Raw genomic sequence first — 57,671 nt, 5'->3', positions numbered from 1 at the left:
TTAGAAATATAACGCGCAATTACCCAATGCTTACAAAAAAATAATCATTCATGATGATAATCGTCTGTAATTCTGACGATTTAAAGGTTTTCTGCCCCTGGACCAAAGACGGCACGTTCCAAGTTAGCAACACGCTTGATCAAATCAAGGTTTGTCACCACTTGTTCAGCCTTTGGTGATTCAACAACAGTTGCTTCAACAGCGACAGGTGCTTCTGGTGTAACCGGTTGTGCAGGTTGTACAGCAGCTTGTTGCTTCAATGCGACAAGTTGTTCTTGCGAAGCCTTCAAGGCTGTTTGCAAACGGGCAACTTCACCTTGCAACTGTTCAATACGACCAGTGAAGGCACCGTAATCTTTGATGATGTCATCCAAGAAACTGTCCACGTCTGCTGGGTCATAACCAACACCCATACGCTTTTGCTTAAAAACGCGCTCTAAAATGTCTTTTTGCGTGTATTTTACTTGTTCCACAAGTGCACACCTCATTTATTTTTTTACTTAATCTATATTACCAATAAAACGCGTCATTGACAAGAAAATTGCATGACTATTCTGGAAATGCTTGATTTTCGGCCAATTTCTCTTCATATTCGGTCGCATATTCTTGCAAGCTATACATATCAATCGTCGTTAATGGATATGGCATGGTGGCTTGTTGCTGCTCAATAGCTTGTAAGTCATACCGTGTTTTACCTTCAAAATCCGGATCGTAAACTAACAGCGCGGCATCCGTATGCGATAGCATAAATTTTTGGTAATTCTTTAATTGTTGCGGCCCTTGATATGGCGCTTGCGAAACGCTATCCACAAAATCACACTGTGCTGCTAATTGCCGCAACTGCGCTTGATTATTTTCTTGCCATTGTTGCCCAAATTGTTGAAATGGATACATCATCGCCACTTTTAATTGGGGAAATTCTGCTTTCAGACTCAGTGCGACAGCCACACTCCACTGTTCCACCCCCAGTTGGCCACCAGTAATCACCCATTCCAATCCCAGATCGAGTTGCTGACGGATCACTTGTTCCAGGGCGTATTTTACCACCGTAATTTTGGGGTCTTTTTCACCAAATGTACCGATTTCATAGCTACGATAGCCTGTTACCCATAATCTTGACATAAACCCTCTCTAAAATAAAAAACCTGCTCACGCAAGTTTTTTTGATACTAGTTGTTGCTGTTTGACGAACCAACCGAGGCAGCGCCAGCTGGAATACCAGCTTCACTTGGTGTTTCGCCAGACTGTGATGCAGATGTCACCGTTGGCAAACCACCATTACTCCACTTCGCATTTTTCACTTCATATTCCACAATGTTACCATTGATTTTTGGTGTGACCGTATCCGGCATCTTCCAATCCGAGTTCGGCTTGTTTTGCATCGCATATGACATCACCTTTTGATAGTATTGTGCTGGCAAATCTTGGTATGTCCAAGGAATATAACCTTGAGAATTGTCATCATACCCAGTCCATACTGACAAGACATAAGATCTTGTGAAACCAGTAAACCAAGCATCTTTAATGGCACGATCCGGCATTTGTTCTCCTGGACCGAAACCAACTAAACCAGACTTACCGGCTTGATGTAGGCCAGGAATCATCGCATCAGCCGCCGTCGCATTTGGCTTAATGACGCCCTTCATCATGTCAGTCAACATAAAGGCCGTACTTGGCTTCATTGCCCGCTTACCCGACACACTGTAGTTATGGGTCGTCCCATCCGCAGTCACAACCTTTGAAATATAGGTTGGTTTGTAGTACGTACCACCATTGGCGATAGCCCCAAACGCACCGGCTTCTTGAACTGTTGACAGTGACATACCAATCGCATCTTGACCACCAGGGATCTTATTCAATTGAATACCCATCGCACTCATAAACTTAGAAGCATTTTCACCACCAACTTCTTCCAAGGCATGTACGGCAGGAATGTTTCGTGATTGGGTTAAAGCAGTACGCATGGTGATGTTGCCCATGTATTTCCCATCCCAATCCGTGACATCATGATTTGTCCCAGGGTACTTATACTTTTTATCTTCAACTGTCCGATAAGTCGGCCAGTTGAGATACTCAATGGCTGGGCCATAGTCCAACAACGGTTTAATGGATGAACCAGATGAGCGACCAGTCAAAGTCGCGTGGTTCGTCCCAAAAAGAATGTCTTGATTACGACCACCAATTTGCGCCACGATATGTCCGTTATTCGGATCAGTCATTGTCGCCCCGATTTGCGTATTCTTTGATGGAAAAGCAATTGAATTGCCATTGGCTAAATCATACATCTTTTGTTGCAAATCAGAATCTAAATTCGTATAAATCTTGAGACCAGGTTTTGACGTGTCATACCCCAATGCCTTGGCTTCAATAAGCGCAGATTGTACGTAACCATCAACGGTTTTACGACCAGCATTGGCCATTTGTGTCTTAGCTGTGATATCTTGTAGGCCATCACTAATCGGCACTTTCTTGGCATCATCGGCTTGCTTTTGGCTAATAGCGCCATACTTCACCATTGCATCTAGGACCGTATCACGACGAGTCTTAGCAGCCGTCGTATCTTTCAGGTACGGATCATAGTTTGTTGGTGATTGTGGCATCCCCGCAAGCAAAGCCAGTTGTGGCAAAGAAAGTTCAGTTAACGGCTTCCCATAAAAATATTCAGCCGCCGTTTTCATCCCAGAAATGCCATGTCCCATGTACACTTTGTTCATATAGAAAGTGAGGATTTCATCTTTTGAGAAATTCTTTTCCACCCGCATAGCTAACCAGGCTTCTTGCGCTTTACGCTTTAAGGTCTGATCAGCAGTTGAGGTACTAAACACTGATAATTTCACCAGTTGCTGGGTTAAGGTTGACCCACCCTGCATCCCTAATGCTGAACCACGTAAGTTAGCTAAAGCAGCACCGGCAATTCGAATGGGATCAACACCACCGTGTTTATAGAAGCGCCGATCTTCAATCGACACCACCGCTTCTTTTAAGGTTTTCGGAATTTCATTAGAATTTGCGTAATTCCGTTGCACCGTTGATAATTTCCAAATCGGATTACCTTGATCGTCATAAACCGCGCTGGAATTTTCAGAGGCTAAGTTTGATTCAGTGATATTAGGCGCTTCATTCGCATAAGTAAAGAAGACGGCTGCACCTGCTAGTGCTCCGATAAACCCTAAGGTTAAGAGCCATAAAAAGACGGTTAAGAGGATCCGTCGCCAAGATTTACGCTTCTTTGGTGGCTTTGAACCGCCCGTTCCACCCCTTTTGTCGTGATGCGGAGGAATCGTTGGGGGCTCAGTTGCAGGATGATTATCATACAAATTTTGATTACGATTCACACGTGACCATTGGTTATCATTTGCCATAATTATTGGGCGTACTCCTAAATGTTAGTCTAGCTGTTGAAAATATTGGTCAACTGCTTTTAAATAATCCAAACTGGGGTTCAGGCTGTGTGGGACTCTAAAACCATCACGCACGATTGCTTGATACGGAATTGATTGTTTACCTTGCAGGCGTTGCCACTGTTCAATTAAGTATCTGGCCGGATAGACGTAAGTTTCATCTAACGTTGTAAACTTAATTAAAACAAAGCCGATCCCATTTTGTGCCAACACTTGTGCCAAATGCACAATTTGATGTTCATGAAAATTTTTCAACGGAAAAGACGTCTTATTTTTTGTCTCTTTCGCATCAAAATCAAGATACCGACCCTGATATACACCGTTATAATCAGTTGTCGATGCTTGCTTAAAATAAGCCTCGGTAATCTTGGCGGCAGCACGAGCGGGATAGTCCACTTTCACAATCGTAATTGGGGTTGGCTTTTTATGTATGACAGCCAGCTTGTTCGCTAAGTAATAGGCATTTGCGAGGTTAATCTCTTCTTCTAACCCCATGCCACGTTTACCAAACGTTAAGGCCTTTTTAGTTGTCTTCCCAACCCGAACTTGATTGGCTGCTGTTGCGGTACGTCGAATACCAGCAGGATAATGAATCGCCATAAATGCCCTCAGATTATTTTGCACTATATACCTACCTATTTTACCATAAATCAAGACAATACAAGCGATATCGACCAGTATTATCAAAAGGCTGATATATTTTTAACGTATTGCTTTGACTGACCATCACATATAAAAAGACCCCAGCAAACAGCAGCTATTGGTCAATAAGCTGAAAGGAGATAGGTAGGATTAAATCATGTTCTTAAGCTATCTGCTGGGGTAGCAGCAATATGAATCACGCCATCGCTACACAGTTATTATACCGCAGAGATGATAATACTTGTAAAAATTGACTTCTCAATTTTTTACAATACAAAAAACGCCAGGTACTCAATAACATCAAGTACCTGGCGCATGATAGTTTTAAAACCCAGCACACCCCTAAGACATCTTTCACAAATCGTTTTTTGATAACGTCTCAAATAAAATATATGGAAAATAAAAATATATGGAAAAAATTGCTTTGCAGCATACTAAATAAAACAAAAAGACGGTTTATGCTGGGTTAGCGCAGCGTCGCGCTACAAGTAAAATATATCACAATTTCATTATTTTTGTCAAACCTTTATCAAAATGTGATAATCCCCCATAATCGTGGTTTAGTTTAATCAAAAAGGTCACGTACAGACATGCTGTACGTGACCTTAAATGATACTTTTAATTAAAGCTCATGTCCCCAAATGTCCCCAAAAACGCCTGTAACCCGCGTTATTAGGAAACTATTTTTATTCCCATTCAACGGTAGCTGGTGGCTTAGCCGTGATGTCATAGACAACGCGGTTAATGTGCCCCACTTCATTGACAATGCGGGCAGAAATCTTTTGCAACAATTCCCATGGCAATTGTGCAAAGTCGGCTGTCATGCCATCAACTGACGTAATGGCACGAATCGCGATTGTATAATCGTATGTGCGATAGTCGCCCATCACACCAACTGAACGCACGCCAGTCAACACAGTAAAGTATTGCCAAACGTCACCTTCAAGCCCAGCCTTAGCGATTTCATCGCGTAGGATCCAATCTGATTCACGGACGATTTCAAGCTTATCTTCCGTGATATCACCTAAGATACGAATACCCAAACCAGGACCTGGGAATGGCTGACGCCATACCATTTCATGTGGCATATCCAAAGCTTCACCCAACTCACGAACTTCATCCTTGAACAGCGTGTTCAATGGTTCAATCAACTGGAATTGCATATCTTCTGGCAAACCACCCACGTTGTGGTGTGACTTGATTGTTTGAGCTGTGTCAGTACCTGATTCAATCACATCAGTATACAAAGTACCTTGCGCCAAGAAGTCGATGTCTTTGAGCTTAGCTGCTTCATCATTAAAGACTTCAATGAATTCATTTCCAATGATCTTACGCTTTTGTTCTGGATCAGTGACGCCAGCCAACTTTGATAAGAAACGTTCTTGGGCATCAACTTTAATGATGTTCAAACCAAATTGCTTGCCCATCATTTCCATCACTTGTGCTGCTTCATTCTTACGCAACAAACCGTGATCCACAAAGATTGATGTCAATTGGTCGCCAATTGCTTTATGCAACAAAACGCCGACAACTGATGAATCCACCCCACCAGATAGACCGAGCAAAACTTTCTTGTCGCCGACCACTTCACGAATACGTGCAATTTGTTCGTCGATGAAGCCACTCATATCCCAGTTTGCTTCCGCACCAGCAATGTCAAACACAAAATTGTGCAAAATTTGCTTACCATGTTCAGATAAGGTTGTTTCGGCGTGGAATTGTACACCATACAGACGACGTTCATCGTTGGCAATCGCTGCAATCGGTGTCTTATCAGAACCACCAGCGACAACAAAGCCTTCTGGCAAAGCCACAACGTTATCTGAATGGCTCATCAAGACCGTTTGATCTGCTGGTGTGTTGGCAAACAACAAGCCAGCTGTATCTGTTTGGTGTAAGACTGTTTGACCAAATTCCCCGTTACCAGGGTTTGCTTCAACTTTACCACCCAAGTTCTGAGCCATGAGTTGCATCCCGTAGCAGACACCCAATACTGGAATACCCAATTCAAAGATGTCATTATCAATCGTAAAAGCATCTTCTTCGTAGACCGACTTAGGGCCACCAGACAAGATAATTGCTTTTGGATTATAGGCCTTCACTTCATCGGCAGTCATGTTACGTGACTTTAATTCAGAAAAAACACCCATTTCACGAATGCGGCGGGTAATCAGTTGGTTATATTGGCTACCGTAGTCTAGTACAAGAACTTTATCGGCGTTTACATTAGCCATGCATTATACTCCCTTTTATCCATTATGCGCCTTTGCGCGAATTTATTGCGCGTAATTTGGCGCGATTTTAGTAATTTCAACATCGTGTGGATGTGATTCGCGCAGACCATTATCCGTAATTTGAACAAATTGTGCCGTTAACTTAAGGTCGACAATCGTTGATGAACCAGTATAGCCCATCCCCGCACGCAAACCACCGTCTGCTTGGAAAATCGCATCATCAATTGACATGTCGCCACCGGCAAATGTACCGTCTGCTTCTAGTACTTCACCTTTCAGTAAATCAGCTACCAAAATGGCGTCAGCACCAGCAGAAATAGCTTTCACAACATCCCCTGAATAGTGTACGCCACCAGTGGCAATCACTGCCTTATCATAGTCAGCTGCTACTTCAGCAATGGCCATTGTCGTCGTCAAGAATGGGTACAAGGCGTTGTTTGGTAGTTGTGAATCGACTGAACGACCAGCAATCACGGCATCGACACCGTCTTGATAAAGCGCACCAGCAATACCTTGATCTTCAACCACCCCAACGGCAATAAATGTCGTTGGAAAGGCTTTGCGTACTACTTTAACAATATCATTTGTTTCTTTGTCCAAGCCTGCTTGCAAGTAGAAGAAAATCGCATCAGCATCAGCTGCAACTAGTTCGGCTACGCGTTCTTGCGCCCCAGTTGTCAACCAAACTTCAGCCGCAACACGTACGCGACCTTGTGCATCCAAAAAGGCTTTTGGATACTTATCCAAGTCAACCACCGTTGCTTTAGCAGCCGCAACCGCAGCCGCTTGTGCGGCAATATCTTCTTGTTCGGCAATGACGCCAAGACCACCATTTAACGCAGTTGCAGCAACACGGCTATCCGTGACTGTGCCATTAGCTTCTGCAATCAGTGGGATATTGAGTGTAAAGTTATCTGCAAGTTGTGTCGCCAATGACACGGTATGTGGCAAAACATTTGATGCACCAGGCACTAGCAAGACTTGATCATAGCCTAGGCCCATAATTTCAGTATTTTCAGACATGTTTTTTCTCCGTGAATTTGTCATTAAAAGGTTGGGATCGTGATCGTCTTTTTCACGTTTTCACGTTCTGCTTCATAATCAATTACTTGGATATCACGCGTAATTCGGTGGCCCTTTGTCAAGTCATCGATTGATTGTTCACCAACTTTGGCCATTTCTTCACGAATTTCTGCCATCATTGTCCCTAACACATCAGCCAAAGCACCCTTATAGGCCACGCGCGCTTCAATACCTTCGGGTACCATTTTCTTGGCTTCATTGACTTCACCTTGGAAATAACGATCCTTTGAACCGGCTTCCATGGCTGCAATTGACCCCATCCCACGGTATGTCTTATATTGCTTACCGTTATCTTCAAAGACTTCTCCTGGTGTTTCTGCTGTCCCAGAAAACATTGAGCCAAGCATCACAGCATTACCACCAGAAGCCAAAGCTTTAATAATATCTTTCGCCGTCTTGGCCCCACCATCAGCGATGATTGACTTGCCACGACGAGCACCTTCTTCAGCAGCATCACGAACTGCTGAAAGTTGTGGGACACCGATACCAGCAACGACACGGGTTGTGCAGATTGAACCGGGGCCAATACCAACTTTAACCACGTCAGCACCAGCTTCATACAAAGCAGCTGCACCAGCAGTTGTGGCAATATTACCCGCAATAATGTTTAATTCTGGAAAGGCCTCACGCACTTCAGAAACCTTACGCAACACACCTTCAGAATGACCATGTGCTGAGTCCAAAACAATCGCATCAACACCGGCAGCAACCATCGCTTCAACACGCTTGACTGTATCTGACGTCACACCGACAGCACCTGCCACTAGCAAACGACCTTGGGCATCAACCGCAGCATTAGGGAACGCCGCCTGATCAAAAGTAGCCGTTTTAACGGCACGAATTTCATCTGCTTGTTCTGCAATAGTCATATTCTTATGCACAACACCTAAGCCGCCTAACTTCGCCAATTCTGTCGCAAAACGGGCTTCTGTGACTGTGTCCATTGCAGCTGAAATCAAAGGCAATTGTAACTTTAACGTTGGTGTCAACACCGTGCTGACTGATACATCTTCTGGTTGGATTTGCGCATTTGCATCATAAACCAACTTCATATCATCAAAAGTTAAGCCCATCTTGGCAAACTTATTGCGTGCGCTGAACTTAGGCTTTTCGTCGTCTAAGAAAAATTTTTGCATGAGATCCTCCGATTTTAAACGTGATAACAACAGTGCCATGATTATGACTGTGTGTTCACCATTTATTGTTTAGTTAGGCCTTTTTGTCAACACAATTGTTAACGGATCCGCCGATTATGAGATAACAAAATTCGATATTTGGATACAAAAAAAGCATTTGGGATACACAGATCCACAAATGCTTGGCCAGTATTAAAGATACGAGCTAACACTTGCGGATAGTCACGACTTTTGGGGCGTGGTAGAAACTGCTGGCCATTTTCCAGCGATATATCTGCAAATAAACGATTTAGTTATTGGTATTACTTTACAGGTTTTTATGAGAAAAATCAACCCTTTTAATCTTACGAAATATAGCTAAAATTGCCCGGCAAAACTTGGCATAAATGCAGATGAAATGGTTTCAACACGCACGGTTTCGCCTGGACCTGGTGCAGTCACATAGGCTTGCTTACCGATATAAATGGCCACATGGTAGCTAGCACCCGGCGTTCCCCAAAAGAGCAAATCACCTGGTTTGGCATCAGCCACTGCTTTCTTTTGAACGTAACCTTCTTGTGCCACCGAAGAATGTGGTAGCGTTTTACCAATCGCTTGCTGGAAAACATAGCGCACAAGGCCTGAACAATCCAAACCAGCCAAGTCGTCGCCACCCCAAGCATACGAAATGTTTTGTTGCGTCAACGATTGTGCTAACGCCACAACACTTGGCGTTGTCACTGGCGTTGCATTTGATACCGTTGGCGTGGTTGTTGGTAACGTCACGGGCTGTGCCGGCTTGGCATCAGTTACAACATTATCTGATGTATTGTCGACGTTCACATCAGATTGGTGATCATTTTCTGTGGGTTGGGTGACTGTTGATGACGTTGGTTGACGTAACTGATTACCTGATGACACCACCAAATTCACTGCATCACTGGCAGTTGTACCAGTTGTCAACGTTGCTGAATCAGTTACCGGACGCGTCACTGGTTCGGTCACGGTTGGTTGATTAGGTTGCACAAGTGGTGTTGATGCCGGTTGTTCGGGTGCTGGTTGTACTGTCACATCACTTGGGGTTGTTATCTCTATTGTCACGCTTGCAGACGTGCTGACTGTTGTTTGGTCAGCAGTAATGGTTGGTGCGACAGGTTGTGTATCGACAACTGATGGGGATGCGGTTGCCTGTGTGGTTGGGATCACCAACTGTTGGCCCACAGAAATCAGGTCAGAGCCCGGATTATTTGCCACCAGTTCTGCCACACTGACATCATGCGCTTTGGCGATGTCCCAGAGTGAATCGCCATATTGTACGCGATAAATTTCTGGTTTTGTCGTAACAACCGCTTGTGGTGTTGTCGGTGTCGACGCCACGACTTTACCCGTGGCAATTTTTAATGGTGCCGTCGCGGTCACACTCGTCTGTATAACTTTGCCTTGTCCAGATAGTGACACAACAGCCTGATTCACTGCCCGTTGGACTGTATCAGCGTGTGCCAAGCCAGTACCAAGACCGGCAACGCTCAGTAAGCCCAACCCGGATGCAACGATTTGTTTATCAATTCTTTCCATACCGAATCCCTTCTCTTTACAACAAATTTTAAACTTTCTTAATTATCTTTATTTTATCATAACAATTAGAATTTAGTGTACGCATTGACAACAAAAAAACATTGGCTAAATTAGCCAATGTTTTTACATTTTCTCTAAACGGGCAATCCGTTCTGCAATCGGTGGATGTGTATCAAAAAGATGTGCTTTCTTTTCTAATGGGTTATTAATATAGAGCGCCGCCGATGATGGATCGACATCTTGCATTGGTGGGGCACTGTCTAACTTACGTAACGCCGCAATCAATTCTTGCGGATTACGCGTTAACGCCACACTGCCCGCATCTGCCAAGTATTCACGGTTACGCGAAATGGCCATTTGAATGATTGCCGCAACTAACGGTGCAAACATCATGACCGCTAGTGACAAAACAAAAATAAGAATCTGCCCGCCACCACTATTATTGTCGCGATTATCCCGATCACGGCCGCTCGCGCCAGCGAAAAACCACCAATTACTGCCCAAGTTGGTCAGCATGGTAATCGCCGCTGTTAACGCTAACGCAATCGTTGCAATGCGAATATCATAGTTACGAATATGACTCATTTCATGTGCAATCACGCCTTCAAGTTCCTGACGATTCATTAACGCCAGCAGCCCCGTTGTCACGGCCACAGCAGCAGTTTTGGGGCTATTACCAGTGGCAAACGCATTCGGACTATCATCTTGAATAATAAACACGCGTGGCATTGGTACTTGTGCCACCATGGCCATGTCTTCAACCGTATGCCAAAGTTCTGGTGCTTGGTCAGCGCGTGTTACCTCAATGGCATGATTCATGGTCATCACCAAATTAGTTGAATTACTCACCATCAATAAACTATAAATGGCGCCAATGACCAAACCGCCAACGATTCCCGTTGTCAAAGAACCTAATAACAAGTAACCAACCGCAGCCCCAACAAGGCCAACTAAGATTAAAAAACCAAGTAAAAGGCCAACTGTCCGTCGTTTATTGGATTGTATCTGCTCATATAACATTAAAACTTAACCGTTGGCACTTCTTTCTCAGACTCAGGAACCGCAATAAATTCGCTGGGTTCAAAATGATGGATACCGGCAATAATATTGCTAGGAAAAGCTTGCAGTTTCGTGTTATAGCTTGCTGTTGTCGTGTTAAATAATTGCCGTGAGTAGGCAATTTTGTTTTCAGTATTTGTTAATTCTTCTTGCAATTTCGTAAAGTTTGCACTCGCCTTGAGGTCAGGATAAGCTTCAGCAACGGCAAACAAGTGTGTCAAGGCATTTGACAATTGATCAGACGCTGCCATTGTGGCTGCTGGGCCTTGCGCACTCGTCACATTTGTCCGCGCATCTGTGACGGCTTGCAACGTTGACTTTTCAAAATCAGCGTATCCTTTTACCGTATTGACTAAATTAGGAATTAAGTCATTTCGCCGTTTCAATTGCACATCAATTTGGCTCCAAGCCTCTTTGGTCTGCATGCGCGACTTAACCAAGCCGTTGTACACGCTAATCCACACAATGGCAACAACTGCAATGATGGCAACGCCAATCAGTAATGTCATATTGATCTCCTTTAAATACATCTGACAACAAAGTACTCGCAACACACGTCTAGCATTATCAATCGACAAACACTTCGCGTTTATCTTTTAACCCAACATAGGTCAGCTGTTCGGCGTACCAATAGTAAAAGAACGGCAATTGCTGTAGTAACGTGAAAATTGTGATGACCTTATCATGATCTATAATATCATAAGTCCATTGCGAATGGCCGTCATCTTGACGATGTTGGGTCAGTTTCAAGGCAATATCACCGATACTAATTTCCGCACCTGAAGTCTCCCCTTGCATTCGCTTGAGCACAAATTGTTGTTTAGCAGCTGTGACGAACAAACTATCTAAGACATAAGCGGGTAAATCTTTTTGCATCATGACCAAGGCCGTTTGTTGCGCTGCGTCAAGTCCCGGCATATCAACATCATAGCCAATATCCCCCAACTGCATCGCAATGGCCACCAAGCGTTTCTGGAACGTGGTTAGTGCCTCAATCCCGGCAAGTTGGATCGCCTCTGTTTGTACCAATTTGGCAAACTGCTGGGTATCCAAATACAACCGTTGCCGATTCATATCCCAGTAAAGGACACGCAAGTTTTGGGCCGTTTCTTCTAAATAATAACCGCCAGCAGCCAACGGTGCTTTCGTAAAGCGGAAAGTCGCATTCGGCCATTCGGAAAAATGCAACTCCGCCACTTTTTGCCCTTGGGGGAGCGCAATGGTTGTGTCTGAAAGCGAAGCCGCTTCTGATAATTTGGCAAAGGCCACAGTAACCCAGTGCGTGTTGGGAAACCAAAACGGATTGGCAATTCTCATCATCTCAGCTTGATGCATATCGAACGCCAGCATCTTTTGTAAAATATCTAATAATTCGGTTGGTTCTGTTGTTGTGCCCAATGCGTCGACAAGTACTTGCCAACGTTCAAATAACATGAGATCTTTTCTAAGTTGTGCACTATATTGGTTTGTTTCAAAATTATCCATACACACCTAGTCCTTACTAAATTGTGTCAAGTAAGCCACATAGCTATTAGCCAAAGCCGTCGTAAATGCCGGTACTGTTTCAAATTGGCTCAAAATAGCTTGCAGTTCAAGTTGGCGTAGCGCATCTTCTTTTTCCAAAGTGAGTAATTCTTCTTGTTGGGCAGCCAACTTCTTTTCCACTTCAGGCACTCTTTTTTGCGTCGCCAATAATAGTTCGCGCTTTTTTTCCAAGTTTTCACGAGTCGCTTTATCATTTCGGCCAAACAAACCAGATTTGTTGGCTTGCAACGCACTAATTTGATCGTCAAGCACCTGCAATTCTAGCCGTCGCTTGGTATCATCAGCCAAAAAGGCCTCTAGTCCCATGATAATTTGATTGACTTCTTGGATATGCGCCGCATTCAAACTATCCCCGTTGGCTAATTGCGCGGTTTGCGTCAATTCTGCCATCACTTTTTGGTCATAATCAATGGTAATCGTGAGCACATTTAAAACGCCCAGTTGCCGATGATGCCACCAGTCACCAAGATAAACCCGATACAATATGGGATTCTCGTCATCTTGTTCAAAGCGTAGAAAATCAAAAGTTGCCGTTAAGTAGGCCAATAATTCTGGCGCTAAAAAATGCGCAATGTCTTGCTGAATATCAGCGACTAAACTCGCCAGTTCGTGATTACTATCAGCATGCGCACGTTGTCGAATTTGTTCATTATATTTTTTTGAATCGAGCAATTCATAGACCAGTGGGACTTGATTTGTCGAAATTGCTTTCTGCAATTGGCCCAAATACAAAATTTTGTGATCTAATTGATTAATTAACTCTGGTTGCAAAACGGTTTGCGTGTCTTGATTTGTCATAACAGACCTCCTATCGCACAAAACTTATTTTTAGCATACACCAACCCTGCATTGAAAAACAGTCTATTAATAATTTTTTATCTACTTCATTTGGCGTCAAAAAAAAACGACGAGTAACTCATCGTTTTGGTTGTAATATAGCGGGGATCCGGTCCATGCGTGGCCCAAGAAGATCATCCCCAAATCCCATTTTAAGATAAATGATTGCGACAACAATGCCACCAATACCGGCACTTAAGAACGTTGTCAACGTGACAGACAATTTAGTATCCATTGGGAATACAAAGTTGCTCATCACAAACACGATACTGTAGGCTACCGCTGCCATCACTAAGGCACCCATGAATAATTGCCAAAGTTCTCTACCAAGAGACCCCAATGACACGCCATACGCCGCATTGAGATAATCTAACATAAAGGCAATCGCTACGGTCATCCCAATGACACTTGCAATTAACGCGCCCATGCCTTCAAAATAGCGAATCATCGGTACTTGCAAAACAATTTTGACTAACAAGCCGTAAACAAACGCCTTAATCACAATGGAAACTTCCGATAACGCTTGTAAAATAAACGCCAGTAACATAAACAAACTAAAGACAATGGCCAAAATTGTTGAATATTGTAGTAAGTAAATGCCCTCTTGATTTGATACATCAATTGGATAAAACATCTTATACAACGGTGAGGCAATCGCAAACATCCCCAAAGCACTTGGCAACATCACAATCGCAAACAGTTTAATGACCTGCTTAAGCTGTTGTTGAATATCGGCATGTGTCAAAGTTGCCTTACTACCCGACAACATTGGCAAAGCAGTTGCGGCAATACTTGTCGAAAACGGCACAATGATCATAATCAACTTATTCGGATTGGCACTAAACAAGGCAAAATCCGTCTGTAACTGTGCATTCGTCATGGCAAAAAAATGACTCATCACATTAAAATAAGTATATTGATCGACTAATTGGAACAGTGTAATGGCTGAACCAATAATAATAAACGGCCAAGATTCTTTTAAAATATCCAGGATTAATTTTAAAGTTGGTGTGTTGACGCGTGGCGCATCATGTGGCATTGGCTGCATCACAATGTTGTGATACTTAATCCAACCCCAACCGAGCACCAGCATACTAAACAGCGCACCAATGAAAGCCGCAAAGGTTGACTGCACCACAACGGCACTCCAGTTACCCGGCGTCGCCTTCAAAATAATCACCGCACTGACCAACATATAGATGATACGTGCAATCTGTTCAACAATTTGAGACAAAGCTGACACGCTCATCAGCTGGTAACCCTGAAAAATGCCGCGCAACATCGACATTAATGGGAAAATTGCTACGGCCGGTGCCAAAGAATGCAGCACTGGGATAAAGTTAGGATCTCCCATGGCTAACCAAGGGGTCAGCACATAGATCGTGGTCCCAAAGACCAATCCCAGAAATACCCCTAAAATCAAGGAGTGGCGCGTTAATTGTCGTGATTGATGCACATCACGTCGCGCATGATATTGCGCCACCAACTTTGAAATAGCAGCTGGGACACCAAACGTTGCAATCGCCAAGAAAACAGCATAAATATTGTAACCTTGACCAAACAAACCGTTAGCCCGGTTTGAATCAGCACCTAACAGCGCCATCCAGGGCACAATATAAACCGCCCCAAGAATACGAGAAATAATATTCCCTGCTGACAACCAAGCCGAGCCTTTGATCAGCGTCGCTTGCGCTTGATCTTGTGCTGACTTTGTGGCGTCTGGTTGCGGCGTTTTTGCTTTTTGGGGCGGCACAACCGTTTTGATGTCGCTCGCAAACGGATCAGCAGCTTGCGAAGACTGCAACTGTGGTTTCTTTTTCCGAATGTTTTGACGCGCTTGGTCATTCTGCGCTTGCATTGCCGCTAATTGTTCAGCAGCGCGTTGTGTCTGTACCTGAGGCTGCGGGTGTTCTGATTGTGGTTGACGAGCAACTGGACTATTATGGGGTTGCTTTTTTGCTTGGATGCGTTGACGGGCTCGGGCTAGAATTTCATCTGCACTTAATACCTGGCCGTCCACATTGATTTTATCAACATGCTTTCCTTGCATTTTTGAATCGCCTGGATGCTGTTCATCCGTCATGTGTGTACTCCTCTTGCATTATGTACGCTGGTAATGACTTACCAGCATCTTAAATCATTTAAGTCATCTTTTAGCCAACGACAATGTTGACAAATTTGCCTGGAATGGCGATGACCTTGCGGATCGTCTTATCCGCGATAAACTTTTGAACGTTATCATCTTCTTTAGCCGCAGCAATCATGCCATCTTGATCGATATCACGCGCCACTGTGGCCTTACCACGTACTTTACCGTTGACTTGGAAAATGATTTCAACCGTATCTTCAACAAGTTGTGCTGGATCATAAGTTGGCCAAGCCACATATGAAATAGAAGCTTCTTGTCCCAAACGGACCCAAAGTTCTTCTGATAGATGCGGTGCAAATGGTGCCAATAGTTGTACAAAGCCTGTCATGTAGTCCAGGAATAGGCTGTCGGCCTTATAAGCTTCATTGACAAACACCATCATTTGAGAAATTGCCGTGTTAAAGCGCATGTTTTCAAGATCTTCCGTGACCTTTTTGACCGTTTGATGATAAATCTTATCCAACTCACCGGAATTAACCGTCGTGACACGGTCACGTAGCTGACCTTCATCATCAATCAACAAGCGCCAAACGCGATCTAACCAACGACGTGAACCCGTAATGCCTTCTTCAGACCATGGCTTGCTTTGCGTCAATGGTCCCATGAACATTTCATACACTCGGAGGGTATCGGCACCAAATTCAGCCACGATATCATCCGGATTGACCACGTTACCCTTTGACTTAGACATCTTTTCATGGTTCTCACCAAGAATCATGCCTTGGTTGACCAGCTTTTGGAAGGGTTCCTTTGTTGGCACAACGCCAAGATCATACAAGAACTTGTGCCAGAAACGCGCGTACAATAAGTGTAACACAGCATGTTCGGCCCCGCCAACGTACAAGTCAACATTCATCCAATACTTTAATTTATCAGGATCGGCTAGTTGTTCCTTGTTGCGTGGATCAATATAACGCAAGAAATACCATGATGAACCAGCCCATTGTGGCATCGTATTGGTTTCACGACGGCCCTTCACACCATCTTCACGAGTTACTTCTAACCAATCTGTTAGGTTTGCCAGTGGTGATTCACCATTACCTGAAGGTCGTAGTTCAGTGGCACGTGGCAAAAGCAATGGTAATTCAGCTTCAGGCACAAGACTCTTCGTCCCGTCTTCCCAATGAATGACTGGGATTGGTTCACCCCAATAACGTTGCCGTGAGAAGACCCAGTCACGCAACCGGAAGTTTGTTTGTGCGTGTCCCGCTTGATGTGCTTCGAGCCAAGTAATCATTTCATCAATTGCTGTCGCCTTATCCAACCCATCCAAAAATTCTGAATTGATATGCACACCATCACCGGTATAAGGCGCTTCGGTAATATCGCCACCAGCAATCACCGGCTTAATATCTAGGCCGAACTTCTTGGCAAACTCATAATCACGCTCATCATGGGCTGGTACAGCCATGATAGCCCCCGTTCCATAAGAAGCCAAAACATAATCAGCAATCCAAATTGGTAATTGTTCGCTATTGACTGGATTAATGCCATAAGCGCCAGTGAAGACACCAGTCTTATCCTTGTTCAAATCCGTCCGTTCAAGGTCTGACTTCGCTGCGATTGACGCACGGTAATCGGCCACTGCTTGGGCTTGTTCGGCTGACACAATTTGATCAACCAACGGATGTTCAGGCGCCAACACCATATAACTTGCACCGAAAAGCGTGTCAGGCCGTGTCGTGTAGACTTCGATCTTGTCGTCAGTATTGGCAACGTCAAAGAAAACCGCTGCGCCCTTTGAACGACCAATCCAATTACGTTGTTGTTCTTTAATCGCTTCTGGCCAATCTAGATCTTCTAAATCGTCAACCAACCGATCAGCGTACGCTGTAATTTTTAAGACCCATTGACGCAAGGCTTTACGTTCAACAGGGTTGCCTGAACGTTCTGACTTACCATCAATGACTTCTTCATTGGCCAAAACAACACGGTCAATTGGATCCCAGTTGACCATCATGTTAGACTCGTAAGCCAAACCTTTTTCGTACAACTTTTCAAAAATCCATTGCGTCCACTTATAATATTCTGGATCTGTTGTGTTAATTTCACGATCCCAATCATAAGACAAGCCCAAAGCTTTGATTTGTTCACGGAAATGATCAATGTTTTCGCTGGTGAAGTCTGCTGGATTATGCCCAGTCTTCATCGCGTATTGTTCCGCAGGCAAACCAAACGCATCCCATCCCATTGGATGTAAGACATTATAACCATTGGCACGCTTAAAGCGACTCATAATATCGGTTGCCGTGTAACCTTCGGGGTGTCCCACGTGCAAGCCTTGGCCTGATGGATAAGGGAACATATCCATAGCATAATACTTAGGCTTGCTGGTATCATCTGTCGTCGCAAAAGTTTGGTGCTCATCCCAAAACTTTTGCCACTTTTGCTCGATTTGTTGATGTTCGTATGGCATGTTTGTTGATGTGATAGGCCTTTTACAGCCCCTCACGTTCCTCCTGAAAAATTTAATCACATTTAGGCTAAAAAATCGCCCTATGTCACACTAAAAAGTGTGACATAGGGCGATTTAACGCGGTACCACCTATGTTCACGTATTCCTACGCCTCAAAAGTCTTAACGCGACGCCACGTCAAAAGCTACTGTTAGTTCACTCTCAATTGCTTTAACCGAGTTCCACATGTTGCTTGGTAGACTTGCACCACCGTCTACTCTCTGAATGCCACGCGATGTGTACTAATGCTAAATATAATGCTCTAATTATATCACGTTTTCTGTAAATCAGGTATACTATATATTATGCTTAAGAAACAAAATTTTGACTTATTTTTAACTGTTTTTGCCGCCCTAACCTTTACGGTGTTACTCTTTGGTGTCCTAACTAAAGCCACCTGGTTAGCGCAATTGAATCGTGTTGGTCAGCTAGTAATTCAACAGCGATCACCGCAGTTAACTACCTTATTTATGACCGTGACACAATTAGGCAGTATTGCCCTCACCACCGGTTTGACCACGTTAATCGCCGTGATTTTAATCAGTCAACGGCAATGGCGTTGGGCCATTTTTATCGTGATTAACGTCGCCGTTTTTGCCGGACTGATTACCGCCCTGATTAAAAATTGGGTACAAAATCCGCGGCCCCAGCCACAACTTTTACCTGAGACAGGCTACAGCTTCCCTTCTGGTCACAGTATGGTGGCCATTTTACTCTACGGCACCCTGATTCTAATGGGACAACATTTTGTCCAAAAACGTTGGTGCCGTTATCTTATAATCACGATTTTAACGCTCATTATCTGCCTCATTCCAATTAGTCGTGTTTATCTTAATGTCCATTATCTCAGCGATGTCCTGGCCGGCCTATCACTCGGCTGGATATTACTCAGACTCTCTTATCACCTATTTTTTGGAGAACGGTATGCTACCAACAACACATAACTTAGTCCATCAATTAATCGAACAAACCGTGCATGTTGGCGACACAACCATTGATGGTACCACCGTCAACGGCATTAATACGCGCTTTCTGGCAACGCGTGTCGGCCCATCTGGTCGTGTCTTAAGTTATACGGCGACCAAAGATAATGCGAACGCAGCTGCCGCTTCACTTTTCATGAGTGGTTTGTCTGAACGCGTGACCTTACTAGGGAAAACAATTGATCGTCAGTTCATTACCGAATTAGGGCCACAATCTCAGGCACGCATTGCCATTTTTGATTATTCTCAAGCTGCACAAAATGCGGTGGATCGGCCAGTTGACTATCTGGACCAAATTGATCGTGTTTTGCCCCGCTTAACCCATGGCGGCCTCCTGATTGTGCTATTTAGTGAACCCCCCGCTGATTGGCAAGCTTATCAAAAAAGTCTCCTGAAAGCCGACTATCAGCAAGCGGCCTACCTCACGGAAGCCGCCCAAGCTTATCTCATTGAACGCATTTAAGGAGTTCAGACATGCACAAGAAAAAACAATATATTGGTGTTGCTGCAATGGTAGCCATCTTGGTAGCAATTATTATTGGTATTTTAGTCTTAACGACCAAAGACCAACAAACCGGGACGACTGCACAAAATGCCACCTCTCACACTAAAAAAGATCCTAATTTAGACAAAGTACCTTTGCCGCAACTTAGTGATACAGTCGCAGATAATGAAAGCGAAGTGCGTATCAGTACAACAATGGGCGATATCACCATTAAGCTGTTCAATCAATATGCACCACTCGCGGTTGAGAACTTCTTAACTCACGCCAAAGATGGTTACTATAACAACACCATTTTCCATCGTGTCATTAATGACTTCATGATTCAAGGTGGTGATCCTAAAGGCGATGGTTCTGGCGGCACATCAATTTGGCATGATAAGAACACAGCGATCGATAGTGGCAATGGCTTTAAAAACGAAACCAGTTCATCCTTTTATAATATTCGCGGTGCGTTATCAATGGCCAACGCTGGCCCGGATACGAATGGCTCACAATTCTTTATTAATCAAAATAAAAGCGATCAAACTAAAAAAATTGATCAAAACAACTATCCAGCCAAAATTGTAGACGCTTACAAACATGGTGGTAATCCATCACTTGATGGCAGTTATACCGTGTTTGGTCAAGTAATTGCCGGCATGGACGTTGTTGATAAAATTGCAGCCCAAAAAGTTAAATCCAGTGGTGAAGGGTCAACACCGGTTGATCCAGTTAAAATCACTGGTATCACAATCCTCAAAGAAGCCAAATAAAAAAGCACCTGCGGGTGCTTTTTTTGATCGCTTATTGTGTTAATTCGCTCGTTCTTAGGACTAAGACATCAACTGCGGCTGATTTCGTCACATATGATGGGACTGTCCCTGCCATTGCACGTTGCAAGCGGCTTAAGCCTGTTTCACCGACAACAATAAGATCATTATGATGATCTTTTGGAAAGTCATTGGCAATCACTTTTTTAGGAGACCCAAAACGCACGTGAATATCCACGTCGTCATGACCAATACTGTGGGCGTACACATAGGCTGCCTGAATAGCGGTTTCAGCATCTTGCTCCATTTGGTATACAATGTCTGCATTCATAACCATCGTGCCAAAGTAGCCACCACTTGTATCGACGACATTCAAAATATCTAAATGGGCGTTTGGCGCCATCTCATGCGCCCGTTTGATTAACAAATTAGCGACATTTGAGCTATCAATTGCAACTAAAATATTTTTATAGGCCATCTCACTTATGCTGTTGCATGAGGTCATGCAACATACTCCTTAACTTATGATCTTATAAGCCTATTATACCGCTTTCATCACCGAAATGTAAGCGCTTTACTTGTGTTGCATTTATTTCTGTAAATTTTGTCGTAACAAAAATGCTGGTCCATGTTCCTGACCAATAATGATTTCATCAGCGATATTCAAAAAGAGGCCATGTTCAACAACTCCCACGCGACCGTCTAGATATTTCCCGAGTTCTTCTGGTTGGTCAATAACCTCTAAATGTAAATCAACAATGTAGTGTCCCATATCCGTGACCACTGGTTCACCGTCTTTAAGCCGCAACACTGGATGCAGTTGCTGTTGCGCAAATTCCGCAACCAATTTACCATGCCCAAAGGGCACAATTTCAACCGGTAAAGGAAAACTACCTAATTGTTGATGCACCTTTTGTTGGTCGACAATCCAAACAATGCGCTTTGAGTTTTTAGCGACAATTTTTTCCATCAAAAAGGCCGCACCGCCACCCTTAATGCCATTCATGTGGACATCAACTTCATCGGCCCCATCCACCGTTAAATCAATTATGGGCGCATCATCAATGTCCACAATTGTAATACCTAATGCTTGGGCTTGCGCGGCTGTTTTAAAAGATGTTGTCACACCGATAATGTGCAGTTGTTCATCACGGATGCGTGCAGCCAACGCCTCTAAGAAGTAAGCCACAGTCGAACCTGTCCCCAAACCGACCGTCATCCCATCAGTAATTAGTTGCGCGGCTGTTTCGCCAGCCTGGCGTTTTTCGTCATTAATCGTTATCATATCCTCATGATAACAAAAAACACGGTGAAATATAACCGTGTCATGCAAATTATAAAACTTTCTGTAGGAAATCTTGAGCGCGCGCTGTCGTTGGTGCTGCAAAGAATTGTTCCGGTGTGGCCACTTCCTGTAAGCCACCATCCGCCATAAACCAAATGGTATCGGCCACTTCGCGGGCAAAGCCCATTTCGTGCGTCACAACCAACATGGTCATCCCATTTTCAGCAAGTTGGTTCATGACCTGGAGTACTTCACCGACCATTTCTGGATCTAACGCGCTCGTTGGTTCATCAAATAACATCACGTCAGGCGACATCGCCAGCGCCCGTGCAATCGCCACACGTTGCTTTTGTCCACCAGATAAACTAGCCGGATAGGCATCCTGTTTATCGGCTAAGCCAACTTGCGCCAATAATTTCTGGCCAAGTTCAGTAGCAGCCTGATCAGATAGCTTTTTCACTTGGACCGGTGCCAGCTTAATATTTTCTAAGACCGTCAAATTAGGAAATAGATTGAAGTTTTGGAAAACCATGCCCATTTTTTCACGTAATTGATCCAATGCTTTCTCGCTTAAATTGGTCAATTCGTTACCTTCAAAAATGACTTGGCCGCTCGTTGGCGCATCCAGTAAGTTAATCGCCCGTAAAAAGGTTGATTTACCAGCACCAGATGGGCCAAGAATGGCAATTACCTCACCCTGCTTGACCTGTGCATTCACGTGATCAAAAATCACCTTATCACCATATTGTTTTTTTAAATCAACGATTTTTAATAATTCAGTCATTGCCTTACTCCTTTGATCTCTAGCTTTAATTATACACACTCACAATAAATATGCATTTAATATACGAAAAAACTTTGAATATTTGTATATTTTTGCATATAAAGTGCGTTATACTATCAAGAACGGAGGTGAATTATGGCAAAAATTGTAACGCGTGAAGAACAGAACGTCAATCCATTGGATCAACTGATCTCATTACCGGATGAAACTGCAGATGATGCCCGTTCAGCTGCCTTGGGCCGCGCCCAAGCAGACGATCAAGCAGATAACTAACCCCGGGATAACTTATCGTTATCCTATTTTTTTGCACAAAAAAAACACATACAATGTATGTGTTTTTAAAACTAATCGTTAATATTAGTCTTCGATTTCAGTAACTGTTCCAGCACCAACAGTGTGGCCACCTTCACGAACAGTAAACTTCAAACCTTGTTCGATAGCGACTGGCGAGATCAATTCGATTTCGAATGTCACTTGGTCACCAGGCATAACCATTTCTACGCCTTCTGGCAATTGCACAACACCAGTAACGTCTGTTGTGTGGAAGTAGAATTGTGGACGGTAGTTAGTAAAGAATGGTGTGTGACGTCCGCCTTCTTCCTTAGAAAGGACATAGACTTCGGCCTTGAACTTCTTGTGTGTGTTGATTGAACCTGGCTTTGCCAAAACTTGACCACGTTCGATTTCGTTACGGTCAACACCACGCAACAATGCACCGATGTTATCACCCGCTTGAGCTTCTTCCAAAGTCTTACGGAACATTTCGATACCTGTAACAGTTGTCTTCTTAACTTCATCCTTCAAGCCAACGATTTCAACTTCAGTACCAGTAGTCAATACACCACGGTCAACACGACCAGAAGCAACTGTACCACGACCAGTGATTGTGAAGACGTCTTCGACAGGCATCAAGAATGGCTTTTCAACTTCACGCTTTGGTTCTGGAATGTATGAATCAACAGTATCCATCAATTCTTCGATAACCTTAACTTGTTCAGCGTCACCTTCAAGTGCCTTCAAAGCTGAACCCTTGATTACAGGAATGTCATCGCCTGGGAAGTCATATTCTGACAACAATTCGCGAACTTCCATTTCAACCAATTCAACCAATTCTTCGTCATCGACCAAATCAGTCTTGTTCAAGAAGACAACCAAGTAGTCAACACCAACTTGACGTGCCAACAAGATGTGTTCACGTGTTTGTGGCATAGGACCATCAGTTGCGGCAACAACCAAGATAGCACCGTCCATTTGAGCGGCACCAGTGATCATGTTCTTAACGTAATCGGCGTGACCAGGGGCATCGATGTGGGCATAGTGACGTGCTTCTGTTTCATATTCGATGTGTGAAGTGTTGATCGTGATACCACGTTCCTTTTCTTCAGGCGCGTTATCGATTTCAGCAAAATCAGTTGCGACGATCCCTTGCTTTTCAGCCAATACCTTTGAGATTGCGGCAGTCAAAGTCGTCTTTCCGTGATCGACGTGTCCAATCGTACCAATGTTAACGTGGGGCTTTGTGCGAACGTAAGTTTCCTTAGCCAATGTAGTTTCCTCCAAAATTCATTTACCAGTAATCTGGAAAATGTTTATAAATATATTTTACAACGCAAGCCATTAAAAGACAACAGTTAATTGCGTTTTTCCGGCTCTTTAAGCCAAAAATTATTATACCGACATATTAATAAAATGTAAATAGGTTGCGTTTAGTTTTTAAAGAAATTTGTCGTCAAATCTCTGACGATTTCATGCCATTTTTTCTGTTCGGCCATCTCCGAAAAATTGTGCCGTTCATAATATTGATCAATGCTTGCTTCCACCCAACCTTCTGGATCGGTCACCACGTCATTAACCCTTGGATATAGTAACGTGAGTTCGAAACGTACTTGTTGGGCTAGCATTTCAAGCGCAATTGGGTCATCTTGCCCAACTTTTTCATCCAGATAATCGGCAATCTCTTCAAAAATTTCCGAATCCGTGAGTAACGGTAGCTCATCCAATTGAATCGTGTAAAGATTATCATCTAACCAACGATACTGAACTGGATCGCTCACCCGTAATTTTTGTAAATCCTCTAGCAAAGTCGCTCGAATAATTGGTGTTGCATAGGGATCAATGAGTAAGTAAAACGCGCCGACAATAAATTCGGCTACTGGTAGATGACGCGCTGATTCATAACGATCACGTTGTTCCGTGATGCTGTAGTCACTCAGGTGATAAAACTGGCGGGCAATTGTTTGAAAAGTGTTCGCCATATCGACCCGCGCCCGATCTTCGGCCGCCCGAATTTCTTCCAGAACGTCATTTTTGACACGCTCTTCGTCCCAAAGCATCGCGAGTTGCTGCGCGTAAACAAAGTTTTGATTTTGAACAGCTAAGGCCACAACCATCCGAAAATCTGGCTCTGATTCCAAATAATTCAGCAAAAAATCGTCGGCATAAGAAGCAGCTAATTGATACTGTTCATCCATAAATAGCGCCGTTACCAAGCGATAGTTAATTTCAAATGTTGCAAGTGCTTCGTAAACGGCAGTCAATGTCTCGGCAGCATCATGCCAATTTTCCTGCTTCATTTCAGTTTGTGCACGCGCCATTAATTGTTGCATCTCTGGCGTCAAATGCTCTTCTAATGCCATAAACTATATGGACTTGCCACTTCATGTCATGACAAGCCACGATCCTTTCTGACAGTCGCCTATTGTCCTGATTCTGTTTGACCCTCAGCTGGCTTTGCCGGTGCTTTTTTAGGTCGCTTTTTGGCTGGCTTCGCAGTCTTTGGCGTCTTTGAATCAGTCGTTTTGTTTGGCTTTCCTTGTCGCTTTTGTGGCGTATTTGGATTGGTGTTCGTATTGGTTTTGTGTGCGGTTGGGCGACGGTTTTGGTTCACTTCCATTACCACCGGCATCACCATTGGGCGACGACGTGTTTGTTCAAAGAGATAACGTGACAAAACTTCACGCACGCCATTCTTTAATTCATTCCAGTCAAAGCTCTTAGTCGTGTTCAAATACTTTTCGATTTGGCTAACCGTTAAGTCTGCCGCCTCTTTCATCAAATCACGGTTGGCCTTAACATAGACAAAGCCACGCGAAGTCAATTTTGGCTTTGACACCACTTGACGCTTTTTACGATCAATCGTTACAACTGAAACAAAAATACCATCTTCAGACAAAATACGACGGTCACGTAACACAACATTACCAATATCACCAATACCAGCACCATCGATTAACGTTTCCCCAATGGTGAATGAATCTTTCAATTCAAAATGATCGCCTAACCATGTGAATTGATCACCCTTCATGGCCATCATGATATGATCAGGCGCAACGTTAACTTCTTCAGCCGCTGCACGGGCTGAATTCATGACACGATATTCACCTTGAATTGGCATAAAGTATTCGGGTTGCAAAACATTGATCATCATTTGCAAGTCATTGCGTGATGCATGACCACTTGAACGCAAATCCGTACTAATCTGTTTTACGTCAGCGCCTTGCTTAAACAACATATCACGTGTTTTAGCAACGATGCCTTCCATTGCCGTTGATGGTGTCGTGGTAATAAACACCAAATCGGCTTCTCCGATACGAATATAAGGATCTTCACCGTTAGCCATTCGATTCAGATGCTTAATCGGTTCTCCCATGCGTCCAGTTTCCAAAATAACTGTTTCAGCGGCTGGCAGGTTTTTAGCATTTTTCAAATTCACAAAAAGCTTACTTTCTGGAATAGGCAAATGCAATTTACGCAAACGAATCGCTGTGCGGACAACGTTTTCAATGTCATTTCCTGACAACACAAGTTGACGCTTGGTAGCTACTGTGGCATCAATGACTTGTTGAATGCGTTGAATATTTGAGGCTACCGCCGCTACAATAATACGCTTTTGTTTATTATCGCGGAAAGTATCTAAGATATAGTCGCCAATTTTGGATTCATTAACAGAATCGCCTTCATTACCTGTCCCAGCAGCATCGCCCAACAGGGCCAACACTTTGCCTTGACCAACTTCGACCAAACGTGCAATGTCGGTACGATAACTTTGATTAGCAGTTTGATCAAACTTAAAGTCACCAGTATACACAATTTGACCATAAGGTGTGCCAAGAACAACCCCAAGTGAATCTGGAATTGAATGCGTCGTATTAAAAAATGATACGGTCACATCACCAAAATCTATTTCTGTTTTCTCATTAATAACATGATAGTCATCATAATCTGCCAGTGCTGGTTGTTCCTTAATGGCCAATTTAGCAAGCTCAATGGTCAACTCAGACCCGAAAATTGGGACGTTGACTTGTTGCAAAAAGTAAGGCAAGGCGCCAATGGCATCTGCGTGCCCATGTGATAAGAAAACACCAGCAATTTTATCACTGTTTTTAATCAAATACTCAAAATCAGGCACGACAACATCAACACCAAGTTGATCTGTTTCTGGATATTTAAGACCTGCATCAAAAATAAAAATTTCATCATTAACGGTCACGGCATACATATTTTTCCCGTTTTCACGCACGCCACCGAAAGGGATTATACTTAAATCTGTCATTGTTTCTTCCTTTGTTCATCGGCTTTTTATTGAGCCATTTTTTCTTCGTAAATATAACAAGCGGACGCGACTAGTTTCTAAAACGTTGCGTTAGTCCATTTTTTTGTCTCGATACGTAATTAAATCTATTTTAACATACTTTTACATTTTTCTGTTATCATTATCTATGGAAAGGAGTTGTGGCAAGCTTTACGCCACATCACATTTACTTATGCAACGTCAACCATTTAAGCAGTCGCACAAACTGCGCAACACACTGATCGCGATTGCCATTGCTGCGATCGCGCTTATTGTCATTTTCACTTTGTTGGGGCGCTCTTCTGGCCAATCGCAAGATCAACAAGCTGCATCGTCTTCCTCACAGGCTAAAAAGACTAAAACGGCTAAAAAAGCTAGTTCTGCACCCGTCGCATCAGAATCTTCTGCCCTTGATGACACAACGGCTAGCACGTCAACTAGTGTGGTACCCACACCACCAGCTGCTAGTTCCGCTGCCTCGTCAGTGATTAGCGCCGTAAAAGAAGAAGCTACCGGCACACCCATCACAGCTGAAACGCCAGCCACGGCTGCATCATCAAATCCAGCCGTCAGCTCAAGCGTCGCACCGGTGGCTAAGACATTTGGTAATTGGTCATTAGCGACTTATAATGCGGTCAACATTGGGTCAGCGACCTATGAACAAATCAAAGCCACTTACGGCGCACCCACTTACATGACAGCCAGTGATCAATTGTATGCAACTTGGCAAAGTACTTCAGGCCAACGGGTTTCAATTACCTTTACCCCAACAGGTACTGACAATATTCAACTGATTGCGACAAACAAGTCAGAATCTGGCTTACAATAAGCAACAAAAAAACAATGGTTTATCCACACGATAAGCCATTGTTTTTTATTGGATTTATTGTAATAAAAAAACACGGGAACCCGTGTTTTTAAAAGCAATCTTAGCGATCAACCTTAACAGTTGTTTCCAAAGTTGCAGCGACACGTTCTTGTACCAAAACGTTGTCTGATGCCAAAGCAGCCTTAGCTTGTTCAGCCAACTTTGCAAAAGTATCGAAATCAGTCACAGCAATATCAGCCAACATCTTACGGTTCAATTCAACACCAGCAAGTGTCAAACCGTGCATCAACTTTGAGTATGACAAACCGTTCATACGTGCTGCAGCGTTAATACGTGCAATCCACAACTTACGGAAGTTACGCTTTGTGTTCTTACGATCACGGTATGCGTACAAGTATGACTTCCATACTTGTTGCTTAGCAACCTTAAAATTAATACGACGTTGTCCACGGTAACCCTTGGCCAACTTAACCATCTTCTTACGACGTGCGCGTGTAACTGTACCACCCTTAACTCGCATGGGTAATTCCTCCTGAAATTTTATAAATAATTGGTTGGATTAAAATCCAAAATGTAGATAGATGAACTATCGCAACGCGAATTAGATGTTTGCCAACAACTTAGCGTATGTCTTAACAGTTGTCTTGTCCATCATGTGTGTACCACGCAAGTGGCGACGTTGCTTCTTTGTCTTACCATGGAAACGGTGTGACGTATAAGCTGAAGCTGACTTCAAGCCACCATGGGCTGTCTTCTTAAAGCGCTTTGCTGATGCGCGGTGTGTCTTCATCTTTGGCATGTGACTAATTCTCCTACTATGTGATTTTGTTTAAGCTTGAAAACAAGCGGTTAAACCTTTAATTACTTGGCATCTTTAGGTGCCAAGACCAAAAACATTTGGCGGCCGTCCATCTTGGCACGCTGTTCAACCTTGGCAATATCGTCAAGTTCTGCGGCCATACGGTCTAATACTTGACGTCCGATGTCTTGGTGTGTAATCATACGACCACGGAAACGCAAGTTCAACTTTACCTTGTTACCTTGTGACAGGAACTTGATAGCAGCCTTCTTACGTGTCTCGAAATCGCCTGAGTCAATGACCGGTGACATACGAACTTCCTTCACTTGCACGATTTTTTGGTTCTTGCGTTGTTCTTTTTGCTTCTTTTGAGCTTCGAACTTTGCTTTTCCCCAGTCCATAATCTTGGCAACCGGTGGTTCAGCATTGGCTTGCACCAATACCAAATCTTGGTCTAAATCGTTAGCAATCTCTTGTGCGTCTCGTGTTGACATTTCTGTCTGCTTTCCGTCATGGATCAGCAATACACGAGGGGCGCGAATATTATCGTTGATTAAATCAACTTGTCGTGGTTGACGTGCTATTGTCAGGCACCTCCAAATTTATTTTGTGAATCAAGAAGAAAAGTGGATAAAGAACCTAATCTTCACCCACTTCAACACTTGCAATCCTTCCGGATAACTGTATCTGCCAGGCAACTTTGTCACATGGCGAGAAGCGGGTGCTTCTACTTGTTCAACAGATATTAGTTTACCGTATGCCGACCTTATTGTCAAGCCTCTTGCTGATTAATTTGAATCAATCGAATACCATAATGGAAAATAACCAACACGGCAAATTGAGTGCCGGCAAATAGAATCATAAAGGCCAACATATGATAACTCAACGAGAAAACAATGTTGCGCATCACGTTATCAAGATGAAAAAAGATATCCCATGAATTCAAGCGCAAATAACGGCCAAGATAGATCCCAAACGCTGACACAATTGACACCGCTGCGGTCGTCAAGAAATAAACAAGATGAGCATGGCGTTTAAAAATCGTTTGCGTGATGATTTCCAGACTTAAAATACCAAGCCCACCCCCATAAAGATACCAGTTGCCAGCACCGCATAATTAAAGAATTGCGTCGCTTGATCGAGATTCGTCCCGATGGCATAAAGATGGATAAAATCTGTCATCATATACATGGTATTTGGAAAAAACAATAACCAAAGTGCCATGAATAAACCCTTAATGATCCGAACACGTGTCAGCGACACAATAATAGCAAAATCAAATGGTAATAACGCCAAAAAGACATTCCAATTTAAAAATGTAAAACGTGTGGGTGTCAAATGCACGAAGATAAAGAATAAAACAACCATGACATGAATGATGGCAATATTGAAATACTTGTTATTCATAACGTCACGCCCCTTTTTTACAATGGTACCAGTGTATCATAATTCATAAAAACGGTTCAATCATATCACTTGATTGAACCGTTTTTATGAGATTATTTGGTCAGTGTTTTTGGCTGTCGATAAGCAACTGCACCAAAAAGCAGTAACCATAACGTTGCCCCAATTGCAGGGACACGTGACTCAACATTGAAAAACAATGTCATAAAGACAAAGGCAAAGAACAAAATTGCTGCTGGCACAAAAAACTTTGGGGCAATCATGAGAAAGCCGTCAGCCATATACTGGTCAGATTGTCGATAACGCCAGTACGCAATCAAGATCAGAATATAGATCATTAAGAACAAGTCCGTTGACGCACTTGTCACAAAGCTAAAGGCGTTGGTAATGGCTGGTATCACCGAAATAATTGCGGAAAAACCAACCATCCCAGCCGTCATCAAAATGGCATTAACTGGTAGTTGCCTTTTTGACAACTTTTTAAAGGGTTGCAAACACGTGGCGTGTGATTGATAAGCCAACGCAAAAAAGTTACGACTGGCACTAAAAATCACAGAACTCAACGCAGAGGCAGCACTGGTTAATACGACAAAGTTAATCAAAGCTGCCGCCCACTTAATCCCGACCAATTGAAAGACCATCACAAAGGGACTTTGGTCGGCTGGAATTTTTTGCCAAGGATAGATCGCCATAATCACCGTTAAGGCACCCAAATAGAAGAATAAAATACGTAAAGGAATTTGATTAATGGCTTTTGGCAAAACTTTACGAGGATTTTTCGTTTCAGCAACTGTCATCCCAATAAATTCCATCCCCACAAACGCAAACATGACCATCTGGAAGGCATCAATAAAATGCCTAAACCCGTTTGGAAATAGTGAGAAATGTTGGAACACATTATTGAAAGTCACGTCACCGACTGGTGTTTTGAAGCCAGTGACCGCCATGATGATACCGGTCACAATCAAGGCTAATATGGCCACGATTTTAATCATGGCAAACCAAAACTCAGTTTCACCATATAACGCAACCGCCACCAAATTCACTAATGTGAGGACAATTAACATGACAATTTGAATGAACCAACTCGGCAAATTCGGGAACCAAAATTGGATATATTGGGCCACGGCCGTTAATTCGGCCATCCCCATAAACACAACCGTTAACCAATACGACCAACGGGCGAAAAAGCCCGCACGGTTATCAATGTATCGCGTAATGAAGGTAATAAAGGTGTGCTGCTTTGGATCGGCATAAAGCAGTTCGCCAATCGCGCGCATCACCACAAACATAAATAAACCAATGATTAAGTAAACACATAAGATGGCTGGCCCAGCGTAATTAATGGAACGCCCAGCCCCCATAAACAAACCCGTCCCAATGGTACCACCAATGGCGATTAACTGTACGTGACGATTTGTGAGGCCACGTTTTGTAGACTGCCGTCTGTCTCCAACTGTCTCAGACATGATATCAATAACTTCTCCTTTGTGAACTTTCAGCATCTGATCGATGCAGCATAAATAGCAAAGCACCTGACGTGCAACCCGTCAGGTGCTTTAGCTTAATTTGTTTTAGTATTGCGTGAATAATTAGCAACATCTGCCAAAATTTCAGCTTGGAAATCGGCAATTGGCATCGTTGTTGTCTTCTCTTCACCGTACTTACGTACTGTGACAGTTTGACCTTCAACTTCAGAATCACCCAAAACCAGTGTATATGGAATCTTATTCGTTTGTGCTTCACGAATCAAGTAACCCATCTTGGCATCTTTTGTTTCCACATTGGCACGTAGACCAGCGTCTTGGAGTTGCTTTTTGATTTGTTCAGCATACGCACCGTGCGCACCCAAGTTGACCGGAATGATTTGTACTTGTAATGGCGCCAACCAAGTTGGGAAAGCACCCTTATACATTTCAATCAAGTAAGCTGTGAAACGTTCCATCGTACCGACAATACCACGGTGCAACATCACTGGGCGATGGTTATCTTGCCCATCGGCGCCAATATAAGTCAAGTTAAAGCGTTCTGGTAGCAAGAAGTCCAATTGAATCGTTGACATTGTTTCTTCATTACCCAAAGCTGTCTTTGTTTGCACATCAAGCTTTGGCCCATAAAAGGCTGCTTCACCTTCGGCTTCGTAATAATCCAAACCAAGGTCGTCCATAGCACGCTTCAATTGCGCTTGTGACTTTTCCCACATCTCATCATCATCAAAATACTTTTCTGTATTTTTAGGATCACGATATGACAAACGGAAACGGTAATCCGTGATGTTGAAGTCACGGTAAACTTCCATCATCATCGTCAAAATTGACTTGAATTCTTCTTCCAACTTTTCTGGTTCAACGAATGTGTGACCATCGTTCAATGTCATTTCACGCACACGTGACAAACCAGTCAACGCACCTGACTTTTCATAACGGTGCATCATACCCAATTCCGCAATCCGGATTGGCAATTCACGATATGAACGTGGCTTGTGCTTGAAGACCATGATGTGTGATGGGCAGTTCATTGGGCGCAATTCAAGGAATTCGCCATCGCCCATGTCCATTGGTGGGAACATATCTTCACGGTAGTGATCCCAGTGACCAGATGTCTTATACAAGTTCAAGTTAGACAAAACGGGCGTATACACGTGTTGGTAACCATTGGCCAATTCTTTGTCGGTGATGTAGCGTTCAACTTGACGACGAATCGTTGCCCCATTTGGTAACCAAACTGGCAAACCTGAACCCACTTCTTGACTCGTAAAGAACAAGTCCATGTCACGACCAATCGTCCGGTGGTCACGTTCTTTAGCTTCTTCACGACGTTGCAATTCTGCTTCAACGTCGGCTTGCTTCCATTCCGCAATCCCATAAACACGTTGCATCATTGGGTTAGATGACTTACCACGCCAGTAAGCACCAGCTACTGATGTCAACTTAAAGTGCTTCAACCAACCTGTTGATGGCACCAAACCACCCTTATCCAATTCAACATGATCGCCTTGGACAGCAATTGTGATTGTCGCATCTTCAGGCAAATCTGAAATCAATTCAACCTTATAAGGATCATCCGCAAACATCGCCAACGCTTCGTCACGTGACACTTCGCGTGACACAATTGGTAAGTCTTCTTTAGCAATCTTGTGCATCATGGCTTCGATTTCAGCAAAATCTTCAACCGTCACTTGGTTACCGGCACCGTTATCTGTGTCGTAATAGAAACCATTTTCAATAAATGGTCCCACACCAAAGTGCATGTTAGCAAACTTTGGCAAGCGCTTTAAAGCTTGTGCCAATAAGTGTGAAGCAGAATGACGCAACAAATCCAACGCTTCATCATCAGCCGTTGTAATTAATTGAAAATCACCAGATGCGGGAATAACATCATGCATACCCACATAAGCACCGTCCAACTTAGCTGAAACTGACTTCTTAGCCAAAGACTTAGAAATACTTTCAGCGACAACCAATGGTGTTGTGCCTGCTGGGAATTCCTTCACTGCACCATCGGGAAAAGTAAGCTTAATTTCTGACATAATCGTTATTTCCTTTCACTGACGTTTGTGCTTCGACAAACGTTGATAACATTTAAAAAACAAAAACGTCCCCTTGAGCCATTGCGACTCAAAGGGACGTTTTACCGTGGTACCACCCAAGTTCAGCACAAAATGTGCCACTCAAATGACAGTTAACGGTGTCACCCGGACAGCTTTCAGACTTTACTCACTATCACTCAAAGGTAGTCTCGCCTGCACAAGCCACTCATTTCCACCAACCATGAGTTCTCTATTCGCTTGCTAACACTTGAGTTGTCCTTATCAACGTTATTGAAGTTAGTTTAGCACCATTTTGTTATTTTTGCAACAATTATTGTGGCGCTACGGCATCAAGTAAAATAGCCAGTGCTTCTTTTGCTTGGGCGTCATGATCTAAAATACCGTTATCAAAAGCCACTTTCAAAGCATTATATTGTGATTCTGTTAATGTCATGATTTTTTCCTCTTTATTCATAGCGTATCTCAATTATAGCGAAGCCACCCTAAATTACAAGTGACCCATGCCAATAAAAAAAGGCCGATTAGAGGCCTAAATAGTATTTTGAAAATAGTGCTGCAAAAATTGCCCCAACAAATGGTGCAATACCTGGTACAAGGATACCGTACTTGAAATCAGCCGTTGTGCGATTTTTCCAAGGGATAATCGCATAAGCTAATCTTGGTCCCATATCACGTGCCAAGTTCATGGCAAAGCCAGTGGTACCACCAAGACCCATACCAATTGCCCAGACAAGGAAACCAACAGCCAACGGTACCATACCAGGCACATCCCCAGCCCGCGCTGAAATGGCCAAAATACTTGTCATAAAGATAAATGTCGCAAATGCTTCAACGAAGAAGTTGCGTGGTAAATTACGAATTGCCGGTGCTGTTGAGAAAATGTTGCGCACAATGACCGGATCAATATCTTTTTCAGATAACTTAAATTGATCCGCGTACATCACGTACACAATTAAGGAACCTACCAAAGCACCCAATATTTCAACCACACTCACGGCCAAGAAGTACCAAAAGTCAATTCGACCAAGCACTAATTGCACCATGGCCATCGCTGGGTTGATAAAGACATCACCAAAGACGAAAAGCACAATGCTAATGCCAAATCCCCACGTTGTGATTGCAAAAATGTGTCCGGACCCATGGTACTTCGTCCGATTCAAGACATCGTCAGCGTGTACGCCGACACCGAAGATGATCATGAGCGCTGTGCCCATAAATTCAGCCAACAACTGGTGTATCATTTGTAATCTCCTAAGCGGTCGCAAATCTATCAAGAAGTCGCGGTTTTTTTATTAAATTTCCATTCCTAATCTTAAGGCCTTGCCTTTAACGTGTAAAGTCATTTTAGTGTTTTGTCAACAAATTGTCACATTGCGTGTTTTTATTCACGAACTCCAACTGTAATTTTAGCGTCTGCTCCTTTATAATAAAGACTAACAATAAAATGGAGGATATGGCGACACGGTCAAACAGTTCTGTTTAACCGCCCCATCACAAACACACTCATGCAGGCACACGTCGTATACGCAACAATTACCGGTAATAACGAAGAGGTCGCAGACATCGTCGTCGCAGCGTTTGAAGCTGCAAATATCGCCGTTAAGAAAACGGAAATCTCACAAACAGAAGTTGACGAATTTGAAGACGTTGATATTGCTGTCGTGGTGCCCTACACCTATGATCAAGGCTCACTGCCGGATGAAGGCTTAGATTTCTTTGAAGATTTGGCCGACGCCACCTTAGACCACGTTGTTTATGGTGTCGCGGGTTCAGGCGACACCTACTATTTGTCAGATTACTGTGTTGCTGTGCCAAAATTTGAAGCGCAATTTGCCAAAACACAGGCCATTAAAGGCGCTGAAGGCGTTAAGGTTAATCTACGCCCAGACGAAACTGATACGGCTGCCTTGACAGCGTTTGTACAGCAATTGATCGCCACTGCCAAAGCACAACACTAAAAAAGAACCTCTTAATGAGGTTCTTTTTTAGTCAGCAGTGGTGTAAACCGCCAAAACATCTTCGTTTTCTTCTAATTCATCGACAAGCTTGTCTAGCTTTTCACGATCTTCATCCGAAATTTCAGCTGGATTTTGCGCAATCATTGTGACTTCGGCTTCTTCAAAAACATAGCCGGCAGCTGTCATTGCTGATTCAACAGCTTGAAAATCAGCTGCCGTTGTGTAAATTTCAAAGACTTCGTCTTGTGTTTGCACATCTTCAGCACCGGCTTCCAATGCTGCTTCAAGTACCGTATCTTCATCCAAATCGGGAAAATCAGCACGGTTAATCGCTAAGTAACCTTTACGATCGAATTGGAAAGCCACGGAACCGCTCGTCCCAAGTGCCCCACCAAAATGCTTGAAAGAATTACGAATACTTGACACTGTACGGTTGATGTTGTCCGTTGAAGCTTCAACTAAAATGGCAACACCCGCAGTCCCATAACCTTCATAAGTTACTTCTTCAAACTTTTGACCACCGGCGCCTGACGCCTTATCTAATGCCCGTTGAATATTATCTTTTGGCATATTCGCAGCTTTAGCCTTTTCCACAACCAAACGCAATGACGCATTCATGTTAGGATCAGCCCCACCGGCCTTAGCCGCTACATACAAATCATGTGCTAGTTTCTGGAAAATTTTACCACGCTTAGCATCTTGGGCGTTTTTACGGCCCTGGATGTTATGCCACTTACTATGTCCTGACATGTTAACATCTCCTTGATTTTGTCAATATGGTCTTAATTTTAACAAAAAAAAGCCTATCTGACTAGGCTTCTCTCGTGTCTTACAGTGTCATTAATAGTTGTTGCCACCTAATAATTCGAGGTAAGTCATTGCTGAACTCGCAATTAATGCGGCTAAAATATCATCCAAATACACGTTAATGCTATCTGTACGATCATTAATTTCACCAATCAACCCTGGCTTCAAATCATCTAACAAACCGTAATGCACCGTCGCCGCGGCTGAGAATTGTTGCGTAATGGCGATTGCTAAAATTTCGTCAACGTTATGCCCGTTCGCATCTCGTTGTAGCCGTGCCTTTAATGGTTGTGTGTCTGGCATTAACGCTGCTTGTTCATCGAGATAAATCGCCGTTAACATAATATCGGCAACTTCATCTTTATGGAGCACATGTTGTACCGCTGCTGTAAGTTTTTCGGCATCAATCGTATCATGGTACTTGTCTGTTAAAAAGGTCTGGGTACCAGCGGTAATATCAGCGATTGTCACACCACGTTCGGCTAACTTTTCAATCGCTGCTTCTTGCAAATCTTTCATCTTGTTTTCCTATTCTTAAATCATGTCATTAACATAGCGACGAGTCAAAATCACGTGAGGAATCTCATCCAACGCTGTCTTCACGTATTCTTGTTGTTCTGGCGTGAAATCATTAATCGCAACGAGTGTATACGCATAAGCACCAACAGCACGATTACTCAATTGTTCAATGTTGATGCCGTTATCCCCAAAAAACTTTGAAATTTGACTGATCATGTTAGGGACATTTTCATGAATAATGCCAACACGATACTTCGTCACAAATGGCTCGTCAATATCTGGGTAGTTCACCGAATTAATGATGTTTCCCGTCGTCAAGTATTCGTCCAATTGTCGCGCTGCCATTAAGGCACTGGTATCTTCCGCTTCAATGGTTGAACCGCCAATATGTGGCGTAATAATCACCTTGGGATGATCAAACAACGCTTCGTCCGCAAAATCAGTGATGTAAACATGTAACGCCCCACGATCGAGCGCATCCTTAGCAGCCAAATCATCCACAATGCCACCCCGTGACATGTTTAATAGCGCGGCACTCGGCTTCATTTTAGCTAAGCGGTCGGCATTGATAAAGAAATGATTTTTTTCTGTGTACGGAATATGCACCGTCACATAATCAGCTTGTTCGAGGACTTCATCGACTGTTTTGGCACGCACAATGTGTCGGTCAATGCGCCATGCTGTATTGGCATTTAACCCTGGATCGTATCCAATCACATCCATATCCAAAGCTAACGCTGTGTTAGCTACCTTTGAGCCAACATTACCTAGGCCAATGACACCCAATGTTTTCCCTGCTAACTCTGTTCCACGGTAACCGCCTTTATTCACTTCGGTCCGTAGTGAGACATCACCACCACGCGTTTCATTCGCAAAGCCAATGGCTCCAACGACTGGTCGTGCCGCCAAAATCAAAGCCGCAATGGTTAACTCTTTCACCGCATTCGCGTTACCGCCCGGTGTGTTAAACACGACAACACCACGTTTTGACAATTCTTCAACAGGAATATTGTTAAAACCAGCACCTGCTCGGACAACGGCCCGAACACTATCGGCGATTGGTTCATCATGCAAACTCTGCGACCGAAGGATAATACCCTTTGGTTCACCTTCACCATCAATTTCATAGCCATGTGCGGTCAGATAATCCAAACCTTTGGCACTGATCGCATTATAGGTTTTAATATTTGTCATGCTTGTTCTGCTTCTACTTTCTTTAAAAACGTGATTAAGGCATCAACGGCTGCAATAGGTTGGGCGTTATAGAGTGACGCTCTAAAGCCACCTACTGAGCGATGACCACCAAGATTAAATAAGCCAGCTGCCGTCGCCTGTTTAACGATGGCTTGGTCACGCGCTAAGTCACCAGTGGTAAAGACCACGTTTGTCAATGACCGCGCAGTACGTTCAACTGGTGCCGTATAAAAAGTTGATTGGTCTAAATAATCATAGAGGCGATTAGCCTTTTCAAGATTGCGGTCATACATCGCCGACACACCACCTTGTGCCATAACCCAATCCAACACCAAGTTTAAAGCATAAATCGCAAATACTGGTGACGTATTATACATGGATTGTTTGTCAATGTGATTTTGATAGCGCATCATTGGCCCAACCCCTGTGAGATCTTGTTCAGCCAACCAGGCTTTGTTAAGAATCGCCACCGTCACGCCTGCTGGTCCCAAATTTTTTTGACCGCCAGCAAAAATCGCATCAAAATCTGTCACTTGATACGGTTCTGCTAAAATATTAGAACTCATGTCAGCAACCAGGCGCCCTGAGGTTTGGGGCAGATTATCTTGATGGAAAGTTGCCCCTTCGATTGTGTTATTCGTCACAATATGTAGGTAATCATAGGCCGTTGCCTCAAAATCAGTCGGTAAACTTGGCAATCCTTGATAGTTTTGCGTCTTGGTACTATCAAGTATCGTCACATCTTTACCTAACTGTGTTGCGGCTTCACCCGCTTTCGCCGCAAAATTCCCTGAATCCAAAATGGCAATTTTTTGTTGCTGCGTCGCGAAATTTAACGGCATCATTTCAAATTGTAATGAGCCGCCACCTTGTAAAAAGACAACAGCATAGTCTGCTGGAATTTGCATCAGCTGGCGTAATTTTTGTTCAGCTTCGGCTACAATATCTTGAAACTGTTGCGATCGATGAGAAATTTCAACGATGCTCATATGTGTGTGTTCGTTCTTTTCAAACTCCTGTTTGATTTGGGTGATTACAGCTTCTGGCAATACACCGGGTCCAGCTGAAAAGTTATACGTTGTCATCATGATTATGTGCGCTTGCACACCCTCCAATCGGTTACAAAACCACAACGAAATACGTTGTAATTCACGAACGTTATCAACCGAAATCGGTCGAAATCAACATTTTAAGTGAACTAATGCCGTCAAACAACGCCAGTAAACTAGCGCAATAACAAACATTAATGAGAAGTCCACTGTTGTTTTATATCTTACTATATTGCTAATGAAAGTCAATCTTTTCATTTATAGAAAAGTTTAGTATACTAATCAAGTAATGCCGCTGTGGCGGAACTGGCAGACGCGTACCGTTCAGGTCGGTATGGGAGCAATCTCGTGCAGGTTCGATTCCTGTCAGCGGCATATTTAACCGTTTTACCATGTTATTGGTAGAACGGTTTTTTGTTGCTTAAGCCTTGGTACATCAGGGGTTTGGGTTGTTGTGAGTTGTTGTGAGTTGTTGTTAGTTTACGTCAGTTTTTGTTATTTTTGCTACAATTTGCTACAAAAGTGCTACAAATTAGGCAACAAAAAAGCCATGATGAACATCGCTGTTCATCATGGCTCACGCTCTCTCAAAACCCAGTACTTACAATATAACAAGATATGCGTTATCTTGACTGGCAAAATAAAGCATCCTGTTAGTCTACGTTTGAATATTACGAAGAAAAATGCTGGTTGTGTGTTTTTTAACAACGTAATGTGAATGTTTGTACTGAGATCATGTAACCGATACGTTACTCATCTAATTTAGCACATTAACCCCCTAATTGTCAAACCTTTATCAAAATTAAAATGTCTTATAATGCCTAATATAGCGCTCTTTTAACGTGATATCACATTGATATCTTTTTTCGAGTAACTCAAATCAACACTTTTTGATAACATTTTCACAAAATCGTCAATTTTAAACAAAATAACCCCAAAAGGATATCAATCTGTTCGGGGTTATTTTGTTGCACTTTATCTATCTTACAGCCATCGGTATGACATAAGTCAAATTATCGGCATGGCATTTGTTCTCATCCATCAATCGCTCAATTTATTTTTTATTGTGACAAAAATCCCTCTCTAATGAAATAATCTTTTAGTTCGTCATAGCTTTACAAAAAATTGACAAACGTTTTAAAATAAATACTCGACCCCCATAAACTAACGGTGCTACACTTAACTCCATTGTTAACAACAGTTAACTAAATAAAACAACGGAGACTTACCCCTAATGAAGAAAACACTCCTCTTGTCAGCAACTGCTGCGATCCTTGCCGGTGCCTTTGCACCAGCAGTTTTTGCCGACACAACATCACCTTCAGCTACAACTGCTGGCGGTTCAATGTCAGCTGTTGTGGCAACTGATAACGTGATGCCGATTGTTTCAGGTACAACCAACTATGACTTCGGTAACATTAACTATGCCTGGAATGCCGGCAAGGCCTCATTGACCCAAGGTAGTGCAACGCCAACCGGTTCTTTTTCAGTACAAAATCTGAAAACGCAACTCGATTGGAAGTTATCAGCAACTTACTCAGATAACAGTGCCACCGATGCGAACGGTAACCAAGCCGTGGTTATTCCAGATGTTGCGTTGAAAGCTGCTAGCTTAACTAACTACGCAACAACGACTGTTACTGCGCCAAACGCCACATTGAACTTGGCAAACGGTACGCCATCATTTACTGGAACAGTGGCCTACACCATCGCGCCAGCCAACGTTCAGTAAACCATTCAGTTTAAAAATTGACACTAATCATAAAACGTAGTGACCTTAACTACGTTTTTGTACATAAAATTGGATAGCACTCATGAAAAAAATTTGGATTGGTCTGTTGACCTTGTCCCTCTTATTAATCCCACAAATTGCCCATGCGGATGGTGCAGATTTTACCGTCGCTACCGTGCAAAATCAATATCAAAGCCCGACGAATAATGGTTACTTCGCCTTAAAAATGCCAGCCAAAGCCGCGACGGACTTACAGGTGACGATTTACAACACTGGTACAACACCTGAAACCTTTAATCTGGCTGTTAATTCTGGCGTCACCAATCTGAATACTGCACTAGATTATGCCAAAACACCTGCCAAAGGCGCCCTATCAGTGCCACAAAATTTGCAATTTAGCCAAATTGCGTCATTACCACAAAAAGAAGTGACCGTGGCACCTGGGGCTAATACGGTCGTGACAGTGCATCTCAAATTGCCCGATGTGTCATTTGCCGGTAAATTACTCGGTGGGATTACAGTAACGCGCCAAATTGAAACGAATGAAAAAAAGACCACCGGCCTAACTGATCAATTCGCTTATGCCGTGCCCATTGTTATCCGTCAAAATGATGATGCTGTGACGCCGAAACTGACTGCCACACATCTTAAGCTACTAACCGCTAATCATAATAATAATTTAGTGGCCGATATTCAAAACTTGACCTCTACCATTCTGAATGGTGTCACCCTCAAATCTGAATTGGTTGATCAATCCGGTCGTGTCGTTTTCTCAAAAACAGATAGCAATCATAGCATTGCGCCTCAAAGTAATTTTACTTATCGGAGTTCATTAGGTAATCAATCCTTTGCGAGTGGCCGTTATACTTATCGATTAACCGTCACCGACAATGCGAACCACACCTGGACGTGGCAACAACCATTGACGCTTAATCAAAGCCAATCTGATAGTATCAATAACACAGCAAAACATAACACTGTGAAAAAGCCAATCAATTGGATCATCATTGGTATGATCGCTATGGCAATCATGATTTTCGTGCTCTTAGCTGCTGTCGGGTATCTCCTCTTCAAGCGTTCAAAGCAAAAACCACATTCTAAATAATAGCTTCGAGAGCCTTTGCCTTGGCAAAGGCTCTTTTTGTAAGAATTTATAAAAATAACTAGCGTTTTCTTAACACGGCCATTTTGTCATAAAAGCGTCATGTTCACACGTTATATTAAGGGTAACGTTTAGGGAGACCGATATGCGACGACATCATCCACAACACCATATGAAATGGTGGCAGCTGATTGGTTGGTTATATCTCGTAGGTTTACTGGGTTATGGTATTTTTATCATCCTCTCAAACCTAACACGATAAAGACCAACCACCAGTGATGCCTGCCTTTGACATGTCAAAAACTGACCAACAATATTTGACGTGCGCTTTATTTGTTACGGCATGACATATGGTAGCAGTCGTCTGATCCTAATTTGTTAGATACTTTAAAACACACGAATGGATACCGACATTGAAACCGATAACGACACTAACTGATCTCATTACTTTGATGAGCCAACATAAGGCTCACACGGCGACTTTAAAATTCTACGACATGGCCGATCGTTATATCCTACGTATGGGTGATTGGCACTTAGATTTCAGTGATGCCGCGGCAGACCAATTACTCGATGCACTGGCTGATGCTGAAAATGTCACGATAACAATCGTCAACAATCGCCGAGCTGCAAAAATTCAAACCAATTAAAAACAGGCTGTTTAGCAAAACTTTCTTGCTAAACAGCCTGTTTTTAATTTACTAAATTATTGTGCCATCGCTTGTGCAGCTGTAATGATGGCCACCTTATAAACATCTTCTTCGTTGGCACCACGTGACAAATCTGACACTGGCTTATCCAAACCTTGTAAGATTGGGCCGATTGCTTCGAACCCACCCAAACGTTGGGCAATCTTATAACCAATATTACCAGCTTCTAAGCTTGGGAAAATAAAGGTATTCGCTTGACCTGCGACTTGAGAATCAGGTGCCTTTGCCGCGCCAACTGATGGGACAAACGCTGCATCGAATTGCAATTCACCATCAATTTGGTCTGCTAATTCTGGCGCCATTTCCTTGGCTAACTTCGTGGCTTCAACAACCTTATCTACCATTGGTGACTTGGCTGAACCCTTTGTTGAAAATGATAACATCGCCACCTTAGGCTCAATGTCAAAGACCTTAGCAGTTTGCGCAGATTGCACCGCAATTTCTGCCATCGTTTCTGCATCAACATCAATATTGATAGCAGCATCAGAGAAGACATAACGTTCATCACTCTTTTGCATGATGAATGCGCCAGAAATACGTGATGATCCTGGTGCTGTTTTAATAATTTGCAATGCTGGTCGTACAGTATCACCAGTTGGATGCGTCGCACCAGACACCATACCATCTGCCTTACCTGTGTAAACTAACATTGTCCCAAAATAGTTCACGTCACGTAACCACTTGGCAGCTGTATCAGCATCAGTCTTACCCTTACGACGTGCAACCAAAGCGGCATTTAATTCTGCCAATGCGTCAGCATCATATTGCAATGGATCAATGATTTCGACACCTGATAAATCAAAGTTATTTTCTGAAGCAGTTGTCGCAATGACACGTTCATCCCCTAACAAAATTGGCTTGATCAAGCCTTCCGCTGCTAATCGCGCAGCGGCACCTTGAATACGGACGTCTTCCCCTTCAGGGAAAACAATTGTTTTATTTTGACCGTTAATCTTACCTTTTAATTGTTCGAATAATTCAACCACGATCGTTCCTCCAACGTCACTAACATTACTGTTTTAATTTCATTTACAAATTAATTGTAACAGAATAATCCATGTTTGTCTGCGAATTTGTGATTTTTTTCACTCATTTTAACCAATCAATTGTTTCTCGGTTTTGCGCTGCTAAAAAGGCGTTGGCTTGCGAAAATGGCCGACTACCAAAAAAACCACGATAAGCCGATAACGGACTGGGATGCGCAGACGTTAGCACGAGGTGTTTTGATTCGTCAATTAAGCGGCGTTTAGATTGGGCATATTTTCCCCACAAAATAAATACCTTGGGCGATGCATCTGCTGATGCCGTCGTCATAATGGCATCTGTCAGTGGCTCCCACACCTGACCCGCATGGCCATTTGCCTGACCTGCCGGTACTGTCAACACCGCATTGAGCAGTAGCACCCCTTGTTGCGCCCAAGATGTCAGATCATGAGATTGGCGTGGCCCAATATCCGTGGCTAATTCCTTTAAAATATTACGTAATGATGGCGGTGCTGGGATAGTATCGGGCACTGAAAAACTCAACCCCTGCGCTTGCCCTACTTCATGATACGGATCTTGTCCCATAATCACTACTTTTGTTTGTGGCAAAGATGTTGTCATTAATGCAGCAAACACCTTGTCTCTTGGTGGATAAACGGTCTGGGTTTGGTACGCCGTGTCTAAAAATTGTTGTATCGCTGTAATCTGTTCTGGCGGTAATGTTGCTTTAATGTATGGCGCCCATGATGTGTTAGCAAGTGGCATTTTTACGCTTCTTTCGTGTTAAAATAAGGTCAAAGAGGTAATCATGTTAAGGTACTATCTTCGACAACGGTATAGCATTGCAGACGGCGTGAATATCGTCTTTAATGAGCATTTTCAAGCCTGTTATTTAGTGTCCGGACAGTCTGGTAAAAAACACGACGAACTACAAGTGCAAGACATGTGCGGTAATGTTTTAGTGCGCATTGAGCAAACGTCGTATGGCATTTTACCACGCTTCATTCTCAAATATCGTGGTCATACCGTCGGTTCAATTAGTCTAACCTTCGGTCATTTAGGCGATATTGTCTATGTCCGACAGCTTGGCTGGCTCATCTCCGGTAACTTTATGGTTGGCCGTTACCTCATTACCCACAATACCAAAAAATTGCTCAGTGTCAAAACCGAAATGCGTCCCGACGGCATTTATAACCAACTCAACATCACGTTTGACTCCCAAACACCGGTCTTGATTGCAATTGCCGCCCTACTCGACATTTGGGGCACGAAATCCCATACGCTGTTCAAATTTAAATGGTTACCTGATCAAAATACACACTATAAATTGACTTACATGCATAAATAAATGTTAAAAAGCAATCTCAAGCTCATTGAGATTGCTTTTTTATGCTTATCCACCCAGTTTAACCGCCTAGGTAAGCTGCTCTAACGTCACTTGATGCGAGTAATTCTGTACCAGTCCCAGTGGCCATAACTTGGCCACTTTCCAATACATAACCCCGATCGGCTATTTTAAGGGCTTGGTGGGCATTTTGTTCAATCACCAACACCGTGACACCGGTTTGGCGAATCTGTTGGATAATCGCAAATATTTTTTGGATATAAAGTGGCGCTAACCCCATTGAGGGCTCATCCAACAAGATAATTTTTGGTTGCGCCATTAAAGCTCGCCCAATCGCTAACATTTGCTGTTCACCGCCAGATAAGGTCGCTGCATCTTGGTTTTTTCGCTCAGCTAAAATTGGAAACAGGGTAAAAACATGCGCCAACGTTGCCGTTAGCTGTTGTTTGTTATGCACGGTATAAGCGCCTAAGCGTAAATTCTCCAACACACTCATCCCAGGGAAAACATGACGCCCTTCCGGGACCTGCACAATGCCCTGTCGCACACGGGTTTCAGAAGACAGCCCCTTTAAGTCTTGGCTATTAAATAACATCTGACCAGCCACTGGTTTTTCTAAGCCAGAAATACCACGCAGAATCGTACTTTTACCCGCACCATTAGCGCCAATCAACGTCACAATTTCGCCACGGTTCACGACAAAATTAACCTGTTGCACGGCTTTAATAGGCCCATAATGAATACTCAGATTGGTGACTTGCAAGATTTGTTCGGTCATGACACGTCCTCTCCTAGATAAGCCTTAATCACGGCCGGATGCTGTTGGATCTCACTTGGCGTCCCACTTGCTAAGACTTTACCGTACTCTAACACGTAAATACGTTGACTAATCGCCATTACCAGATTCATATCGTGTTCAATCAAAATAATTGTCATGTTAAACTGCGTCTGGACCTGCTGAATTAAGTGCGTCAAATCCTGTGTTTCTTGTGGATTCATCCCCGCAGTCGGTTCATCTAAAAATAAAATTTTAGGTTCAGTCGCCAACGCGCGAACGATTTCCAGACGACGCTGTTGCCCATAAGGTAAATTACCCGCCAGTTCATCAGCGACAGCAGTCATATCAAACATTGCCAGTAGTGTCATTGCGCGTTGTTTTTTATGAGCTTCTGTTTGATAAAACTTAGGCGTTCGCAACAACGCCCCAAGTATTTGGGCCTGACTTGTTGTGGTCATCGCAATCAATACGTTTTCCAAGACGGTCCGGCTGGTAAACAACCGAATATTTTGGAAAGTTCGCGCCATCCCGCGTTGGGCGCGATGATGTGGCGCCAAGTCATTTAAGTTTGCTAATTGCTGGCCATCAAACATCGTCACGGTTCCGGTAGTCGGTTGATACACACCAGTTAAGAGATTGAACAGCGTGGTTTTACCTGCACCGTTTGGGCCAATTAACCCAATCAATTCATTATCATGCGCTTCAATATTGACCTGATTGACGGCCGTCACACCACCAAATTCAATACTTAAATCATGCGTTTTTAGAATGGTTGTCATGCTCGCCCCCTGTATCAAACAATAACGTTTTTAACGACAATTCAGCTGTTCCCAGCAATCCCTTTGGTCGGAAAATCATGACGACAATTAAGACAACAGCGTAAATGACCATACGGAGCGGTCCAAAATTTTGTAAGACAACGTCCAACACTCCTAAAATAACCGCTGTGACAACTGTGCCACTCATCGAGCCAATCCCGCCTAACACCACAATAATCAAAATGGTGATGGTTTGCATAAAGGTATAATCTTGTGGGGAAACCGATTGAATAAAACTGGCACGAAGACCACCCGCCAAGGCAGCCAACATCGCCCCAATCACAAAGGCAATCACTTTATACTTGGTCGTATTGATCCCAAGTGAGGCGGCAGCAATTTCATTATCACGCACGGCAATGATAGCTTGTCCAGTCGTACTTCGAACAAAGTTCACAACTAAGACGATGACGACAACGCTTAAGCCAAAGACCACCTGCCAATTGACAAAATTAGGAATACCAAAAATACCAGCCGGCCCACGCGTTATTTTCAAGTTAATAATCACGATTCGAATAATTTCAGCGACACCAAGTGTGGCAATCGCCAGATAATCACCCCGTAGTCGTAAAGTGGGGATACCAACAAGCAACGCGATGACACCACTAATGCCCATCCCAATGATCAAACTCAGGCCAAAACCTAAAATATTGGGCACCGCACTGGCAATCAACGCCGTGGCATAAGCGCCCACGGCCATAAAACCAGCATGGCCTAACGAAAATTGCCCCGACATGCCAATCACTAAATTCAAGCCCACTGCCGCAATCACGTTAATGCCGATTAAGACCAAAGTGGTCAACCCATACTGGCCAATCACCCCAACAATGGTCATCACCTCAATTAGGACAAAAACCATGCCAACCAAGCCTGCCCAACTCAATGTATACTTCAAATGTGTTCGGTCCATTGTCTACACCTTTTCTCGCCCCTGATTACCCAAAATACCAGTCGGTTTCCAGAGTAAAATCAGAATTAAAATGCCATATACCACAGCATCTTTGTAATCAGATAAGCCAACAGCTTGCGTTAAGGTTTCTAAAATACCAATGAGCCAACCACCTAATGCGGCACCTGGAATAATCCCAATGCCCCCAAGAACAGCAGCCACAAACGCTTTAATCCCTGGCGTCATGCCCATCAACGGGTCAATATTGTTGTAATAAAGGCCGATCAGTACCCCACCCGCAGCCGCTAAAGCTGATCCAATGGCGAAAGTAAACGAGATGGTGCGATTAACATTAATTCCCATCAACACCGCAGCTTCTTGATCAGCCGACACGGCACGCATAGCGCGCCCCATTTTTGTTTTTTGGACAATCAGTGTCAACGCTAACATCAATATCACTGCCGTACCAATAATCAGTAGTTGAATATTAGAAATTTGCAATTGCCCAACATGATATTGTACGGTGGCAATCGCTTGTGGAAAAGCGCGCTTATCCGAACCAACGGCATAACTCATCCCATTTTCGAGTAAAAACGAGACACCTAAAGCTGAGATCAAGACGGCAATACGTGGTGAATGCCGTAATGGTCGATAGGCGATTAATTCAATTAACACCCCAACACCAGCGCTCACAATCATCGATAGAATGAGGGCCACAAAGAAATTCAGATGCCAAATTTTGATGAAAAAATAACCAAAGTAAGCCCCCAACATATACACATCGCCGTGTGCAAAATTAATTAACTTGATAATGCCATAGACCATGGTGTAACCCAAAGCTAATAAAGCATAAACACTGCCCAATATCACACCGTTTAGCAACTGTTGTAAAATACTTGCCACAGTTCAGCCCCTTATTTCACAACCATTGCAGTTGTATCTTTACCATCGGTCACACCGACCATGACAATTGACTTTTGGGGGTTATGGAACGCATCCATCGTCATCTTCCCCGTCACACCATCAAAGTTTTTGATATGCGCTAAGCCTGTGGTAATTTTTGCGCGATCAATCGACTTTTCATCCTCAATCGCTTGCTTAATCATGTAAACGGCATCATAAGCCAATGCTGTAAATTGTGACGGTACTTCGCCATATGCCTTCTTGTAAGCTGTCACAAATGGTGTTGCGACATCTGTAGCTGGTGCCTGCGTTGAAAAATGCGCCGCATAATAGACGTTTGACGTATTTTGGTTACCAGCAATTTCTGCCAACTTTGGATCACCCAAACCGTCAGGGCCAATCACTGGTACGTTAATGCCCATGTCACGTGCTTGTTTCAAAATAGCACCAGCTTCTGTGTAATAGCCATTAATCACAATGGCATCAAACTTCTGATCTTTAATTTTAGTCAACATGGCTTGGAAATCTTTATCACCAGCTTGGTAAGATAGCGTGTCTACCACATGACCCTTGTAGGCTTTTTTGAAAGCTGCCGTAATGCCCGTCCCGTAATCTGATGCATTATCTTGGAAAATAACAACATTTTTTGCTTTCACTTGATCGTCAGCAAATTGTGCCATTTTGGTACCCAAATAAGAATTTTTAAATTGCGCCCGGAAGACATAAGGTTGTACTTTACCACCTTTTTGCACTGTAATGCTATCTGCCCCAGCAGTTGGTGACATCATTGGGGTTTGCCCTTTAGTGGCAGCTGGTATGGCTGCTTGCGTAGCCGCTGTTGTGACTGGTCCAACAATGGCATTCACTTTATCATTGTTGATTAAACGCGTTGTGACCGCTGCGGCTTCCGTATTGTCTGACTTACTGTCTTTATTAATCATTTCAACAGTATAAGTTTTGCCATTCACTTTAATTCCACCAGCAGCGTTAATCCGCTTCACAGCAAAGTTTGCCCCTTTTTGTTCCGCCTCACCATAAGCTGATGCATCACCAGAGGTGTCAAACACACCACCAATTTTGATCACCGAACGCGACGCATTGGCTGATTTTTTCGTCATGCCAATGCCGATGACAGCCCCAATAACCACGACAAATGCGATAACGATTACGATTATTTTTTTCATTACTTTTCCCCTTAGCGCGATGGCTTAGATCATTTCCAAATGCAATTGGTTTGGTTTTGCCCAGCCCATCTTGCGCATCAAACGGTAGCCAACAAAGGATACCACCATAGGAATGGCAACGCCGATGATCATATAAGCTGCAAACGCGATTGGGTTCGAACCGGCCAAAGCCAATGGGACGATAAATGAGTTAAAACCAATACCCGCCATCGCAAACGGTGCTGTTACATGAAAGACCATCGTTGCAATCGGCGCTGCAATCGCTGCCCCTACCATCGGTGGGATAATCAAGGCTGGATTTTCAGTTAAGTTTGGAAACTGAATTTTTGGTGTCACGATACCTTGAGCAATTGTGGCCCCAATCTTATTTTCATGAAATGACATTGCTGGGAATCCAACGAATACTGCAGTTGTCCCAATCAAAATGGCACCGGCGGCTTCTGGAGAGGTCACCCCAGTAGCCCCAATCGCTACAGCCAAAGCCGCAGCGGATGCGGGCGTCATCGTCAAGGCCCCAAAAACCATTGCCACAACTGCTGTCCCGATAATTGGACTAATCGCAACACTTGCCGCAATGAATTGCCCAACTGCTACCAACGCCGGTGTGGTAATCATGGCCAAATAGTAACCACTCACCGTGCCCACAATTGTAGTAGCCGCTGGTACAATGACCATATCTAACGGCGTCTTGCCACTCAACCATTTACCAAAGACAACTGCAATCACCGCGGCAAGCACGGCAGAAATTGGTTGGCCGGTCGTAATGATTGCCGAACCAGCCGCTTGTGAGCCAGCATAACCAGTAGCTGTTACCCCTTGCACGGCAGATGAGCTAAAGAACACCGCATTAGCCCCAACAGTTGAAGCAGCCATGGCACTAAACATCACCATTGTATTGGTTTTCATTTGTGACGCCACCGCAGCCCCAAAGGCGGCTGGCAACATAATTTTTGTGATCGCACCCATTTGCACCATTGGCGCCCAATTAATAAATCCCGCAATGGTTTGTAACAATAACCCCATCCCCAATGTGACCAAAATCGCATTGGATACTGCTGCTGACGTATTATAAACGAGTTCGCGCATTGACGCCTTGGCTTCAACCGCTTTTTCTTGGATATGTTCTGTGTCCACTGGACTTGCTGCTGTCATTGCATTTTGTGCCATAATCTTAATTCCCTTTCATTTACACTTCAATTGAGCCGTGCAATCATCGGGAACAAGAAAACGCCCCAACGATTGCTCGTTAGGACGTTTACACGTATTTTTTCCTAACCAGCCACTACACTTTGCAAAAGTCTAGTAGCTGATTTGCTCAAATAACAACCTACTAGACTCAGATGAGAAGGAGGTTGAGGAGGAGTGTGTGGTTAACTTGCTGATTAAATGTTTGTGTCATGAGCGTTCTCCCTTTTGAGCAATTACTTGCTTGTTTCTTGATGAGTATTACTATACACAACTTAAAAGATAATGTCAACACTTTTAATTTAATTAATTTTATTTTAATAAAAAAGACTTGCACGCAAGTCTTTCAAAATTACATTGTCCCAAACAAACGATCGCCGGCATCCCCGAGACCTGGTACAATATAACCATTTTCATTTAAGCCATCATCCAGTGAGCCAGTATAAATATCCACGTCTGGATGTGCGTCTTGCACGGCTTTCACCCCTTCTGGTGCTGAAACTAACGTAATCAACTTGATGTTTTTGGCCCCGCGCTTCTTTAAAGCAGAAATCGCATCCTTGGCCGAACCACCTGTTGCTAACATTGGATCAACAAGCAAGACATCACGTTGGTCAATATCTTCTGGTAACTTGATGAAATACTCCACTGGCTCCAAAGTTTCTTCATCACGATACATCCCAATATGACCAATTTTTGCAGCTGGAATGAGTTGTACAATGCCATCAACCATGCCCAAACCAGCACGCAGGATTGGCACAACCGCCAATTTCTTACCGGCTAATTGCTTCTTCGTTGTCGTTGCCACGGGTGTTTCAATCACCACATCTTCTAATTGTAAATCACGACTTGCTTCATAAGTCATGAGCATTGCAATTTCGTCAACCAGTGCACGAAAATCTTTTGTGCCCACATTCTTTTGACGAATCATTGTTAGCTTATGTTGGATCAAGGGATGATCCATCTCAACAAATTTTCCCATGATAATCAATTTCGCGGGTAAAATAAACCTACCACGCGTTCCTTCCAATTAGTTACTGTGTCTATTATAACAAAAAAGCCCCAATATGGGGATTTTCTAAAGGTTAAAACGACTCATCAACTTTTACTGTCACGCTGGATTTTTGCGTCATTTGGGCCAAACTATAAGCACCAAGACCAACAAACGCCCCAACCGCAGCTGGAACCAACCAGCCAAATCCCAAGGCTGAAAATGGGATTAATTGATGGTAAGTATTCACAACTTGTTGCGCCAATTTACCGGACATAAAGGGTGAACTAGCCAAAGCATCTAGTAGCGCTGGCAAGACAACAAAGCCCACCACACTGCGATAGACAACCGGTGCGTAATTGAAATATTTTGCCGTCAGCGATAGCATAATTAACACCAGTGAAATTGGATATAAAAACATTAAGACAGGGACTGACCAAGCCACAATGTTCGTCAAGCCCGCATTTGCTGTGACAAATGACCCAAAGGCGATGACCCGCAAAAACCATAAATAACTCACTTTGGGAAATACCAAATGCATATCTTGGGCAAATGAGACAAATAAGCCCATCGCCGTGGTAAAGACAGCTAATGTCACCACGACGCCTGTCAAAGCCGTCCCAAAATTACCAGCATAATGTGCAACGATTTGGGCAAAAGCGTCGCCACCGTTAGCAGCGGCCTTAAATTGTCCTAAACTCGTCACCCCAAGCAATACCAATGCGGCATATAACACCGCTTCCGCCACAATACTGAGTAAGCCGGCTTTTGCCAAAACTTGTGAGACTTGCGCATCACGGAATCCTAACGCTTTCACGGCATAGACCACTGAAACAGCTAAGGCTAACAAAGCAATGCCATCCATGGTATTATAACCATCTAAAATACCTTGAAAACCAGCATGGGCTTGATACGTTGCACTCACCGCTTGATGCGTACTTCCCATTGGCATCACGAGCGCCAACAACAAGACGACGAGCAACAATGCGAGAAACAGTGGATTTAAATATTTCCCGACCCACTTCATCAAACCAGATTGTTTGACCGTTAAATAGTAAGCTAACCCGAAAAAGACGCCTGAAAATAACAGCATACCGAGCCCTTGATCTTTTGGTGCCAAAAATGGGGCAACCCCCATTGAAAAGGCGGTTGCGGCTGTACGGGGTGTGCCGAAAAATGGCCCAATCGTCAAATGAATGGCAACCAGAAACGCCAAGCCAAACCAATGACCAACCGGCTTGGCAACATCATAAACACTCCGACCGTGGGTGACACTGACAGCGAGCATAGCGAGAAACGGCACCACCGTCCCTGTCACTAAGAAACCAAGTGTTGCTGGTAGCCAATTACCACCAGCGAGCTGGCCTAATTGGACTGGAAAAATCAAATTGCCAGCGCCAAAGAACATCCCGAAGATTAATGAAGCAATCAAAACTAGTTGTTGCCAAGTGAGTTTTTTATTTGTCATGTCGCTTACTTTCCTTTCACGTTGACGACTACTTCACCAAAGCCATCGGTAAAAGTGGCACGCCATTGACCAGCGGTGAGTTGTGGTGGCAATAAGAATGTCCCCGTTGACGCCTTTGTACCTGCTGGGAAGTCTTTTCCTTGTGCCGCTAATTTGCCCACTAACCAGTGCAATGCTAACACGGGATTGTCTAACACCGCTGCCCCTGTCCCTTGCGCAACCATCGTGTCATTATGGGTTAGTGTGGCTTGCACATCAGCCAATTCGGCAACCGCTAAGGTAGCGCCATCGCGATTGTCACCGGCAACTACTGCGCCACCTACTGCACAATCACTCAAAACAAGGTACTTATTTAAGGTCGGAAACCAATCTTTAAAACGGGCGTCTGGTACTTCTAAAGCTGGCGCAACCCAGGTATTTTTCAATAAGGTTTCGACAGACATATCAGGTGTTAAAGCCACTTTCGCCGTAAAGAGTAACTCGACTTCAACCAAGGGTTCATTAAAATCGGTTAACTGTAAGTCAGTACCAGATGGTAAAAATTTATCCGCCACTTGTGCCCCATACAATGGCGCATCGGCTGCAAACATCGCCTTCGTCTCTGGTGACGTGAGCGACACTTTATAGCCAGCTGTTGGCACATCTTTTTGTGCCATAACGGCATCTTGTACTTGATAAGCTGTCTCAAAATCAGACACCGTATCCACAAAATCTGCTTGATCCAACGGCGTGTGCTGCTGATAAGCCTCAAATAGTTGCTGCGCAAGGGCCGCTTGTTCGTCAGTTAATGTCATCTTTTTCCCTCCACTGAAATAAAACAAAAAGGCACGCTGCAATAAAATTGCAGCGTGCCCGTAACGGTCATCAGCTGCCTATCAATCTTACATTGATAGGCACCACAAATTGTCAGCACCTATCACGAGATAATGATAATGCTGATAATAATTTGTGTGTTTGTTTGTGCTGATAAGGTCATGTGATATTTCTCTTCTATATTTAATAATTACATTAAAACACACTCACAAAACATTGTCAACCTATCATTTAAACGTTTATCAGGCCACTTTTGCACGTGTGTCATTTTGTTTTTCGGTAAAATTACGGTATAATATGATAGTTCGCACTAATAGTTTAACGGGATAAAACGGGGACCTCCTAAGTCTTTGCTCCCAGTTCGAGTCTGGGTTAGTGCATGAAAAAAGCTGTGGCTAATACGAGCCACAGCTTTTTATTTTGTCCCACCAGTTAGGCCTGCACGCGCAGCAATTGGCACAATCACGTTACCAATCACCATCACGAGAATGCAGCCCACAATGATCTCAAAAATCGCATTAAATGATACGATGCTAATTAACCAGCCCAGCAAATTGTGGTTTGGAATGCCAGTGAAGTTCGTCTGCATCACAGTGAAGCCAATTGCGGTTAGTAACACCACACCAACCGTATTGATCAAAGCTGCTAAAATACCTAACAATCCCAAACCAAGCGTACGCACTGCAACGGGACGTTGCCGTAAGAATCGGTTAAATAACCAGCCGATGATCAACCCGACCAAAATACGTGGTAACAAAGCCGTCAGTGGGTTTTGAAACATTAACGAACCAATTGTCCCCGGATGCGTTAACGCATTGAAAAACGAACTCATTCCCCAAAAGAAGCCAACAATCGCCCCATATTTGGGTCCTAAAATAATCCCTGCAAGCGCCACTGTAAACTGAACAATCGTCGCACTAGCGCCGATAACAAAAGCCCCCAATGGCATCGTGCCTAACCAGGGCACCAGTGTTTGGACAAATACAATTGCCACAAACAAAGTTGTCATAATATAGTATCTCGTTTTTTGATTTGTCATAATTTATCAGTTAAAACATCGCCTGTTTAACTGCCCTCCTATATGATAAATCTATTGTATCTCATGTTATATGTTGAACACAATGTTTAGACACGACGTCCCACATGCCCGGCTAAGTGACCAGCAATTGTTCTGCTGTTAACAAGATATTGGCACCAGCCATTTGCGTATAATCACTTAAATTAATCACTGCTAATAACACCCCAAACTCATCAGTTTGACGTTGCATTTCCGTCTTAAGATAAGCTAATTCAGGTGTCAGTAAAACAATATCTGGCTGCACCGCACGCAATTGCTCGTCAACATGGGACTGAGATGTCACAATAATTGTATAGCTTTTTTCTTGTGCCGTGGCCGCTTTTTTTATTGCCGACACCAATCGGGTAACCGTTGGTGTCTGATCACAAACCAGCATCATCTTCTTGTTGTCCATGGCCATGTGATGTCTATCTCCTTCATACTAAATCTTATCATTTTAAATCTAGTATAACGCGATTTGAAATGAAATGTAAGCGTTAACATAGTTGATTGTAATAAAAAAGTTACGATGCAACATCGTAACTTTTTAACCTATTTATTCAAAACCTTCAGTTAATGCTTCCGGATAGAATTCACGAATAATTTCTGCTTCGTGCTTTGATAATTCTGGGAAAGCTGGATCAGCACCCAAATCTTCGTGATACATACGATCACGTGGTGACACGCCACCGGCCGCGTGGGTGACCTTAATTCGAACACCATCATAAGACTTGGCATCGCCGGCTTGCGCTTCGTCTTCGATATGCAACTGTGATACCATCAACAAAAGTCGCACATCGGCGTTAAGATCAGCCAACATTTGGGCCTGTTCAGCGGTCAAATACAACGTCAACGCTGCCTCTGCGTTCTTACCAATCAATTCAGCTGATCGTGCTTCTTCTAATGCCTTATTGGCTGCATCACGCATGGTCATAAAGGCAGCCCAGTTGGCCAATAGGTCACTGGTATCTCCAAGATCTTGCACTTCTGGCATTTCTGATAAGTAAGCAAATGCTGCTGTTTCGTTTGGTAGGTATTCCCATACTTCTTCAGCTGTATGTGGCAAAATTGGCAACATCAACTTCGTCAGTGCCAACAATGTTTCGTAGAAGACTGTTTGCATTGAGCGACGCGCATGACCCGTTGGCGCTTCAACATAGACAACGTCCTTGGCAATGTCCAAGTAGAACGCTGACAAGTCAACGTTAACAAAATTAATCATCCGCTTAAAGATGTCGTTGAATTGATAGTTGTCGTAATAGCCACGGATATCCTTGACAAAGTTATTTAACAAGACTGAGAAGTATTGATCGTGGCCAGCACGATCAGCAAATGGTACTGCATCTGTTGCATAGTTAAAGTCAGAAGTGTTAGCCATCAAGAAACGCAACGTATTCCGTAACTTACGATAGCTTTCAGATACTTGCTTCAAAATCTCGTTTGACACTGGCATATCTTGTGAGGTATCCACAGAAATTGTCCACAAACGGAGAATTTCAATCCCCATTTGATCCGCCACATCAAGCGGTGAAATCGTGTTTCCTAATGACTTTGACATCTTGTTGCCCTTGCCATCGAGTGTAAAGCCTTGTGACAACACATTTTTATATGGTGCATGACCAGTTGCCGCCACTGACGTAATCAATGATGAGTTGAACCAACCACGGTATTGGTCAGACCCTTCCAAATACAAATCTGCTGGGTAATCGAGATGTTCGCGTGTGTCCATGACCCCTGCCCAAGACGAACCAGAATCAAACCACACATCCATAATGTCTTCTTCCTTAGTGAAGATACCATTTGGTGAATGTTCGTTGGTATAGCCTTCAGGCAATAAGTCTTTAGCTTCATGTTCAAACCAATAGTTTGAACCATGCTTTTCAAACAAATCAGCGACATGATTGATTACCGCTTGATCAAGAATTGGTGTTTGATCTTCCGCATAGAAAATCGGCAATGGCACACCCCAAACACGTTGACGTGAGATGACCCAGTCACCACGGTCACGAATCATGTTGTACAAACGCTTCTTACCCCATTCAGGATAGAAATTCACGTTGTCTAATTCATCTAAGATATTTTGACGGAACTTTTCAACTGAGGCAAACCATTGTGGCACGGCACGCCAAATGATTGGCTTCTTTGTCCGCCAGTCAAATGGATAAGAATGGGTAATCTTTTCTTTGGCCAAGAAAAGATTAGCTTCAGATAATTTGTTAATCACAAGACCAACGACGTCATCATAGAACTTACCTTCAAAGTCTGCACCAGCATTCTTAGTCATGTAGCCCTTTTCGTCAACTGTCACCGCAACTTCAAGACCATATGCTTTTCCAACGTTAAAGTCATCTTCACCAAATCCAGGTGCTGTATGAACTAATCCAGTACCAGAATCGAGCGTCACGTGATCCCCATTCATCACGAGTTCTTCAACGTCTTCATCCCATGGGTGATAAGCTGTGATACGGTCTAATTCACGGCCCTTGTAAGTAGCAAGTACTTCATACTTGTCCCAGCCAAACTTAGGCGCAATGGCTTCTAAACGACCGGCTGCAACGACAAATTTACGCGTTTCCCCTTCAGGTTGTACCACAACATAATCCATGTCAGGGCCAAGTGTAATCCCACGTGAAGC

At 43.5% G+C, this 57,671-nt stretch carries 55 protein-coding genes, 2 tRNA genes, 1 other RNA gene, 1 pseudogene, 1 riboswitch and 2 other annotated features (2 of these 62 only partly in view); of the genes and pseudogenes, 12 read left to right on the top strand and 47 right to left on the bottom strand.

The genetic code is table 11. The annotated features are described in order from the left end of the window. The 15 genes from rnpB to leuS form a co-directional block, all read right to left on the bottom strand. Positions 1–31, bottom strand: an RNA gene (gene rnpB / locus FGL80_RS05630) — RNase P RNA component class B (it extends 339 nt beyond the left edge of the window). Positions 32–80: 49 nt separating this feature from the next. Then, the gene (locus FGL80_RS05625) at positions 81–473 is read right to left on the bottom strand and encodes a cell division regulator GpsB (protein WP_055308082.1); all 393 of its coding nucleotides are present in this window, start codon (positions 471–473) and stop codon (positions 81–83) included. Between the two features lie 76 nt (positions 474–549). Beyond that, the gene (locus tag FGL80_RS05620) at positions 550–1,122 is read right to left on the bottom strand and encodes an SLOG family protein (RefSeq protein ID WP_029509183.1); all 573 of its coding nucleotides are present in this window, start codon (positions 1,120–1,122) and stop codon (positions 550–552) included. Between the two features lie 47 nt (positions 1,123–1,169). Continuing rightward, positions 1,170–3,362, bottom strand: coding sequence for a transglycosylase domain-containing protein (locus FGL80_RS05615; protein WP_055308083.1), 2,193 nt, complete (start codon positions 3,360–3,362; stop codon positions 1,170–1,172). A 24-nt stretch (positions 3,363–3,386) separates the two neighbouring features. Further along, positions 3,387–4,001 carry a Holliday junction resolvase RecU gene (recU, locus tag FGL80_RS05610; protein ID WP_029509181.1) on the bottom strand — a complete coding sequence of 205 codons (615 nt, stop codon included), beginning with the start codon at positions 3,999–4,001 and terminating at the stop codon, positions 3,387–3,389. Between the two features lie 728 nt (positions 4,002–4,729). Continuing rightward, positions 4,730–6,277, bottom strand: coding sequence for a glutamine-hydrolyzing GMP synthase (gene guaA / locus FGL80_RS05605; RefSeq protein WP_010000317.1), 1,548 nt, complete (start codon positions 6,275–6,277; stop codon positions 4,730–4,732). A gap of 42 nt (positions 6,278–6,319) precedes the next feature. Continuing rightward, entirely contained in the window at positions 6,320–7,300 is a 981-nt protein-coding gene (locus tag FGL80_RS05600; protein ID WP_147001846.1) for an IMP dehydrogenase, read from the bottom strand. 23 nt (positions 7,301–7,323) lie between these two features. Continuing rightward, entirely contained in the window at positions 7,324–8,496 is a 1,173-nt protein-coding gene (gene guaB, locus FGL80_RS05595) for an IMP dehydrogenase (RefSeq protein WP_055308085.1), read from the bottom strand. A 199-nt stretch (positions 8,497–8,695) separates the two neighbouring features. Further along, positions 8,696–8,792, bottom strand: a riboswitch (purine riboswitch). 61 nt (positions 8,793–8,853) lie between these two features. Beyond that, positions 8,854–10,050 (bottom strand): C40 family peptidase, encoded by a 1,197-nt coding sequence (locus FGL80_RS05590; protein WP_055308086.1) that lies wholly within the window; start codon positions 10,048–10,050, stop codon positions 8,854–8,856. A gap of 123 nt (positions 10,051–10,173) precedes the next feature. Further along, a complete protein-coding gene (gene htpX, locus FGL80_RS05585) occupies positions 10,174–11,070 on the bottom strand; it encodes a zinc metalloprotease HtpX (RefSeq protein ID WP_055308087.1) in 897 nt (298 codons plus the stop codon). After that, positions 11,070–11,618 carry a LemA family protein gene (locus FGL80_RS05580; protein ID WP_055308088.1) on the bottom strand — a complete coding sequence of 183 codons (549 nt, stop codon included), beginning with the start codon at positions 11,616–11,618 and terminating at the stop codon, positions 11,070–11,072. Before FGL80_RS05580 ends, htpX begins: the two co-directional genes overlap by 1 nt. A 58-nt stretch (positions 11,619–11,676) precedes the next feature. Beyond that, entirely contained in the window at positions 11,677–12,594 is a 918-nt protein-coding gene (locus tag FGL80_RS05575) for a hypothetical protein (protein WP_010001894.1), read from the bottom strand. A 6-nt stretch (positions 12,595–12,600) separates the two neighbouring features. After that, entirely contained in the window at positions 12,601–13,452 is an 852-nt protein-coding gene (locus tag FGL80_RS05570; RefSeq protein ID WP_055308089.1) for a hypothetical protein, read from the bottom strand. 118 nt (positions 13,453–13,570) lie between these two features. Continuing rightward, positions 13,571–15,574, bottom strand: a complete 2,004-nt coding sequence (locus FGL80_RS05565) for an oligosaccharide flippase family protein (protein ID WP_055308090.1) — start codon at positions 15,572–15,574, stop codon at positions 13,571–13,573. Positions 15,575–15,644: 70 nt separating this feature from the next. Further along, complete coding sequence (leuS, locus tag FGL80_RS05560; RefSeq protein ID WP_055308091.1) at positions 15,645–18,056, bottom strand: leucine--tRNA ligase; 2,412 nt, start codon at positions 18,054–18,056, stop codon at positions 15,645–15,647. Between the two features lie 344 nt (positions 18,057–18,400). On the opposite strand from leuS, the gene FGL80_RS05555 reads away from it, so the two are divergent. The 3 genes from FGL80_RS05555 to FGL80_RS05545 are packed head-to-tail and all read left to right on the top strand — an operon-like array spanning position 18,401 to position 20,335. Continuing rightward, positions 18,401–19,039, top strand: coding sequence for a phosphatase PAP2 family protein (locus FGL80_RS05555; protein WP_147001845.1), 639 nt, complete (start codon positions 18,401–18,403; stop codon positions 19,037–19,039). Further along, a complete protein-coding gene (locus FGL80_RS05550) occupies positions 19,020–19,541 on the top strand; it encodes a hypothetical protein (protein ID WP_055308093.1) in 522 nt (173 codons plus the stop codon). Before FGL80_RS05555 ends, FGL80_RS05550 begins: the two co-directional genes overlap by 20 nt. A gap of 11 nt (positions 19,542–19,552) precedes the next feature. Continuing rightward, positions 19,553–20,335, top strand: a complete 783-nt coding sequence (locus tag FGL80_RS05545) for a peptidylprolyl isomerase (protein ID WP_055308094.1) — start codon at positions 19,553–19,555, stop codon at positions 20,333–20,335. 31 nt (positions 20,336–20,366) lie between these two features. Here FGL80_RS05545 and FGL80_RS05540 read toward each other — a convergent pair whose 3' ends face one another. The 3 genes from FGL80_RS05540 to FGL80_RS05530 all read right to left on the bottom strand — a co-directional run bounded on the left by FGL80_RS05540 (position 20,367) and on the right by FGL80_RS05530 (position 22,401). Next, a complete protein-coding gene (locus tag FGL80_RS05540; RefSeq protein ID WP_055308095.1) occupies positions 20,367–20,810 on the bottom strand; it encodes a universal stress protein in 444 nt (147 codons plus the stop codon). Positions 20,811–20,921: 111 nt separating this feature from the next. Next, positions 20,922–21,617, bottom strand: coding sequence for a ribose-5-phosphate isomerase RpiA (gene rpiA, locus FGL80_RS05535; protein WP_055308096.1), 696 nt, complete (start codon positions 21,615–21,617; stop codon positions 20,922–20,924). 49 nt (positions 21,618–21,666) lie between these two features. Further along, positions 21,667–22,401, bottom strand: a complete 735-nt coding sequence (locus tag FGL80_RS05530; RefSeq protein WP_029509169.1) for an amino acid ABC transporter ATP-binding protein — start codon at positions 22,399–22,401, stop codon at positions 21,667–21,669. Positions 22,402–22,536: 135 nt separating this feature from the next. On the opposite strand from FGL80_RS05530, the gene FGL80_RS09050 reads away from it, so the two are divergent. Further along, positions 22,537–22,674 carry a hypothetical protein gene (locus FGL80_RS09050; protein WP_010003235.1) on the top strand — a complete coding sequence of 46 codons (138 nt, stop codon included), beginning with the start codon at positions 22,537–22,539 and terminating at the stop codon, positions 22,672–22,674. A gap of 84 nt (positions 22,675–22,758) precedes the next feature. On the opposite strand, the gene tuf is transcribed toward FGL80_RS09050, so the two are convergent. The 3 genes from tuf to FGL80_RS05515 form a co-directional block, all read right to left on the bottom strand. Further along, complete coding sequence (gene tuf, locus FGL80_RS05525) at positions 22,759–23,946, bottom strand: elongation factor Tu (protein WP_055308097.1); 1,188 nt, start codon at positions 23,944–23,946, stop codon at positions 22,759–22,761. Positions 23,947–24,107: 161 nt separating this feature from the next. Next, positions 24,108–25,037: a hypothetical protein gene (locus FGL80_RS05520; RefSeq protein WP_055308098.1), complete on the bottom strand. Its 930-nt coding sequence runs from the start codon at positions 25,035–25,037 to the stop codon at positions 24,108–24,110. Between the two features lie 59 nt (positions 25,038–25,096). After that, positions 25,097–26,953 carry a ribonuclease J gene (locus FGL80_RS05515; protein WP_055308099.1) on the bottom strand — a complete coding sequence of 619 codons (1,857 nt, stop codon included), beginning with the start codon at positions 26,951–26,953 and terminating at the stop codon, positions 25,097–25,099. A gap of 211 nt (positions 26,954–27,164) precedes the next feature. Here FGL80_RS05515 and FGL80_RS05510 point away from each other — a divergent pair, with 211 nt between their 5' ends. Next, positions 27,165–27,800: a hypothetical protein gene (locus FGL80_RS05510; RefSeq protein ID WP_055308100.1), complete on the top strand. Its 636-nt coding sequence runs from the start codon at positions 27,165–27,167 to the stop codon at positions 27,798–27,800. A gap of 100 nt (positions 27,801–27,900) precedes the next feature. On the opposite strand, the gene rplT is transcribed toward FGL80_RS05510, so the two are convergent. The 8 genes and pseudogenes from rplT to larD all read right to left on the bottom strand — a co-directional run bounded on the left by rplT (position 27,901) and on the right by larD (position 34,794). Further along, positions 27,901–28,320, bottom strand: coding sequence for a 50S ribosomal protein L20 (gene rplT / locus FGL80_RS05505; RefSeq protein WP_010001913.1), 420 nt, complete (start codon positions 28,318–28,320; stop codon positions 27,901–27,903). Positions 28,321–28,401: 81 nt separating this feature from the next. Continuing rightward, the gene (rpmI, locus tag FGL80_RS05500; RefSeq protein WP_010001914.1) at positions 28,402–28,599 is read right to left on the bottom strand and encodes a 50S ribosomal protein L35; all 198 of its coding nucleotides are present in this window, start codon (positions 28,597–28,599) and stop codon (positions 28,402–28,404) included. A gap of 62 nt (positions 28,600–28,661) precedes the next feature. After that, the gene (gene infC, locus FGL80_RS05495) at positions 28,662–29,201 is read right to left on the bottom strand and encodes a translation initiation factor IF-3 (RefSeq protein WP_216358505.1); all 540 of its coding nucleotides are present in this window, start codon (positions 29,199–29,201) and stop codon (positions 28,662–28,664) included. A gap of 10 nt (positions 29,202–29,211) precedes the next feature. Continuing rightward, positions 29,212–29,338, bottom strand: a sequence feature (ribosomal protein L20 leader region). A gap of 33 nt (positions 29,339–29,371) precedes the next feature. Beyond that, positions 29,372–30,006 (bottom strand): annotated as a pseudogene (locus FGL80_RS05490) (DUF1361 domain-containing protein). A gap of 92 nt (positions 30,007–30,098) precedes the next feature. Then, complete coding sequence (locus FGL80_RS05485) at positions 30,099–31,472, bottom strand: amino acid permease (protein ID WP_055308101.1); 1,374 nt, start codon at positions 31,470–31,472, stop codon at positions 30,099–30,101. Positions 31,473–31,567: 95 nt separating this feature from the next. After that, positions 31,568–33,532, bottom strand: a complete 1,965-nt coding sequence (gene thrS / locus FGL80_RS05480; RefSeq protein WP_010003983.1) for a threonine--tRNA ligase — start codon at positions 33,530–33,532, stop codon at positions 31,568–31,570. Between the two features lie 89 nt (positions 33,533–33,621). Then, positions 33,622–33,827: a binding site (T-box leader), on the bottom strand. Between the two features lie 36 nt (positions 33,828–33,863). Further along, positions 33,864–33,986, bottom strand: a complete 123-nt coding sequence (locus tag FGL80_RS09230; protein WP_010001923.1) for a hypothetical protein — start codon at positions 33,984–33,986, stop codon at positions 33,864–33,866. 88 nt (positions 33,987–34,074) lie between these two features. Next, positions 34,075–34,794, bottom strand: a complete 720-nt coding sequence (gene larD, locus FGL80_RS05475; protein WP_029509160.1) for a D/L-lactic acid transporter LarD — start codon at positions 34,792–34,794, stop codon at positions 34,075–34,077. A gap of 264 nt (positions 34,795–35,058) precedes the next feature. Here larD and FGL80_RS05470 point away from each other — a divergent pair, with 264 nt between their 5' ends. Continuing rightward, a complete protein-coding gene (locus tag FGL80_RS05470; protein WP_010003988.1) occupies positions 35,059–35,511 on the top strand; it encodes a flavodoxin in 453 nt (150 codons plus the stop codon). Positions 35,512–35,538: 27 nt separating this feature from the next. On the opposite strand, the gene FGL80_RS05465 is transcribed toward FGL80_RS05470, so the two are convergent. From FGL80_RS05465 to serC, 4 genes are all read right to left on the bottom strand, one after another. After that, entirely contained in the window at positions 35,539–36,261 is a 723-nt protein-coding gene (locus FGL80_RS05465; protein ID WP_029509159.1) for a YebC/PmpR family DNA-binding transcriptional regulator, read from the bottom strand. A 90-nt stretch (positions 36,262–36,351) separates the two neighbouring features. After that, positions 36,352–36,837, bottom strand: a complete 486-nt coding sequence (locus FGL80_RS05460) for a phosphatidylglycerophosphatase A family protein (RefSeq protein WP_055308102.1) — start codon at positions 36,835–36,837, stop codon at positions 36,352–36,354. A gap of 15 nt (positions 36,838–36,852) precedes the next feature. Beyond that, positions 36,853–38,031, bottom strand: a complete 1,179-nt coding sequence (locus FGL80_RS05455) for a 3-phosphoglycerate dehydrogenase family protein (RefSeq protein ID WP_029509157.1) — start codon at positions 38,029–38,031, stop codon at positions 36,853–36,855. Then, positions 38,028–39,116 (bottom strand): 3-phosphoserine/phosphohydroxythreonine transaminase, encoded by a 1,089-nt coding sequence (serC, locus tag FGL80_RS05450; RefSeq protein ID WP_172792723.1) that lies wholly within the window; start codon positions 39,114–39,116, stop codon positions 38,028–38,030. Before serC ends, FGL80_RS05455 begins: the two co-directional genes overlap by 4 nt. A gap of 255 nt (positions 39,117–39,371) precedes the next feature. Between serC and FGL80_RS05445 the strand changes: the two genes are divergently transcribed. The 4 genes from FGL80_RS05445 (at position 39,372) to FGL80_RS05430 (ending at position 42,564) form a co-directional block, all read left to right on the top strand. Then, positions 39,372–39,455 (top strand) — tRNA-Leu (locus FGL80_RS05445). An 859-nt stretch (positions 39,456–40,314) separates the two neighbouring features. Continuing rightward, positions 40,315–40,812 (top strand): hypothetical protein, encoded by a 498-nt coding sequence (locus tag FGL80_RS05440; RefSeq protein WP_147001844.1) that lies wholly within the window; start codon positions 40,315–40,317, stop codon positions 40,810–40,812. Positions 40,813–40,894: 82 nt separating this feature from the next. Next, on the top strand, positions 40,895–41,917 hold the full coding sequence (locus tag FGL80_RS05435) for a WxLIP family cell surface protein (protein ID WP_055308159.1): 1,023 nt from the start codon (positions 40,895–40,897) through the stop codon (positions 41,915–41,917). Between the two features lie 410 nt (positions 41,918–42,327). Continuing rightward, positions 42,328–42,564 carry a hypothetical protein gene (locus tag FGL80_RS05430; protein ID WP_055308160.1) on the top strand — a complete coding sequence of 79 codons (237 nt, stop codon included), beginning with the start codon at positions 42,328–42,330 and terminating at the stop codon, positions 42,562–42,564. Positions 42,565–42,620: 56 nt separating this feature from the next. Here the strand turns inward: FGL80_RS05430 and pta are convergent, their stop codons facing one another. Beyond that, on the bottom strand, positions 42,621–43,610 hold the full coding sequence (pta, locus tag FGL80_RS05425) for a phosphate acetyltransferase (RefSeq protein ID WP_055308161.1): 990 nt from the start codon (positions 43,608–43,610) through the stop codon (positions 42,621–42,623). A gap of 103 nt (positions 43,611–43,713) precedes the next feature. Next, positions 43,714–44,373: a uracil-DNA glycosylase gene (locus FGL80_RS05420; RefSeq protein WP_033192873.1), complete on the bottom strand. Its 660-nt coding sequence runs from the start codon at positions 44,371–44,373 to the stop codon at positions 43,714–43,716. Between the two features lie 43 nt (positions 44,374–44,416). Here FGL80_RS05420 and FGL80_RS05415 point away from each other — a divergent pair, with 43 nt between their 5' ends. Then, positions 44,417–44,956 (top strand): LURP-one-related/scramblase family protein, encoded by a 540-nt coding sequence (locus FGL80_RS05415; protein ID WP_147001843.1) that lies wholly within the window; start codon positions 44,417–44,419, stop codon positions 44,954–44,956. A 58-nt stretch (positions 44,957–45,014) separates the two neighbouring features. On the opposite strand, the gene FGL80_RS05410 is transcribed toward FGL80_RS05415, so the two are convergent. The 9 genes from FGL80_RS05410 to FGL80_RS05370 all read right to left on the bottom strand — a co-directional run bounded on the left by FGL80_RS05410 (position 45,015) and on the right by FGL80_RS05370 (position 53,960). Beyond that, a complete protein-coding gene (locus FGL80_RS05410) occupies positions 45,015–45,731 on the bottom strand; it encodes an ABC transporter ATP-binding protein (protein WP_055308163.1) in 717 nt (238 codons plus the stop codon). Further along, positions 45,728–46,510, bottom strand: coding sequence for an ABC transporter ATP-binding protein (locus tag FGL80_RS05405; RefSeq protein ID WP_055308164.1), 783 nt, complete (start codon positions 46,508–46,510; stop codon positions 45,728–45,730). Before FGL80_RS05405 ends, FGL80_RS05410 begins: the two co-directional genes overlap by 4 nt. Next, positions 46,485–47,456 carry a branched-chain amino acid ABC transporter permease gene (locus FGL80_RS05400; RefSeq protein WP_055308165.1) on the bottom strand — a complete coding sequence of 324 codons (972 nt, stop codon included), beginning with the start codon at positions 47,454–47,456 and terminating at the stop codon, positions 46,485–46,487. Before FGL80_RS05400 ends, FGL80_RS05405 begins: the two co-directional genes overlap by 26 nt. A 3-nt stretch (positions 47,457–47,459) precedes the next feature. Then, entirely contained in the window at positions 47,460–48,338 is an 879-nt protein-coding gene (locus tag FGL80_RS05395) for a branched-chain amino acid ABC transporter permease (protein WP_055308166.1), read from the bottom strand. 11 nt (positions 48,339–48,349) lie between these two features. Beyond that, the gene (locus tag FGL80_RS05390; RefSeq protein WP_055308167.1) at positions 48,350–49,522 is read right to left on the bottom strand and encodes an ABC transporter substrate-binding protein; all 1,173 of its coding nucleotides are present in this window, start codon (positions 49,520–49,522) and stop codon (positions 48,350–48,352) included. 24 nt (positions 49,523–49,546) lie between these two features. Next, positions 49,547–50,689 carry a PTS sugar transporter subunit IIC gene (locus FGL80_RS05385; RefSeq protein WP_055308168.1) on the bottom strand — a complete coding sequence of 381 codons (1,143 nt, stop codon included), beginning with the start codon at positions 50,687–50,689 and terminating at the stop codon, positions 49,547–49,549. 370 nt (positions 50,690–51,059) lie between these two features. Further along, entirely contained in the window at positions 51,060–51,689 is a 630-nt protein-coding gene (upp, locus tag FGL80_RS05380; protein WP_010001948.1) for a uracil phosphoribosyltransferase, read from the bottom strand. Between the two features lie 103 nt (positions 51,690–51,792). Then, complete coding sequence (gene brnQ, locus FGL80_RS05375) at positions 51,793–53,166, bottom strand: branched-chain amino acid transport system II carrier protein (RefSeq protein WP_055308169.1); 1,374 nt, start codon at positions 53,164–53,166, stop codon at positions 51,793–51,795. A 5-nt stretch (positions 53,167–53,171) separates the two neighbouring features. After that, the gene (locus FGL80_RS05370) at positions 53,172–53,960 is read right to left on the bottom strand and encodes a 2-keto-4-pentenoate hydratase (RefSeq protein ID WP_055308170.1); all 789 of its coding nucleotides are present in this window, start codon (positions 53,958–53,960) and stop codon (positions 53,172–53,174) included. Between the two features lie 326 nt (positions 53,961–54,286). Here FGL80_RS05370 and FGL80_RS05365 point away from each other — a divergent pair. Then, positions 54,287–54,359, top strand: a tRNA-Arg gene (locus tag FGL80_RS05365). Between the two features lie 35 nt (positions 54,360–54,394). Here FGL80_RS05365 and FGL80_RS05360 read toward each other — a convergent pair. From FGL80_RS05360 to ileS, 3 genes are all read right to left on the bottom strand, one after another. Next, entirely contained in the window at positions 54,395–55,018 is a 624-nt protein-coding gene (locus tag FGL80_RS05360) for an ECF transporter S component (protein WP_147001842.1), read from the bottom strand. Positions 55,019–55,130: 112 nt separating this feature from the next. Then, positions 55,131–55,457 (bottom strand): PTS sugar transporter subunit IIB, encoded by a 327-nt coding sequence (locus tag FGL80_RS05355; RefSeq protein WP_055308172.1) that lies wholly within the window; start codon positions 55,455–55,457, stop codon positions 55,131–55,133. Positions 55,458–55,592: 135 nt separating this feature from the next. Then, a protein-coding gene (gene ileS, locus FGL80_RS05350) for an isoleucine--tRNA ligase (RefSeq protein WP_055308173.1) crosses the window boundary here: on the bottom strand, positions 55,593–57,671 show its 3' portion. 714 nt of this gene lie beyond the right edge of the window; the window shows 2,079 of its 2,793 coding nt (coding positions 715–2,793); the start codon falls outside the window, past its right edge — the gene reads right to left on this strand; it ends in the stop codon at positions 55,593–55,595.

Source organism: Leuconostoc lactis, from assembly GCF_007954625.1.
GTDB classification, from domain to species: domain Bacteria; phylum Bacillota; class Bacilli; order Lactobacillales; family Lactobacillaceae; genus Leuconostoc; species Leuconostoc lactis_A.
The sequence above is the reverse complement of the archived record's forward strand: the minus strand, read 5'-3'. Positions and strand labels throughout refer to the sequence as shown.

Coding starts and splice junctions, on each gene's coding strand:
- FGL80_RS05510 (WP_055308100.1), top strand. CDS start 27,165: ATGCAACGTCAACCATTTAAGCAGTCGCACAAACTGCGCAACACACTG.
- FGL80_RS05615 (WP_055308083.1), bottom strand. CDS start 3,362: ATGGCAAATGATAACCAATGGTCACGTGTGAATCGTAATCAAAATTTG.
- FGL80_RS05440 (WP_147001844.1), top strand. CDS start 40,315: ATGAAGAAAACACTCCTCTTGTCAGCAACTGCTGCGATCCTTGCCGGT.
- FGL80_RS05530 (WP_029509169.1), bottom strand. CDS start 22,401: ATGACTGAATTATTAAAAATCGTTGATTTAAAAAAACAATATGGTGAT.
- recU (WP_029509181.1), bottom strand. CDS start 4,001: ATGGCGATTCATTATCCTGCTGGTATTCGACGTACCGCAACAGCAGCC.
- FGL80_RS09050 (WP_010003235.1), top strand. CDS start 22,537: ATGGCAAAAATTGTAACGCGTGAAGAACAGAACGTCAATCCATTGGAT.
- rpmI (WP_010001914.1), bottom strand. CDS start 28,599: ATGCCAAAGATGAAGACACACCGCGCATCAGCAAAGCGCTTTAAGAAG.
- FGL80_RS05400 (WP_055308165.1), bottom strand. CDS start 47,456: ATGGACCGAACACATTTGAAGTATACATTGAGTTGGGCAGGCTTGGTT.
- FGL80_RS05415 (WP_147001843.1), top strand. CDS start 44,417: ATGTTAAGGTACTATCTTCGACAACGGTATAGCATTGCAGACGGCGTG.
- FGL80_RS05565 (WP_055308090.1), bottom strand. CDS start 15,574: ATGACGGATGAACAGCATCCAGGCGATTCAAAAATGCAAGGAAAGCAT.
- FGL80_RS05570 (WP_055308089.1), bottom strand. CDS start 13,452: ATGACAAATCAAGACACGCAAACCGTTTTGCAACCAGAGTTAATTAAT.
- brnQ (WP_055308169.1), bottom strand. CDS start 53,166: ATGACAAATAAAAAACTCACTTGGCAACAACTAGTTTTGATTGCTTCA.
- FGL80_RS05370 (WP_055308170.1), bottom strand. CDS start 53,960: ATGACATTAACTGACGAACAAGCGGCCCTTGCGCAGCAACTATTTGAG.
- FGL80_RS05455 (WP_029509157.1), bottom strand. CDS start 38,031: ATGACAAATATTAAAACCTATAATGCGATCAGTGCCAAAGGTTTGGAT.
- FGL80_RS05420 (WP_033192873.1), bottom strand. CDS start 44,373: ATGCCACTTGCTAACACATCATGGGCGCCATACATTAAAGCAACATTA.
- guaB (WP_055308085.1), bottom strand. CDS start 8,496: ATGCAAAAATTTTTCTTAGACGACGAAAAGCCTAAGTTCAGCGCACGC.
- thrS (WP_010003983.1), bottom strand. CDS start 33,532: ATGTCAGAAATTAAGCTTACTTTTCCCGATGGTGCAGTGAAGGAATTC.
- htpX (WP_055308087.1), bottom strand. CDS start 11,070: ATGTTATATGAGCAGATACAATCCAATAAACGACGGACAGTTGGCCTT.
- FGL80_RS05590 (WP_055308086.1), bottom strand. CDS start 10,050: ATGGAAAGAATTGATAAACAAATCGTTGCATCCGGGTTGGGCTTACTG.
- rplT (WP_010001913.1), bottom strand. CDS start 28,320: ATGCGAGTTAAGGGTGGTACAGTTACACGCGCACGTCGTAAGAAGATG.
- FGL80_RS05470 (WP_010003988.1), top strand. CDS start 35,059: ATGCAGGCACACGTCGTATACGCAACAATTACCGGTAATAACGAAGAG.
- FGL80_RS05405 (WP_055308164.1), bottom strand. CDS start 46,510: ATGACAACCATTCTAAAAACGCATGATTTAAGTATTGAATTTGGTGGT.
- FGL80_RS05620 (WP_029509183.1), bottom strand. CDS start 1,122: ATGTCAAGATTATGGGTAACAGGCTATCGTAGCTATGAAATCGGTACA.
- serC (WP_172792723.1), bottom strand. CDS start 39,116: ATGACAACGTATAACTTTTCAGCTGGACCCGGTGTATTGCCAGAAGCT.
- FGL80_RS05385 (WP_055308168.1), bottom strand. CDS start 50,689: ATGGCACAAAATGCAATGACAGCAGCAAGTCCAGTGGACACAGAACAT.
- FGL80_RS05515 (WP_055308099.1), bottom strand. CDS start 26,953: ATGACAGATTTAAGTATAATCCCTTTCGGTGGCGTGCGTGAAAACGGG.
- FGL80_RS05460 (WP_055308102.1), bottom strand. CDS start 36,837: ATGAAAGATTTGCAAGAAGCAGCGATTGAAAAGTTAGCCGAACGTGGT.
- upp (WP_010001948.1), bottom strand. CDS start 51,689: ATGGGAAAATTTGTTGAGATGGATCATCCCTTGATCCAACATAAGCTA.
- FGL80_RS05540 (WP_055308095.1), bottom strand. CDS start 20,810: ATGGCCTATAAAAATATTTTAGTTGCAATTGATAGCTCAAATGTCGCT.
- FGL80_RS05550 (WP_055308093.1), top strand. CDS start 19,020: ATGCTACCAACAACACATAACTTAGTCCATCAATTAATCGAACAAACC.
- FGL80_RS05355 (WP_055308172.1), bottom strand. CDS start 55,457: ATGGCCATGGACAACAAGAAGATGATGCTGGTTTGTGATCAGACACCA.
- FGL80_RS05520 (WP_055308098.1), bottom strand. CDS start 25,037: ATGGCATTAGAAGAGCATTTGACGCCAGAGATGCAACAATTAATGGCG.
- FGL80_RS05435 (WP_055308159.1), top strand. CDS start 40,895: ATGAAAAAAATTTGGATTGGTCTGTTGACCTTGTCCCTCTTATTAATC.
- FGL80_RS05575 (WP_010001894.1), bottom strand. CDS start 12,594: ATGGATAATTTTGAAACAAACCAATATAGTGCACAACTTAGAAAAGAT.
- FGL80_RS05545 (WP_055308094.1), top strand. CDS start 19,553: ATGCACAAGAAAAAACAATATATTGGTGTTGCTGCAATGGTAGCCATC.
- FGL80_RS09230 (WP_010001923.1), bottom strand. CDS start 33,986: ATGACATTAACAGAATCACAATATAATGCTTTGAAAGTGGCTTTTGAT.
- larD (WP_029509160.1), bottom strand. CDS start 34,794: ATGATACACCAGTTGTTGGCTGAATTTATGGGCACAGCGCTCATGATC.
- FGL80_RS05600 (WP_147001846.1), bottom strand. CDS start 7,300: ATGTCTGAAAATACTGAAATTATGGGCCTAGGCTATGATCAAGTCTTG.
- FGL80_RS05485 (WP_055308101.1), bottom strand. CDS start 31,472: ATGTCTGAGACAGTTGGAGACAGACGGCAGTCTACAAAACGTGGCCTC.
- FGL80_RS05555 (WP_147001845.1), top strand. CDS start 18,401: ATGCTTAAGAAACAAAATTTTGACTTATTTTTAACTGTTTTTGCCGCC.
- guaA (WP_010000317.1), bottom strand. CDS start 6,277: ATGGCTAATGTAAACGCCGATAAAGTTCTTGTACTAGACTACGGTAGC.
- rpiA (WP_055308096.1), bottom strand. CDS start 21,617: ATGATAACGATTAATGACGAAAAACGCCAGGCTGGCGAAACAGCCGCG.
- leuS (WP_055308091.1), bottom strand. CDS start 18,056: ATGCCATACGAACATCAACAAATCGAGCAAAAGTGGCAAAAGTTTTGG.
- FGL80_RS05465 (WP_029509159.1), bottom strand. CDS start 36,261: ATGTCAGGACATAGTAAGTGGCATAACATCCAGGGCCGTAAAAACGCC.
- FGL80_RS05580 (WP_055308088.1), bottom strand. CDS start 11,618: ATGACATTACTGATTGGCGTTGCCATCATTGCAGTTGTTGCCATTGTG.
- FGL80_RS05390 (WP_055308167.1), bottom strand. CDS start 49,522: ATGAAAAAAATAATCGTAATCGTTATCGCATTTGTCGTGGTTATTGGG.
- FGL80_RS05410 (WP_055308163.1), bottom strand. CDS start 45,731: ATGACCGAACAAATCTTGCAAGTCACCAATCTGAGTATTCATTATGGG.
- FGL80_RS05360 (WP_147001842.1), bottom strand. CDS start 55,018: ATGACAAATCAAAAAACGAGATACTATATTATGACAACTTTGTTTGTG.